Source organism: Sphingopyxis chilensis, assembly GCF_035930445.1.
GTDB lineage: Bacteria > Pseudomonadota > Alphaproteobacteria > Sphingomonadales > Sphingomonadaceae > Sphingopyxis > Sphingopyxis chilensis.
Genome location: NZ_CP142394.1, coordinates 1 through 54,833, shown reverse-complemented (window position 1 = coordinate 54,833; position 54,833 = coordinate 1). Strand labels below are relative to the sequence as shown.

Sequence of the window (54,833 nt, the reverse complement as noted above, 5' to 3'; positions counted from 1 at the left end):
CACCGCCCACTCGCGGCGCGCCCAGCTGCGCACGTCGGACACGAAATCGGGGACGCCCGACCGCGGCGTGAAGGTCGCGCTATCCTCGTCGACGAGCAGCGTATTGGCGTAGAGCGGGCTGATCGGGGCGGTTTCGACCGCGATCGTCCGCCAGTCGGCACCGAGCTCGTCGGCCATGATCTGCGGCAGCAGCGTCGTGACGCCCTGCCCCATTTCGCATTGCGGAACGACCGCGCTGACATGTCCGTCGTCGCCGATCTTCAGAAAGGCGTTGAAGACATGCTCGTCGGGCGCGGCGGTCAGGTTCGGCTGATAATCGCGCGGCCAGAGGCTCCACGCGATCGCAAGGCCGCCCGCGGCGGTCGCGCCGATCAGCATCTGACGCCGGCTGACGTGCGGCCGGCGCGATTTGTCTTTCCCCACAGTGTCGCGAATGCCCGCCATCGGCGATGCTGATAATCGGCGCGAGTCGGCGAAGCAAAGGCTTTCCGATCCGGCCGCCTGAAGGCGCGAGCGGTGGCCGCCTCAGCGCAGCAGGCCGAGACGCGGAATCTCGACCTTGGGACAGCGGTCCATCACGACCACCAGCCCCGCGGCGGCGGCGCGCTTCGCGGCGGCTTCGTTGACGACGCCCATCTGCATCCACACCGCCTTCGCACCGTGGACGATCGCTTCGTCGACCGCGGAGCCCGCGTCTTCGCTGTTGCGGAAGATGTCGACGATTTCGGCGGGCGGCTCGACATCGGCGAGCGTCGCGACGACGGGCGCGCCGTGGATGGTCTTGCCAGCATGGCCGGGGTTGACCGCGATCACATTGTGCCCCTGCGCGATCAGGAAGGCGAGCACACCGTTCGACGGCCGCGCCGGGTTGGGCGAAGCGCCTACCACGGCGATGCGGCGCGGCTGGCCCAAAAGCTCACGGATCTCGCCTTCGTCGTTGATCGCCATCATTTGCCCTTTCGTGCATCCAGCCATTCGGCGACCTTCGCCGCTATCGCGTGGAATGGTTCACCGGCCGGATCGGTTCCCGCCGCCGGGGGCACGCCGCCGTCGCTGGCGAGGCGGATGCCCATCGACAAGGGCACGCGGCCGAGGAAGTCGAGGCCCATCGTCGCCGCCGCCGCCTCTGCGCCGCCGCTGCCGAACGGGTCGCTGACCTCGCCGCAATGCGGGCAGGCATAGCCCGCCATATTCTCGACCAGCCCGATGATCGGCACGTCCGCCTGTTCGAACAGGCTGATCGCGCGCGTCGCGTCCATCAGCGCGAGGTCCTGCGGGGTCGAGACGATGACGGCGCCTGCGGGCTTGTGCCGCTGGATCATCGTCAGCTGGACGTCGCCGGTGCCGGGAGGCAGGTCGACGACGAGCGTGTCGATATCGCCCCAGCTCGCGTCGACAAGCTGTTCGAGCGCCTTGCCCGCCATCGGGCCGCGCCACGCGATCGCCTGTCCGGGCGCCGCGATCTGTCCGGTCGACAGCATCGGCACGCCATAGGCGTTGGGAACGGGAACCAGCTTCGATCCGCGCGATTCGGGCTTCACGCCCTCGCTGTCCATCAGCCGGGGCTGCGACGGGCCGTAGATATCGGCATCGACCAGCCCGACCTTGACGCCCAGCCGGTGGAGCGCGACGGCGAGGTTCGCGGCGAGCGTCGATTTGCCGACCCCGCCCTTGCCGCTGCCGACCGCGATGATCGTCAGCGCCTTTTTCTCGGCGGTCATCGCGATGCGCACCTCGCGCACACCGGGTTCAGCAAGGAGGCCGGCACGCAGCCTGTCTTCGAGCGGCCCCCGTTCCTCGACCGCCAATCCGGAGACGTCGAGCACCACCGCGAGCAGGCCCGAGTCGTCGAGCAATCGCAGACCGGAGGAACGACCTTCGCTAAGGTCGGCGGCGGCGGCGGTCAGGCGGGCGAGTTCTGCGCTATGTTCGGTCATGTCCGCGGCAGATAGGCATGATCGGCACGTTTGCCAGCCATTTTCGCGCGCACCCCCTGTTAATCGCGCCCGCCGCCCCTATAAAAGCAGCATGAGCAACGAAAATGAAGCCAACATGGCCGGCCGCGGTCCGGGGGGATTGCGGCAATTTCTTCAACAGATCAGCCAGATGGCGAACAGCCCGTGGGGGAGCGGTCCCAAAGACGGCGACGACGGCAAGAAGCCGGGCCCGCGCAACCCGTGGGTGACGCCCGATCCCGCCGACCAGCGGCGCGGGCAAAAGCCGCGCGGCCCCTCGGCGCTTGACGAGCTGCTGCGCAAGGGGCGCGGTGGTTTCGGTGGCGGCGGCTCGGGCGGCGGCGGCGGTTTCGACTTCGGCGAGTCGGCGAAGGTCTGGAAATGGGCGATCCTCGGCCTTGTCGTGATCGTGCTGGGCTTTTCGATGATCCACGTCATCCCGCCCGAAAAGGAAGGCGTAGTGACGCGCCTCGGCAGCTATTCGCGCACCATGGGCCCCGGTTTCAAGATCACGCTGCCGGCACCGATCGAGCGCGTGCGGATGGAAGACGTCCGCGCGATCCGCACGATGGCGATCGGCTCGCCCAACGCGACGGACGAGAATTTCGTGCTGACCCGCGACCAGAGCATCGTCGACCTTGCCTATGAGGTCCGCTGGTCGGTTCGCAGCCCCGAACTTTTCTTCTTCCAGCTCGCCAATCCCGAAGACACGATCCGCGAGGTCGCCGAAAGCGCGATGCGCGCGACGGTCGCGAATTTCGACCTCGTGCAGGCGATCGGTCCGGGCCGCGTCGAGATCGAGGCGCAGGTGCAGCGGCGCATGCAGGCGCTGCTCGACGAATATCGCGCGGGCGTCACGATCCAGGGCATCGCCATCCGCCAGGCCGATCCGCCGAGCCAGGTCGACGAGGCGTTCAAGGAAGTCACCGCGGCGCGGCAGGAGCGCGAAGCGGCAATCAACCTTGCCCGCGCCTATCAGCAGCAGGTGCTGGAACGCGCGCGCGGCGACACGTCGGCGTTCGACCAGATTTACGCCCAATATGAGCTGGCACCCGAAGTGACGCGCCAGCGCCTTTATTATGAAACGATGGAGACGGTATTGTCGAACGTCGACAAGACGATCATCGAAGCGCGCGGGGTGACGCCCTATCTGCCGCTCAACGAAGTGCAGAGGCGCCTCAAGGCACCCGAAGCGGCGACGAAGGGAGGCGAATGATGTTCGGCTCGCTTTTCCGCAACCCCGTGCGCCTGCTCGTCGGCATCGTCGCGGTGCTGGTCGTGCTGATGATGACGGTGACGATCGTTCCCGAGGATCGCCAGGCCGTCATCCTGCGCGTCGGCGAAATCTATGGAACCAAGAACGCCTATAAAAAGGGCGAGCAGTTCGGGCGTTCGGGCGCCGGAGTGTTGATCACCATGCCGTTCGCCGATTCGGTCCAGCTGATCGACAAGCGCATCCTGGGCATCAACATGGAGCGCCAGCAGGTGCTCTCGACCGACCAGCAGCGGCTGCAGGTCGATGCCTTCGCGCGCCTCCGCATCACCAACCCCGTGCGCATGTACACCGCGATCCGCACCGAGGAACGGCTGCAGCAGCAACTCGCGACCATCCTCGGCTCGTCGCTGCGCAACGAGCTTGGCAAGCGGACCTTCGCCACCCTGCTGTCGGCCGAACGCGGCGCGGTGATGGACAATATCCAGGTCGCGCTGAACCGCGAGGCGCAGAAATATGGCGCCGAGATCATCGACGTGCGGATCAAGCGCGCCGACCTGCCCGAAGGCGCCACGCTGGAGGCGGCCTATAACCGCATGCGCACCGCGCGCCAGCAGGAGGCGATCTCGATCCGCGCCGAAGGGCAGAAGGAGGCGCAGATCATTCGCGGCAGCGCCGACGGCGAAGCCGCGCGCATCTATGCCGCGAGCTTTGGCAAGGACCCCGAATTCTATGATTTCTATCGCGCGATGCAGAGCTATCGGCAGACCTTCCTGGGTGAAAACAACCAAGGCGGAACGTCGATCATCATGTCGCCCGACAATGAATATCTGAAACGTTTCAGCGGCGGTTGACGCGTTCGCGGCAAGCAGGCGACCGATGAATGGAACCTGCAGCGTCCGTTCATGTTCAAACACCATTCAGCCAGCCCGACGCAGACCGCCGCAGCCGGGGTTATTGAGTTTTTTTAAAGAACGAAGAGGATTTCCGATCGTGCGTTATGTTTATGGCATCACTTCGGCCTTGCTGGCGGGTGGCACCGCGCTGGCGCTGGTCACCCAGTCCCCCGTCGGGGCGCAGGTCGCGCAGAACGAAAAGAGCGAGATGGCGAGGGCCGTGCCGCGCGCCGGCGCGCCCGAAAGCTTTGCCGACCTGGTCGAACAGTTGCAGCCCGCGGTGGTCAACATCTCGACCAAGCAGGAAGTGACGCTTGGCGTCCGGCTCAACCCCTTTGCCGGGACGCGCGAGCCGATCACGCAGGAACAGCAGGGCGGCGGGTCGGGCTTCCTGATCTCGGCCGACGGCTATATCGTCACGAACAACCACGTCATTTCGGGCGGCCCGCGCGGCGAGGCGGTGAACGAAGTCACGGTCACGCTGACCAACCAGCGCGAATATAAGGCGAAGATCGTCGGCCGCGATGCGGCGTCCGATCTGGCGTTGCTCAAGATCGATGCCACCGGAATGCCCTTCGTCAAATTTGCTGACGGCAGTCCGGCGCGCGTCGGCGACTGGGTCGTCGCGATCGGCAACCCGCTCGGCCTCGGTTCGACCGTGACCGCGGGCATCATCTCGGCGGTCCAGCGCAATATCGGCCAGGGCGGCGCCTATGACCGCTATATCCAGACCGATACCGCGATCAACCGCGGCAATTCGGGCGGCCCGCTGTTCGACCTGGAAGGCAATGTCGTCGGCATCAACAACATGCTGATCTCGCCCGTCGGTGCCAACATCGGCGTCAACTTCGCGATTCCGGCCGAGGCTGCGATCCCGGTGATCGAAGCGCTGCGCGCCGGCGAAGCCCCGCAGCGCGGCTATCTGGGCATCGGCATCGCGCCGGTAACCGAGGATTTCGCCTCGGCGCTCGGCCTGCCCAAGGATCGCGGCGAATTCATCCAGCGCGTCGAACCGGGCGAAGCCGGCGAGAAGGCGGGGCTGAAGCGCGGCGACGTCGTGCTGAAGGTCAACGGCAAGGATGTGACGCCGCAACAGACGCTGTCGTATATCGTCGCCAACACCAAACCGGGCACGCGCATCCCGCTCGAGGTCGTGCGCGACGGCAAGACGATGACGCTGAATGCCGTTGTCGGCACGCGCCCGCCCGAAGACGAACTCGCGGGCGCGAATTTCGACCCCGAGGAAGAACAGACGATGCCCGAGGATCCGTCGGGCGCGCATGACGAGACGATCCAGAACAGCCTCGGCATGGCGGTGCAGCCGCTGACCCCGGACATCGCGCGCGCCGTCGGCATCGAGGCGAACAGCAAGGGACTCGTGATCGGCGCGGTGTCGGGCAACAGCGACGCGGGGCGCAAAGGTCTGCGCCGCGGCGACGCGATCCTGACCGCGAACCGCACACCGGTGACGTCGAGCGAGGCGCTGGCGAAGGTCGTGAACGATGCGAAGAAGGCGGGCCGCGACGCGGTGCTGCTCGAAATCCTGCGTCGTGGGGGGCCCTCGGCCTTTATCGCGATCCGCATCAAATAGGCGCGCCCGCCGCGTCGACGAAAGGGGCGTCGGGCCATGTGTCCGACGCCCTTTTTCTTTGCTTCGATCTATTTTGTTCCTATTATGTTCATCTCTGCGAGTCGGGAGATGGATGATGATCGGTTATGTGACGCTGGGGACGCGGGATCTGGCGAAAGCGGCGGTATTTTACGATGCGATCGCCGCCGAGCTGGATACGCCGCGGATGATGGAATTCGACGGCTTCATAGCATGGGGCAAGCCGGGCGGCGGCGCCGGCATCGGCCTGACCAAGCCGTTCGACGGCAATCCCGCGACCGTGGGCAATGGCGTGATGGTGGCGCTCGAGGCGAAAGACAAGGAGCAGGTCCAGCGCCTCTACGACATTGCGCTGGCGAACGGCGGCAGCTGCGAAGGCCCGCCGGGACCGCGCGGCGAGGGTTTCTACGCCGGCTATTTCCGCGATCCCGACGGCAACAAATTGAACGCCTTCATCATGGGGTAAGCAAGCTGGCATGGGCGTCGGTTTTGGGGTGGGAAGCGGACGCTGAGGCCACGAACTGATTTTCCCCTCCCGCAAGCGGGAGGGGAGAAGGATGGCGCCTTCCGGCCGCCTTCTGCCTTAGATCAATCCCGCCAGCGGGCTCGAAGGGTCGGCATAGCGCCTGAGGCCCATGCGCCCCGCCAGATAGGCGTCGCGTCCCGCCTCGACCGCCTGGCGCATCGCGCGCGCCATGCGAACCGGGTCCTTCGCCTCGGCGATCGCGGTGTTCATCAGCACGCCGTCGCAGCCGAGCTCCATCGCGACCGCAGCGTCGCTCGCGGTGCCGACGCCCGCATCGACGAGCACCGGGACCGACGCGCCTTCGACGATCAGGCGGATCGTGACGCGGTTCTGGATGCCCAGCCCCGATCCAATGGGGGCGCCCAGCGGCATGATCGCGACCGCGCCCGCATCCTCGAGCTGCTTCGCCGCGATCGGATCGTCGACGCAATAGACCATCGGCAGGAAGCCCTCTTTCGCGAGCACCTCGGTCGCCTCGAGCGTCTCGCGCATATTCGGATAGAGCGTTTTCGCCTCGCCCAGCACCTCGAGCTTCACGAGGTCCCAGCCCCCCGCCTCGCGCGCCAGCCGCAGCGTGCGGATCGCATCGTCGGCATTGAAGCAGCCCGCGGTGTTCGGCAGGTAGGTGATCTTCTTCGGATCGATAAAGTCGGTCAGCATCGGCGCCGTGGGGTCGGAGACGTTGACGCGGCGAACCGCGACGGTGACGATCTCGGCCCCCGACGCTTCGACCGCCGCGGCGTTCTGTTCGAAATCCTTGTATTTGCCGGTGCCGACGATCAGCCGCGACGTAAATGTCCGGCCGGCAACGCTCCACTGGTCTGCTGACAACTCAACCGCCTCCTACGAAATGAACGATTTCCAGCGCATCGCCCTCGGCGAGTGCGACGTCGGCGAGCGTCGATCGCGGCACGATCGCGCGATTGCGTTCGACCGCGACCTTCTTCACGTCGAGGCCGAGCGAGGCGACGAGGTCGGCGATGCTGCCTTCGCGCACCTGCCGCGGTTCGCCGTTGAGGATGACCGAGATCACGTGAAATCCGCCTTGCTTTGCCTTTTGCCGAGCAGCCCATATAGGGGGAGCCCGCAACGTCGCAACCGAAAGACCGCCCCTTGCCCGACCTTCCGACCGTCTTTGTCCTCTCTGGCCCCAATCTCAACCTGCTCGGCACGCGCGAGCCCGAGATCTATGGCCACGACACGCTGAACGATATTCACGCGCGACTGGAAACGCAGGCGGAAGGGCTGGGAATCAGGCTCGAATGCCGGCAGACGAACCATGAAGGCGTGCTGATCGACTGGCTGCACGAAGCCTATGTGGCGGGCGCGAAGGCCGTTTTGCTCAACGCCGGGGGCTATACGCATACATCGATCGCGATCCACGACGCGATCAAATCGATCAAGGTGCCGGTGATCGAGGTCCATCTGTCCGACCCGATGCAGCGCGAGCCGTTTCGCCACATCAGCTATGTCGGCATGGCCGCTGTCGCGCATTTTGCGGGGCATGGCGCGAACAGCTATACGCTGGCGCTGGACGCCGCCGCCCGTCTCTGACAAAGGGGGCGCATCAAAAATCGGGGTCCGGGCGTTGAAACGACGACGCCGCAACAGCAGGAAAAATTCTCATGGGTGACCATAAAGACAATGGCATCAACATCGATCCGGCGTTCGTGCGCGCACTCGCCGAACTGCTCGACGATACGCAGCTTTCCGAAATCGAAGTCGAGGACGGCGACCGCAAGGTTCGCGTCGCGCGCACGCTGACCGCCGCCGCCCCCACCCACTATGCACCCGCGCCGGTCGCCGCGCCTGCCGCAGCAACCCCCGCGGCTCCGGCTGCCGCCGCCACAGCAGCCCCCGCCGCCGACAATTTCGCCGACGCGGTTAAGTCGCCGATGGTCGGCACCGTCTATCTCGCGCCCGAACCCGGCGCGCCCAATTTCGCGGCGGTCGGCTCGGCGGTGAAGGCGGGCGACACGATCCTGATCATCGAGGCGATGAAGGTGATGAACCCGATCACCGCGACCGCCGCGGGAACGCTCAAGGCCGTGCATGTCGAGAACAGTCAGCCGGTCGAGTTCGACCAGCCGCTGTTCACCATCGGCTGAATCGACGATGGCCATTGAAAAGCTCCTGATCGCCAACCGCGGCGAGATCGCGCTGCGCATCCATCGCGCGTGCCACGAAATGGGCATCAAGACGGTCGCGGTCCACTCGACCGCCGACACCGACGCGATGCACGTCCGCCTCGCCGACGAGGCGGTGTGCATCGGGCCGCCCGCGGCAAAGGACAGCTATCTCAATATCCCCGCGATCATCTCGGCAGCCGAGATCACCGGCGCCGACGCGATCCATCCGGGCTATGGCTTCCTGTCCGAGAACGAGCGCTTCGCCGAGATTATCGAAGCGCATGACATGATCTTCGTCGGGCCGAAGCCCGAGCATATCCGCACGATGGGCGACAAGGTCGAGGCGAAGCGCACCGCGGTCGCGCTGGGTCTTCCCGTCGTTCCGGGCTCGCCGGGCGCCGTCACCTTCAGCGAGGAAACCAAGAAGCTCGCGAAGGAAATCGGCTATCCGGTGCTGATAAAGGCCGCCTCGGGCGGCGGCGGGCGCGGCATGAAGGTCGTCCCCGACGAGGGCAGCCTCGAAAGTCTGATGGGCCAGGCGTCGAGCGAAGCGGCGGCCGCCTTTGGCGATCCGACCGTCTATATGGAAAAATATCTCGGCAATCCGCGCCACATCGAATTCCAGGTCTTCGGCGACGGCAAGGGCCATGCGATCCACCTCGGCGAGCGCGACTGCTCGCTGCAGCGCCGCCACCAGAAGGTGCTCGAGGAAGCGCCTTCGCCGATCATCTCGGCCGAAGAACGCGCGCGCATGGGAAAGGTCTGCGCCGACGCGATGGCCGCGATGAGCTATCGCGGCGCGGGCACGATCGAATTCCTGTGGGAAAATGGCGAATTCTTCTTCATCGAGATGAACACGCGTATCCAGGTCGAGCATCCGGTGACCGAAATGATCACCGGCTTCGACCTCGTCCGCGAACAGATCCGCATCGCGGGCGGCGCGGGCCTGTCGGTCAAACAGGAAGACCTCGAATTCCGCGGCCATTCGATCGAATGCCGCATCAATGCCGAGGATCCACGCACCTTCATGCCCTCGCCGGGCAAGGTGACGAGCTATCACGCCGCGGGCGGCATGCACGTCCGCGTCGATAGCGGGCTTTACGCCGGCTATTCAATCCCGCCCTATTATGACAGCATGATCGGCAAGCTGATCGTCTATGGCCGCAGCCGCGAAAGCTGCATGATGCGGATGCGCCGCGCGCTCGACGAGATGGTGATCGGCGGGATCAAGACCAACATTCCGCTTCACCAGGCCTTGCTGGCCGACCCCGACGTCATCCACGGCGATTATACGATCAAGTGGCTCGAGGAATGGCTGGCGCGGGAGGATGAGGGCGGCGCGGCCTGACCCCCCTTTGAACAACTGCGCCGAGCTGTGCGGCGCTTCACTTTCGCTAGCCCTTCTTTTTGGCTATGGGCTTTGACCATGGCCAAAAACGCTTCCTTTTCCGCGCGTCCCGCTGCGGTTCTCCTCCTCCCGCTGACCCTGTTCGCGGCCCCTGCCTTCGCGCAAACCGAGGTGAAGGAGGATTCGGTCATCCTCCAGCCCGACAAGGTAAGGGATGACGCGCCGGTCGTCGCGGTGCGGATCGACATGCCGAGCTGGTCGGAGGACAATGCGACCGCGCTTTTGAGCTTCATCGAAAAGGTCGGCGACGAGGGCCTGTTCGCCAGGGATTACAATCCTGACGGCCTCGCCGCGGCGATCCTCGGCGACGATCAGGCGGCGCTCGACAAGGCCGCAACCGACAGCTTCCTGCTGCTCGCGACGCACCTGCGCGACGGCCGGACGCCGAACGCCGCGCGCAAGCAATGGTTCATGACCGACAGCGACGGCGACAGCGAACCCCTGCTGTCGCTGCTCACCGCCGCGCTGGGCGCCGGAACGGTGTCCGAAACGCTCGCGAGCCTTGATCCCGTACATCCCGATTTCGCGGCGCTCAAGGCGTCGCTCAAGACAGCGAAGACGCCCGCCGAGGCCAATGCGATCCGCGTCAACATGGAACGCTGGCGCTGGATGCCGCGCAGCCTCGGCGACCGCTATGTCGTCAGCAACGTCCCCGAATATGTGACCCGCGTCGTCCATGGCGGCACGACCATCGCGACGCACAAGGCCGTCGTCGGCAAGAATTCGACTCCGACGCCGCAGCTCAATCCGATGGCGACCGGCATCATCGTCAACCCGACCTGGACGCTGCCGCGCAGCATCATCAACGAAGGCATCGGCGCGACGATCGCGCGCAACCCCGCCTCGGCGCGTGCGCAGGGCTATACCTGGACGGGCAGCGGCAAGACGCTGTCGGTGGTGCAGCAGCCGGGGGCGAACAATGCGCTCGGCGTGATGAAGATGGAAATGCTCAACGAGCATGCGATCTACCTCCACGACACCCCCTCGAAGGGCGCTTTCAACGCCGCCGCACGCGCGTTCAGCCACGGCTGCATCCGCACCGAGCGCGCGCTGCACTTCTCGGGCCTGATGGCGGTGATGTTCGCGGGAAAAAGCCCCGAGGAATTCGGCGAGGCGATCGCGAGCGGCAAGACGACGCGCTTCGGCTTCGACCAGCCCTTCCCCGTCTATGTCGCTTATTGGACCATGGTTCCCGACGGCAAGGGCGGTGTGAAGAAGCTCGCCGACATCTACGGCCGCGACGCGCCGGTGGTGGCGAGCTTCGCCAAGCCCGGTCGCCCGACCGCGACGGTCATTGCGCCGGAGCCGCCGCCGGTCGTCCCGACGGTGCCCACCGCCGCACGCGTGACGACGCCGGCGACGAGCGGGATTTATTGAGCGGAAGTCGCTTTCGGCCCATATTTGCGCAGGGACCGGCCTATCGACCGCTCCCCATCCCAAAGCCAACGCTGCGCTTAATCCGCGGTCGTGGGGAGCGTCCCGCTGAACGTGCTCGCGCGCCGCAAATTCTCCGTTCCCGGCAGCGGGTCGGCGGGCGGCAGCTGGAAGGGCGTCGGCATCGGCGGGGGAGCGCTCAGCCGGTCAGCGAACAGCAGCCGGCCGGGCCCGAGCTTGTAGAGAATCATCGGCAGCAGTTCTTCGCCAAAGACGAAGCAGCCCTCGCTGCGCCCGAGCTTGCCCTGCGTCGCGATCAGCGCCGGGTCCGCATACCAGGCGCCATGCACGACGATCGCGCGCTGGTCGGCGGTATAATTGTCGGGTTCCAGCCCGGCGAGGCGCATCGACGATCCGTTGGCGCCCCAATAATAATCGCTGGTGCGATAGGCGCCGCGCGAGGTCGCGAGGCTGCCGACGCGGCTCGAAAAGCTCTTGAGCCAGCCATCGTGCTGCGGGTCCGAGCCGCGCCCGTGGGTCACCGGGAACATGTCGACCTTGCCCGCGACCATATCGACCAGTGCGAAGCGCGGGCGCGACGAGGGCAGGCCGAAATCGACGACACCGACGCGATCGGTCTGGGGGATATTGCGCGCCTGCAGCGCCAGCTGCCGCTTTGCCACGGCGAGATAGTCGACGGGCGGCGGCAAGGGCAGGGCCGGTTGCTGCACCCAGTTCGGAAGCTGTGCACGCGTCGGAACCGCGGCCAGCGCCCCCGCTCCCGCGATCCCGGCGAGCAGTCTCCTGCGATCGATCAATTCATTCACTTGCAACCCAACCCCGCATTGGCCGCCTTTGGCGTTCCCTCGACTTTGCATAAGTCGTGTGTCGGCCGCGAAGGCAAGCTGGTGGTTCCCCTTCATGCGGGAAGATGTGCCATATATGCCATGAATAGCGCGTTTACGCGGCAGTAAGGCTGCGTTAGGGCCGAACCCATGAAAGCGACCATCTGGCACAACCCCGCGTGCGGCACATCGCGCAAGACGCTGGCGATTCTTCAGGAAACCCCGGGCGTCGAGCTGAGCGTCGTCGAATATCTCAAAAATCCCTACAGCGCCGACAAGCTGCGCCAGCTGTTCGGCGACGCCGGCCTCGCCGCCCGCGAAGCGCTGCGGCTGCGCGGCACCGACGCCGAAGAGCGCGGCCTGAAGGATGCGAGCGAGGATGATATCATCGCCGCGATGGCCGCCAACCCCGCTTATGTCGAGCGCCCGATCGTCGAAACCGACAAGGGCGTGCGGCTGTGCCGTCCGCAGGATGTGGTGCGCGAGATTCTTTGATCGACGGCCCGCCGCTTTCGGGAGGAGGAAGCAACTGCTCCTCTATTCTCGTAATCCCGGACTTGATCCGGGATCATCCTCCGGCGCTGCACGGACCCCGGATCAAATCCGGGGTGACGATGATGAATCGGGCAGCCGCCGGTCGAAAACAGCCGGAAGGCAAATATCTACCCCGCCGTAATCCGCCCGCCCGCAACGCGAAAGCGCGTTACCGGCCCGGGCATGTCGTCGAACAGCGCCGCCTCGGTCCCGGTGAGCCAGGCCTGACCCCCTTGCCCGGCAAGGCGCTCATAAAGCGCGCGGCGGCGCAGCGGGTCGAGATGCGCGGCGACTTCGTCCAATAGCAGCACCGGGCGCTGCCCGCGCGCGCGCGCGACGCAGTCGCTGTGCGCGAGGACGAGCGAGAGCAACATCGCCTTTTGCTCGCCGGTCGAGCAGCGCGCCGCCGCGCGGCCGGTCGCGGCGTGCATGGCGGAGAGATCGTCGCGGTGCGGCCCCGCGGTCGCGCGGCCCGCCGCGGCATCGATCCGGCGGCGCGATGCGAAAAGCTCCTTCAGCGCATCGACCGCGTGCGGCGCCTCGCGCGCCTTTCCGTCGGAATCGACGAGCGTCAGCAGCGGCCGCGCGAATGGCGCGTCGGGCTGACCCGCGAGTTCGGCCGACAGGCCCGCGAGCATTGCCTGCCGCGCCGCATCCATCGCCGCGCCATGTTCGGCGAGTTGCGCCTCGAGGCTCGCCAGCCATTGCCCGTCGGCGCCGGCGGGGTCGGCGAGCAGCTTGCCGCGCGCGCGCAGCGCCGCTTCATAGCGGTTGCCGTGCTGCGCGTGGCGCGGGTCGAGCGCGAGCACGAGCCGGTCGAGGAAGCGCCGCCGGTTTCCCGCAGTCTCGACGAACAGCCGGTCCATCGCGGGGGTCAGCCACAATATCGCCAACCATTCGCCCAGCGCCGTCGCCGCGGCCGGGGCGCCGTTGATGCGCACGATCCGCCGCCCCGGCTGCGCGGGCTCCATCCCCGTTCCCAGCGCGACCGGGGGCAGGTCGGCGCCCGCCTGGACCTCGGCAAAAACGGCGAAGCCCCCGCTCGCCCCGTCGCGCACCATGTCCGCCAGCGCGGCGCGGCGCAGTCCGCGCCCCGGCGCGAGCAGCGAGATCGCTTCCAGGATATTCGTCTTGCCCGCGCCATTGTCGCCATGCAGCGCGACGAGCCCCGGCCCGGCGGCCATATCCGCAGCGGCATGATTGCGAAAATCGGTCAGCGATAAGCGGGTCAGCGTCATCCTGTGCCGCGCCTACCGCAGCCCATCGGCCGAAGCCAGCCCGTCGCGCCCAGAACTGTCATTGAAAATTTTCCGATGAACGGGAATTTTTGCCATCCTGGCGCATTTTTTGCGCTGAAATAATATTTCGGGAACCAAAAAACCGCGCTTAACCGCCAATGAATGAAATTGGCACGGTCCCTGCAATACTGTCGGCATCCACCGGATGGTCCGGATGGAAGGTTCAAGGAAGGAAAATATCATGGCCCATTTCAACGTCGAATCGTTCAAGAGCTACGCGATCGCCGCGGTTGCCTCGCTCTACTGCTCGCTGATGTTCCTCGCCGCTGTCGGCCCGAACGCTGCGCACTTCGGTGGGCTGGTCGCCTGACCAGCCGCCTCCCCCAAAAAACGCCGGCCTGAAGGCCGGGATCGAAAGGAAAGAAATGAACCAGGGTTTTCGCAAGAATCGCCGTAACGGGATGATCTTCGGCGTGTGCGCCGGGATGGCGGACCAGTTCGGCATCGATGTCTTGTGGACGCGCGTCGCCTTTGTCGCCCTGACGCTGTTGGGCTTCGGCCTGCCTCTGCTGCTGTACCTCGCCGTCGCGATCCTCGCGCCATAGGACAGCCCGGGCCGGACGCTTTCGAAGCGCAGTCGCACCGGCCCGCATATTCCCAGGACCAGGGGCTCACCGGCCGGACCGGTGGGCCCTTTTCATTGTGGGGACTTTGGCGATCCACAGCTTCTTCCGACCAATCGCGCCGCGTCGACGCAAGCCTTTGCCTTGGCGCGCCAGCCTTGCTATCGGCTGCAAACAATGGCCAGCACGACAGACGACCTTCCTCCCTCGCAGCCCGGTGACAGCATTGATACCCCGTTCGACAGCGCGCTGTCCGAACGCTATCTCGTCTATGCGCTGTCGACGATCACTGCGCGGTCGCTACCCGACCTGCGCGACGGGCTGAAGCCCGTCCACCGCCGGCTGCTGTGGGCGATGCGCGCGATGCGGCTCGACCCGTCGCAGGGCTACAAGAAATCGGCGCGCGTCGTCGGCGACGTCATCGGCAAATTCCACCCGCACGGCGACACGGCGGTCTATGACGCGATGGTCCGCCTCGCGCAGGATTTCTCGCTCCGTTACCCGCTCGTCGACGGCCAGGGCAATTTCGGCAATATCGACGGCGATAATGCCGCGGCCTACCGCTATACCGAGGCGCGGCTGACGCGCGTGGCGGTCGACCTGATGCAGGGACTCGACGAGGGCACGGTCGATTTCCGCCCGACCTATAACGGCGAAGACGAAGAGCCCGAGATCATGCCGGGGCTGTTCCCCAACCTGCTTGCCAACGGCGCGAGCGGGATCGCGGTCGGCATGGCGACAAACATCCCGCCGCACAATGCCGCCGAGGTCATCGGCGCCGCGCTGCTGCTGATCGAGAAGCCGAATGCCGAGCTGTCGGAACTGCTCGACCATGTGAAGGGACCCGATTTCCCGACCGGCGGCATCGTCGTCGACAGCGCCGAGACGATCGCGCACGCCTATGAAACCGGACGCGGCGGTTTCCGCGTCCGCGCGCGCTTCTCGACCGGCAAGACGGCCGACGGCGACTGGGAAGACAGCGGCATCGAGAAATTGTCGGGCGGCACCTGGCATCTCGTCATCAGCGAAATCCCGTACGGGGTCGCCAAGGGCAAGCTGATCGAGCAGATCGCGCAGCTGATCGCCGACAAGAAATTGCCGATTCTGGAGGATGTCCGCGACGAAAGCGCCGAAGATCTGCGCATCGTGCTCGAACCCAAGAGCCGCAATGTCGATCCCGATGTGCTGAAGGACAGCCTGTTCCGGCTCACCGAGCTCGAGAGCCGTTTCGCGCTCAACCTCAACGTCCTCGACGCGACGCGCACGCCGAAGGTGATGGGGCTCAAACAGCTACTCACCGAATGGCTGCAGCACCAGATCATCGTCCTCGTGCGCCGCGCGCAGCACCGCATCAGCAAGATCGACGACCGGCTCGAGCTGGTCGCGGGCTATATCATCGCCTTTTTGAACCTCGACCGGATCATCGAGATCATCCGCACCGAGGACGAACCCAAGCCGGTGATGATCGCGGAGTTCGTCCTGACCGACCGGCAGGCCGAGGCGATCCTCAACATGCGCCTGCGCTCGCTTCGCAGGCTCGAGGAAATGGAACTCAAGCGCGAGCAGTCCGACCTCACCGCCGAGCGCGAGGAGCTGGCGAAGCTCGTCGAAAGCCCGGCGCGGCAGAAGACGCGGCTGCGCAAGGACCTCGAGAAGCTGCGCGACGTCTATGGGCTCGACACATTGCTCGGCGCGCGGCGCACGACGATCGCCGAAGCCGCTCCGACGCGCGAAATCCCGCTCGACGCGATGATCGAGAAGGAGCCGGTGACGGTGATCCTGTCGAAACGCGGCTGGATCCGCGCCCAGCGCGGCCATGTCGCGGAGGGTCAGTGGGGCGAGTTCAAGTTCAAGGAAGGCGACGAGCTGCTGTTCGCCGCGCACGCGCAGACGACCGACAAGCTGCTGATCGCCGCGAGCGACGGGCGCTTCTTCACCGTCGGCGCCGATAAATTGCCCGGCGGGCGCGGGTTCGGCGAGCCGCTGCGCCTGATGGTCGATATCGATCCCGAGGCGCGGATCGTCGCACTGATTCCCGCGACGAACGAAGGCCGTTTGCTGCTCGCCTCGACGAGCGGCCACGGCTTCGTCGCGCAGATGGCCGAAGTGGTCGCCGAAACGCGGAAGGGCCGCAATGTCGTCAACCTGAAACCCAAGGCGGCGCTCGCCGTCGTCCGGTCGATCGGCGCCGATGACGACAGCGTCGCGGCGGTCGGAGAGAATCGCAAGCTCGTCGTCTTCCCGCTCGCCGAGGTTCCGGTCATGGCGCGCGGCCAGGGCGTGATGCTGCAACGCTATCGCGACGGCGGCCTGTCCGACGCGGTCAGCTTCATCTTTGCCGAGGGCTTGAGCTGGGCGATGGGCGGCGACACCGGCCGCACGCGCACCGAAACCGACCTTGTCCCCTGGCGCGTCGCGCGCGGCGCGGCCGGCCGGATGCCACCGACGGGATTCCCCCGCAACAATCGCTTCGGCTGACCTCATTTCGATGTAGCCGTAAATCCCTTCTTTACTTCCCATGACCTAGGCATTGGGTAATGGGGAAAGGTCGCACAAAACCCGCTGTTATGCCTATCGATAGAACCGGCGAAGACCGGCCTTTATTGTTCGTCGGCTGGATCGACGCGCTCCCTGTACCGGCCGCGCTGATCAGACCGATGGCGCGCGGCAATTTCCGGCTTCACGCAAGCAACGCCGCCTTTGATCGGCTGAGCCTGTCACCCGTCGGCGCCGACGCGCCGATCGAATTGCTGCGCGCGATCGAGTGGGCCTCCCAATATCCCGAGGAATCGCAGGAATTCTCCTGCCAACTTGGCGAGGGGCCCGCGGCGCGCGACCTGCGCGGGTCGATCGGACCGCTGCCCACCGAATCGGGCGACGACGGGCTGTTCCTGCTGACGCTGATCGACCGGACGCAGGAGATGATGACCGAGCGCAATCTGCGCCGCGAACTCGTATCCGACAGCCTGACCGGGCTTCCCAACCGCGCCGGGTTCGAGGAACTGGTCGAACAGCGCACCCGCGCTGAAGGGGCGGGCGGCGACCATGCGATCCTGCTGCTCGACCTCGCGCGCTTTTCGCGGATCAACGAACATATCGGCCCCATGGCGGGCGACGAGTTGATCATCACCGTGGCGCGCCGCCTGAAATCGAGCCTGCGTAGCGGCGATATCCTGGCGCGCACCGGCGGCGACGAATTCGCCATTTCGACGCGCATCGCGGGCGGCCGCGCCGACGTGCGCGAAATGGCGCGGCGCATCCGCGGCTGCTTCGATCATCCGTTCCGCATCGGCGAACTCAAGGTCAGCGTCGATTGCGCGCTCGGCTGCGCGATCCAGCCGGCGATTGACACCGATATCGCGGACCAGATCCGTCACGCGCAGATCGCGCTCAAGCGCGCGAAGCAAACCGACCGCATCGAAATCTATGAACCCGAAGCCGCGATGCTGTCGGACAATCGTTTCGGGCTCGAGACCGAGCTTCGCAACGCCATCGAGGAAGACCGGCTCCACCTTGCCTTCCAGCCGCTGATCGAATTGTCGAGCGGCCGGGTTGCCGGGTTCGAGGCGCTCGCGCGCTGGGACACCAGCAGCGGCCATGCAGTCTCGCCCACCGAATTCATCCCGATCGCCGAGGATTCGGGACTGATCGTCCCGCTCGGCCAATGGGCGATCGGCAAGGCGGCGGCGGTGCTCGCCGAATGGGACAAGCAGAACGGCGGCAAGGTCGTCGACGCCTATTTCTCGGTCAATGTCTCGGCGATCCAGCTGGTCCGCGACGATGTCGCCGGGGTCGTCCGCCAGGCGCTCGAAAAACACCGGATCGGCGGCGAGCGGCTGATGATCGAACTCACCGAAAGCGCGATCATCGGCGATCCCGACCTCGCGCTGTCGGTGCTGAGCGAGCTGAAGGCGCTCGACGCACGCGTCGCGATGGACGATTTCGGCACCGGCTATTCGAACCTCGCCTATCTTCAGCGCCTGCCGATCGACGTGCTCAAGATCGACCGCAGCTTCGTCGAGCATATGGTCGACGACCGCGACAAGGTGGCGATCGTCCGTACGATCCAGAGCCTCGCCGAAGTGCTGGGGATGAAGACGACCGCCGAAGGGGTCGAGACCACCGACCAGGCGCGGCTGCTGTCGGCGCTGGGCTGCGATTTCGGACAGGGTTTCCTGTTCGCGCGGCCGATGGATAGCAAATCCGCGCTCGACTATTGGCGTCAGTCGCTGGTGCGACCGATCTTCTGATCGACGAGCTCGCCGACGCGCGCCGCGCCGGGGAAATCCTCCGCCACCCATTGGGCCTCTACCGCTTTCAGAATGCGTGCGACTTCGGGGCCAGCGGCGATGCCGCGCGCGACGATGTCGCCGCCTTTCAGCGGCAGTTGGGGAAGTTGCCAGTCCGCCAGCGCCGCGACCGCGGCGGGGTCGCCGGCGAGCAGGTGGACGTCGCGCGCGGCCTCGATGCCGATCGCGTGCGCAAGCTGGCGGATCGGGCGCGCGACGTCGACGCGATTCCCGCCGAGTGCCATCAGATGCTTGCGCTGCCGCGTCGAGAGGCGGAGCCGGCTCGCGACCGTTTCGGCGACCGCGGCATCGGCGGGCAGCAGCGCCGCGAGACGGCGGAGCGGCGCGATGGATGCAGCGGCCGTTCGTTCGTTCGTCGCGAGCCGGTCGAGCGCGGCGGCAAAGCCCGCATCGAGTTCGGGGAGGAGCACTTCGAAAATACCGTCCGCCGCCATTTGGCGGACGATCGCGCGCGGGTCGGGCAGCGCGAGGATCTTGAGCAGCTCGTCGGCGATGCGCTCGCGCGAAAGGCTTTTCAGCGACTGGCGCGCGGTCACCACCGCGGCGTGGCTGGCAGGGTCGAGGTTGCCGCGCCCGAAACGCGCCGCAAAGCGATAGAAGCGCAGGATGCGCAGATGGTCCTCGGCGATGCGCATCGCCGCGTCGCCGATAAAGGCCACCCGCCCCGCGTCGAGGTCGGCCAGCCCGCCGAACCAGTCGTCGATCACTCCCGTATCGGGATCGGCGTAGAGCGCGTTGATCGTGAAATCGCGGCGCGCGGCGTCGTCGCGCCAGTCCTCGGCGAAGGCGACCGTCGCGCGGCGGCCGTCGGTTTCGACATCGCGGCGCAGCGTGGTGATCTCGTGATGGTCGCCGCTGGCGATCGCGGTGACGGTGCCGTGCACGATGCCCGTCGGAATGACCTTGATATCGGCGGCCTCGAGCCGCCGCGTGACCTCCTCCGGCAAGAGCGGGGTCGCGAGATCGATGTCGGCGACGGGCAGGCCAAGCAAAGTGTCGCGCACCGCACCGCCGACCGCCTTGACCGCGCCGCCATCGGCGGTCAGCGCCGCAACGATCCGGCGGAGCCCCGGACGCTCGCGCCATTCGGCATCGGGGAGCACCGTCACCGATGCCATCCCGCGGGCAGACGCCGCGCCAGATTGATGATGATTCCCGCCGTCACGCCCCAGATCCGCCGCCCCTGCCAGTCCATGTCATAATAATGGCGGTCGTGCCCCTGCCAATTGGCATGCTGGCGCGCATAATTGTCGGGGTCGAACAATATGTCGAGCGGCACCTCGAACCAGTCCTCGACCTCGTCGGGGTTGGGATCGAGCGGCAGGTCGGGCGGGATGACGCCGAGCACCGGGGTGATGATATAGCCGCTGCCCGATCGATAGGGCTCGGTCGCGCCAGCGATCATCACGTCACGGCGGCTGAGGCCGATTTCCTCTTCCGCCTCGCGCAGCGCCGCGTCGATCGCATCGCGATCGCCCGGATCGATCTTGCCCCCGGGGAAGGCGACCTGCCCGGCGTGGCTGCGCAGCCATTGCGGGCGCTGGGTCAGGATGACGCCGGGATCGGGCCGATCGGTGAACGCGATAAGCACCGCGGCATCGCGCAATGTCGGGGTGCCAAGATAGGCCTCATCCTCGCCCGCATCGGGAAGCAGATTGTCGAGCGCGTCGCGCAACTTTTCGGACAGCATCAGGCGTCCACCAGCGGGAAGCACATGCCGTTCGACCAGATCGCGGGCCTCTCCATTCCCTCGGCGAGCGCCATCTCGACGATCTCGTAATAAAGCGCGCGGTCGATCCGCGCTTCGAGCCCGTTGCCGATCGCACCGCGCACGTGCAGCCGCGGGTCGGGATTCTCGGCGTCGTTGCCGAAGCTGAGCGGATGGTCTGCGCCGGCGATCACCAGATCGTCGGTGTCGAGGCGAAAAACGAGCTTGCGCGCCGCGCCGTCGCCTTCGCTCTTCATCTCGACCGCGCGGAACGGCATGTCTTCGACGGCAATGCCCAACTTCTCCGCAGGCGTCACGAGCGCGTGGCTGCCGTCGGGTTCGCGGCGCAGAATCGTCGAGAAGATCCGGACCATCGCAGGCCGGTTGATCCGCCCGCCTTCATGATACCAGCTGCCGTCGGCGCGGATTTCCATCGCGCTATCGCCGGTTCGTTCGGGATGCCATTGCTCTACCGGCGGCAACTGGCGCGCGGCGAGCAGTTCGACGGTCTCGGCGAGCGAGAGCTGCGAAAAATCCTTGGGAACCGGGGGGACGGGGCTAACCATCTATCCGACATAGGCGGAAGGGCGCGCTGTGCAAGTCGAGTCAGTCCAATCGACCTTCTCCCTTGATGGGAGAAGGGTATGCGGCTTTGGTCGCGAGGCGGCTTAGGCGAAGTGGATGCGGGTGATAGTGCCTCTCCCCATCGAGCGGGAGGAACTCAGCGCGGACCGATCATCCCCGCACCCGCCGGCAGGTCGTGCCCGTTCACCGCGCGCGCGAGCAGGCGGCGTTTCTCGAACGGGCCGGGCAATTCCCATTCGCCCGTGGCATCGGCGTCGAAGCCGAAAAAGCGACCGTAATATTCGGGATCGCCGATCATCATCAGCGCGCCGTCAGCGCCGGTTTCGGCGGCGTCCAGCATATGCGTCATCAGCATGCGGCCATGTCCGCCGCGCTGGACCTCGGGACGCACCGCGACGGGACCGACCATGACCAGCGGCGTCGCGGTACCATCGGCGGCGCGGTGCGCGACCGGCCAGCACTGGATCGTGCCGATCAACACGCCGTCCACGACCGCCGCGAAGCTGAGCGACGGCACCGCATCCACGCCTTCGCGGATGCGATAGGCGGTTCGTCCAAAGCGATCCGTTCCGAAAGCGGCGTCGAGGAGCGCCTCGACCGCCTGCGGCTCGATATTCGACAATGGAAGTAACTCGACCAACGCGCACCCTTTCGCTAATGCGGCGGCGCTTTAGGGGTGCGGCACGGCGATGGAAAGCCGAATGTCGCGCTCGTTCGACAGGATTTTCTTGTGACCGATACATTGTGGCTGGAGGTGGACGGGCTGACCGCCCAGGTGCTCACCGGCATCTATTCCGAAGAGACGCATTTGCCGCAGCCGCTGCGCATCTCGGTGCGCGCGAAGCTGGCGATGGCGGATCATTACGATCCGACCACGCCGCTCAGCCGCTCGAAGAACTATATGCACCTCAAATTCGCGGCGACCGAGGGCATCCCGAAGGATGTGCATTTCGTGCTGATCGAAAGCGTCGCCGACCATATCATCGACACGCTCTTCCTGCAGGACGAGAAGGTCGAGGAGGTCGAGGTGAAGATCGTCAAGCTCGCCATCGCCGAGGAGGGCGAGCAGATCGGCATTACCATGCGGCGGTCGCGGAAATGACGCAGAAGCTGGCGCTGGTGACGGGTGGGCTCCACCGCGTCGGCGCCGCGATTTCTGCTCGCCTCGCCCGCGAAGGCTATGCGCTGGCGATCCACAAGCGCAGTCCGGGCGAGGCCGACCCGGTGCTGGCGGACGCACTCGCCGAGACCGGCGCGATCAGCCACCGCTTCGCCGCCGACCTCGCCGATCCGGCGGCGGTCGCCGCGCTGGTCCCCGCGGTGATCGAGAAATTCGGGCGCGCGCCCGACCTGCTCGTCAACAATGCCGCGCTGTTTGCCGAGGGCGCGTGGCAGGATTTGTCCGCTGCCGCGCTCGCCGAAATGATGCAGGTCAACCTGTCCGCGCCGGTGATGCTGGCGAAGACGCTCGTCGCCGTCAGCGAGGGCCAGCGCCCCGCGATCGTCAATATCGTCGATCAGCGCGTCGCGCATCCGGTGCCCGACCAGATCGCCTACAGCCTGTCGAAATCGGCGCTATGGCAGGCGACGGCGACGCTGGCGGTCGCGTTCGGGAACTGCGCGCGCGTCAACGCCGTCGCGCCGGGGCTGACGCTGGCGACCGAGGATTATTCGGCAGCGCAGGTCGAACGGCTGGCAAAGCGGATGCCACTCCGCGCGTTGCCGACGCCGGCGCAAATCGCCGATGCGGTCGTCTATCTGGCGCGCGCCGAGGCGGTGACCGGGCAGACGATCTTCGTCGATGGCGGCGCGCACCTTACACCGATGGGCCGCGATTTCGTGGCGCTGGAGCGGGATTGAAAATCCTTCCTGTCGCGTAACGATGGGGAGGTGGCAGCGCGAAGCGCTGACGGAGGGACCAAAGCACTGCCGTGGCGGCCCCTCCACCACTCGCTTCGCGAGCGGTCCCCCTCCCCATGGCTTCGCCACAGGGAGGATTGGGCGTCAGTAAATATGCACCGCCTTGGTGACGAGATAGCCGTCGAGCCCCTCGGGCCCGCTCTCGCTGCCGAAGCCCGATTCCTTTATCCCGCCGAACGGCGTGTCGAGTGCCGAAATCACGAAGCTGTTCACCCCGACCATGCCGCTTTCGATCGTGTCGACGATGCGGTTGATCCGCCGGCCGTTCTCGGTGAAGGCGAAGGCGGCGAGGCCGTAGGGCAGCCGGTTCGCCTGTTCGAGCGCCTCGTCCTCGCTGCCGAACGGGCGGATCAGCGCCATCGGGCCGAAGGGTTCATTGTTCATCGCATCGGCCTCGACCGGCACGTCGGCAATCGCGGTCGGCTGGAAGAAATAGCCGTTGCCCGTCGCCTCGCCGCCCGCGATGACGCGCGCGCCCTTCGCCTTCGCATCGGCGACCAGCGCTTCGAGCGCGGGGATGCGCCGCGCGTTGGCGAGCGGGCCCATCTGCGTTTCGGCGTCGAGCCCACTGCCGATCTTCACCTTTTGGGTGCGCTCGGCAAAACCCTTGACGAAGGCATCGTAAATGCCCTGCTGGACATAGAAGCGCGTCGGCGAGATGCAGACCTGTCCGGCGTTGCGGAACTTCTGCCACACGACCTTGTCGAGCGTCGCTTCGAGGTCGCAATCGTCGAATATCAGCACGGGGGCATGGCCGCCGAGTTCCATCGTGATGCGCTTCACCCCATCGGCGGCGAGCTTCATCAGATGCTTGCCGACCGCGGTCGAGCCGGTGAAGCTGACCTTGCGGATCACCGGGCTGGCGAGGAGATGGCGGCTGATCATGTCGGGATCGCCATAGACCAGCTGGACGACGTCCCCCGGGATGTCCGCATCGGCGATGCAGCGCATGATCGCGCTGGTGCAGCCCGGGGTTTCCTCGGGCGCCTTCGCGATCACGACGCAGCCCGCGGCGAGCGCGGGGGCGATCTTCTTGACCATCAGGTTGACCGGGAAATTCCACGGGCTGAACCCCGCGACCGGGCCGACCGGATGTTTGGTGACCATCGCGCGCTGGCCGAGCGGGCGCTGGAGCACGCGGCCCTCGATGCGTTTGCCTGCTTCCGCGAAATAGTCGAACAGGCCGGCGGCCGAAAGCACCTCCCCGCGCGCCTCGGCGATCGGCTTGCCCTGTTCGAGCGTCAGCAAGGTCGCGATATGTTCGACGCGCTCGCGGATGATGCCCGCGGCCTTGTGCATCAACGCGGCGCGTTCGTCGGGGGTTTTCGCGCGCCACACGGGCCAGCCGCGTTCCGCCGCCGCGAGCGCCTCGTCGAGGTCGGCGGCGGTCGCCACGGGCAGTTCGGCGATCGTGCCCGCGGTCGCGGGGTTATAGACCGGCCGCTCGTCGCGCCCCTCGCCGCTCCGCCACGCACCGTTGATGAAGAGCTGGAGGTCGGCGTCGTAGGTCGCTGTCATAGGAGGCACTTTCGCTACACCCCCGAAATCCGTTCGTGTCGAGCGAAGTCGAGACACCCATCGATGGTGCGCAAGGCCGAGAGGCGTCTCGACTTCGCTCGACGCGAACGGGAAGAGGGGCTTGGTCTAACAGATGTCGCCCATATAAGGCCGCTCAGCGATAGTTAAAGCTGATGCTGATCCGTTCGCCCTTGCCCGAATGCGGCATCACTTCGTGTCGCAGCCAGCTTTCCCACAAGAACACGCGGCCCGCAGCGGGTTCGGCATAGACGAAGGGGCGTTGCTGCTCGGGCGCGTCATCGGTGCGCCCGGGCGCGGCCATCAGCATCGGCAGGCGCGGGTCTTCGAGCTTGAGCGCGCCCGATCCCGGCGGGACCGCGACGTAGAAGGTGCCCGACACGATGCTGTGCGGGTGGATATGGCCGCTATGGGTGCCGCCGGGTTTCAGGATGTTGACCCACAGGCTATCGAGCTTCAGCGGCTTGGCGAGATCGAAATGGCACGCCTTGGCGAACGCCTTCACCTCTTTGTCGAGCAGCTTCTTGAGGTCGTAAAAGGCCGGGTCGCGTTCTGGCAGGTCGCCGAGGCTGGCGTAGCTGGTGTAGCCCTTGTAGCCATGCGTGCGGCTCCACGCCTTCCCCGCGCCATCCTCTTCGGCGAACAGGCGGCAGCTCTCCTCCAGCTCTTCGAGCAGGTCGGGCGTGCCGATGTCGGCTTCGTAGAAATTGGTGGCGAAGAGTGTGCGAACGGGCATGATGGCCGCAAAGCATAGGAAGTGCGGACACGCAAGGGAGATGGGTATGGCCGAGTTTGAACTGATAGCCGACGGATTGCGTTTTCCCGAGGCGCCGGTCGTGATGGAAGACGGCAGCGTCATCGTCGTCGAGATCGAGGCGAAGCGGATCACGCGCTGCTGGCCCGGCGGGCGGAAGGAGGTCATCGCGACCCCCGGCGGGGGCCCCAACGGGCTCGCCATCGGGCCCGACGGCAAGCTCTATTGCTGCAACAACGGCGGGTTCAACTATGTCGAATCGAACGGCTATCTGGCGCCGCACGGTATCGCCGACGATTATTCAGGCGGGCGGATCGAGCGCATCGATATCGAGACGGGCGAAGTCGAGGTGCTGTACAAGTCGGGCGATCATGGCGTGACCTTGCGCGGGCCCAACGACATCATGTTCGATACGCACGGCGGCTTCTGGTTCACCGACCATGGCAAGGTCGACTATGCCGCGCGCTGCCACGACATCGTCGGCATTTTTTACGCGAAAGCCGACGGCAGCTTTATCGAAGAAGTGATCTTCCCGAGCTATAATCCGAACGGCGTCGGCCTGTCGCCCGATGGCAGCAAGCTTTACGTGGCCGAAACCTACACCTGCCGCCTGACCCAGTTCAACATCGTCGCGCCGGGCAAGGTCGACGACGCCGCGGGCCCCGGCGGCCCCGGCATCCCGCTCTATCGTCCTGCGGGCTATAAATTCTTCGACAGCCTCGCGATGGAAGCGAACGGCAATATCTGCGTCGCGACGATCGGCGAGTGCGGGATCAGCGTCGTCTCGCCCCAGGGCGAGCTGGTCGAGTTCGTCGCGACCGACGATATTTTCACGACCAACATCGCCTTTGGCGGGCCCGACCGGCAGGATGCCTATATCACCCTGTCGGGCACAGGGCGGCTGGTGAAGACGCGCTGGGCGCGGCCGGGGTTGCAGCTGCAATATTAAAGGACGCCGAATGCACGAGGAAACCCATAGCGTCACGCGGATCAGCTGGCTGCGCGCCGCGATCCTCGGCGCCAATGACGGGATCGTCTCGACCGCCAGCCTGATCGCGGGGGTCGCGGCGGCGGGCGCGTCGGAGGCCTCGATCCTGATCACCGGCAGTGCCGGGCTCGTCGCGGGCGCTATGTCGATGGCGGCGGGCGAATATGTGTCGGTGAGTTCGCAGGGCGACGCGGAGAAGGCCGATGTCGAGCTGGAGAAACGCCACCTCGCCGCCGATCCCGAGTTCGAGCTGGAGGAACTGACGCAGATTTACCAACAGCGCGGGCTCGACCGCGCGCTCGCCGAGCAGGTCGCGGAGCAACTGACCACACACAATGCGCTCGACACCCATTTGCGCGACGAGTTGGGAATGACCGATGCGATGGCGGCGCGGCCGGTGCAGGCGGCGGCGGCTTCGGCGGCGAGCTTTTCGGTTGGCGCGGCGCTGCCGCTCGCGACCGTACTCGTCGATCAGGGCGATTCCTTGCCGTGGACGGTTTCGGCCGCGTCGCTGGTCTTTCTCGCGGTCCTCGGCGCACTCGGCGCATGGGCGGGCAAGGCGCCGATGCTCCGTCCCGTGATGCGCGTGACCTTTTGGGGTGCTTTTGCAATGGCGGCGACGATCGCGATCGGGTCGCTGCTCGGGACGGTGGTGGGCTGATCCGCCTCGCCACCGGGCCCGAATGCCATTCCGGTTCGCCCGACCGCGATTGTCAGGCGCGCTCTCATCTGTATGACTGTCGTCCATCCCGCATTCGTGGGCACGTCAATCGGAGGGGTCCGGAATGAGTTCGACGAGCTGGGCGATCGACATCGATCGCGACGATATCACGCAAGCCAAATTGGTCGAGGACGCGGGCGCACCGCTCGCACCGGGACAGGTGCGCGTGCATCTCGACAGCTATGCGATGACGGCGAACAACATCACCTATGCGGTGTTCGGCAAACCCGCGGGCCTGTTCGGCAACGATCAGGGCTATTGGGATTTCTTCGCCGAGCGGGACGCACCGGGCCGCCTCCCTGTCTGGGGTTTTGCCACCGTGACCGAAAGCCAGGCCGACGGCGTGTCGGCTGGCGATCGCTTCTATGGCTATTATCCGATGGCCGAGAATGCCGTGCTGACTGTCGGCAACGCGGGGCCGGGCGGCTTCACCGATGTCACCCCGCGACGCACCACCCTGCCTCCCATCTACAACAATTATCAGCGGATCGAGGCGCTGACCGATTATCGCACCGCCGACCATGATTATTGGCCGGTGTTCCGCCCGCTCTTCCTGACCGGCTGGCTGATCGGCGACCAGTTCGAGGACGAAGGCGATTATGGCGCCAGCCAGATCCTGATCGCGAGCGCGTCGAGCAAGACCGCGATCGGGCTCGGCTTCACGCTCAAGCGGCGCCCGGAGCCCCGCCCCGAAACGGTCGGCCTGACCAGCGCGGCCAATGTCGACGCCCTCGCCGCGCAGGGCATCTATGACCGGGTGATCAGCTACGACCAGATCATGACGCTCAACGCCGCGACGCCTGCCGCGCTCGTCGATATGGCGGGCAATGGCGCGGTGACGCGCGTCGTGCACAGCCATTTCGGAAACAACCTCAAAGCCTCGATCATCGTCGGCAAGTCGCACTGGGACGCGCAGGCCGACGTCGAAGGCTTGCCCGGCCCCGAACGGCAGGGATTCTTCGCGCCCGGCCGCAGCCAGAAGCGGATCGCCGACTGGGGCGGTGCGGCGTTCGGGCAGAAGATCGCAGAGGCATGGCTGGCCTTCATGGACGTTGCGCCGCGGCTCACGTCGATCGACAAGCGCAGCGGCGGCGATGCGGCGGTGGCTGCCTATCATGAAATGCTTTCGGGCCGAGCCAATCCCAGCGCCGGGATCGTCGTCGAACCCTGACCGTCATAGTTGACGTTAACGTCAATCTACGCTCTAGCCACGCCATGTCCCGATACACGCATGTCATCTTCGATTTCGGCGGCGTCATCACCGCCTCGCCCTTCGAAGCCTTCAACCGGCTCGAGGAAGAGCGCGGCCTGCCGCGCGACTTCGTGCGCCGCGTCAACGCCGCCGACCCCGACGGCAACGCATGGGCACGATTCGAACGCGCCGAGATCGATGCGGCGGCGTTCGACACGCTGTTCGCGGCCGAGGCGAAAGCGATGGGTCACATACTGGAAGGCGAAGCGGTGCTGGCGGTACTGGCCGGAGCGGTGCGTCCGGCGATGGTCGCTGCGCTCGATACGCTGAAGGCGAGCAACTTTGGCATTGCGTGCATCACCAACAATGTTCCGTCGGGCAAAGGTGCCGGGATGGCGCGAAGCGAGAAACTCGCCGCCGAGGTCGCGGCGATCATGGCGCGCTTCGACCATGTCATCGAATCGAGCAAGGTCGGCGTCCGCAAGCCTGACCCGCGGATTTATGAAATGATGTGCGAGGCGCTCGGCGCCGAGCCCGCAAACTGCATCTATCTCGACGACCTCGGCATCAACTGCAAGCCGGCGAGCCAGCTCGGCATGCACGCGATCAAGGTAACGAGCGGCGAGCAGGCGCTCGCCGACCTCTCGGCCGCGCTGGGGATGGAACTCCCCTGACAATCAGCCTTTTGATCGCGCGTTGAAAGGCGGCTTTGGGGGAGTGGCCGGTCGTGCACCCCGGCGAAAGCCGGAGCACACGTCTCTATCGGCCGCGTCCGGCCGAAAGCGGCGGCATCGCAGGAGCCAGCCTCACCCGCCCAGCATCGCCTCGACCCACTGCGGCACCAGCTGCGTCGCCGGGCCGTGGCGCGCCTCGTCGAACCAATGGCTGCCCTGGCTCGGTTCCATATTGAGCTCGAGCGTCATCGCTCCCGCGGCGCGCGCCTCGCGCACGAAACCCGCGGCGGGATAGACCGCGCCCGAGGTGCCGATCGACACGAACAGGTCGGTGCGGTTCAGAGCCTGGTAAATTTCCTCCATCCGGTAAGGCATTTCGCCGAACCAGACGATGTCGGGACGGAGGTGCCCCGTCACACCGCACGCGCTGCACGCGGGACGACCCAGCAGCGGGCCGGTCCACGGCACGCGATTGTCGCATGCGGTGCACCAGGCATTCAGATGCTCGCCGTGCATGTGGATCAGCCGCTTCGCCCCCGCGCGCTCATGCAAATCATCGACATTTTGCGTGACGATCAACAGCTCGCCCGGCCATTCGGCGTCGAGCCGCGCGAGCGCGCGGTGCGCCGCGTTGGGCGTCTTGGTCCGGATCGCCTCGCGCCGCATGTCGTAGAAGCGCAGCACCAGGTCAGGGTCGCGGGCAAAGGCCTCGGGCGTCGCCACATCCTCGACGCGATGCTGTTCCCACAGGCCGCCGGCGTCGCGAAAGGTGTCGATGCCGCTTTCGGCCGAAACCCCGGCGCCGGTCAGGATCACGATATTCTGGATTGGAGACATGCTATCCTGTTCTTCTTGATTCGAAGGCGACAACCGCTAGGCGGGCGACATCGTTCAGCATGACGGGGGCACGAAAGGCAAGCCATGACCAGCATCGGCATTATCGGCAGCGAGGGCCGGATGGGCCTCGCGCTCGCCGCCGCCATATCGGAGGCAGGACAGCGCAGTTGCGGCATCGACAAGGGCGGCAATGTCGCGAAGCTCGCGGCGGAGACCGACATTCTCGTCGATTTCTCGTCGCCCGCCGCGCTCGAGGCGACGCTCGACGCCTGCGTCGCGGCGCGCAAGCCGATCGTCATCGGCACGACGGGGCTCGAGGAGCGCCATCATTATCTGATCGACGATGCCGCCCGGGATATTGCGGTGCTCCAGACCGGCAACACCTCGCTGGGCGTCACGCTGCTCGCGCATCTGGTGCGCGAGGCGGCGGCGCGGCTCGACCCCGAATATGATATCGAAATCCTCGAAATGCACCACCGGAACAAAGTCGATGCGCCGAGCGGCACCGCGCTGCTGCTCGGAGAGGCGGCGGCCGAGGGGCGCGGGATCACCCTCGCAACCTGCTCCGAACGCGGCCGCGACGGCCTCACCGGCGCACGCGTCCACGGCAGGATCGGCTTCGCGAGCCTGCGCGGTGGCACCGTCGCCGGCGACCATGACGTGATCTTCGCGGGCCCCGAGGAGATGATCACCCTGTCGCATCGCGCCGAAAACCGCATGATCTTCGCGCGCGGCGCGGTGCGCGCGGCGCTGTGGCTGATTAACCAGAAGCCCGAACGTTACAGGATGCCGCAGGTGCTGGGGCTTTCGTAAGCGCGATGAAGAAGTCCGACATTTTCGAATTCTATCGCCGTCTCGCCGAGCTGAACCCCAGTCCCGAGACCGAGCTGGAGTTCGGCAACACCTATCAGCTGCTCGTCGCGGTCGTGCTTTCGGCGCAGGCGACCGACGTCGGGGTGAACAAGGCGACGCGTCGGCTGTTTCAGGAGGTGAAGACCCCGCAGGCGATGATGGAGCTCGGCGAAGACGGCCTCAAGCAGCACATCAAGACGATCGGGCTGTTCAACGCCAAGGCGAAGAATGTCATCGCCCTCAGCGAAATCCTCGTCCGCGACCATGGCGGCGAGGTGCCCGCCGACCGCGACACGCTCGTCGAGCTGCCCGGCGTCGGGCGCAAGACCGCCAATGTGGTGATGAACTGCGCCTTCGGGGCGGAAACCTTTGCGGTCGACACGCATATTTTCCGCGTCGGCAACCGCACCGGGCTCGCCCCCGGCAAGACGGTGCTCGCGGTCGAAAAGAAGCTGGAGAAGGAAACCCCGGCGCCCTTCCGCGTCGGCGCGCACCACTGGCTGATCCTCCACGGCCGCTACACCTGCAAGGCGCGCACCCCCGAATGCTGGCGCTGTCCGGTCGATGACCTTTGCCGCTACAAGCCCAAGACGCCGGCCCCCAAGACGAAGAAGGCGGCGTGACGGGAGCACCGGCTTAGGGGTGCGACGCGAGCCGTTGGCCGGGAACCCCGCCCGGTTCAGTTGAGTGCCTTGGCGAGGTTCAGCTTTGCCGCGCGCTCGAAAATCTGTGTGAGCACCGGCTCGGTGTCGGCTACGCGCATCGCGACGTGGAATTCGACCGGCGCGAGCGCGGGCATGGCGTCGATCAGCGCCAGCGCGCCGCTCGCGACTTCGCTGCGCACCATCGGCCGCGGAAAGATGCCGATCCCGCCGCCCGCCTTCGCGATGTCGATCATCGTGCGCGCGTTGTTGCAGAGGTTGAGCGATTTTTGCGCGATTCGCGACGCCGCGATCGCGTCGCGCATCCGGCCGTGGATCGGCGAATGGCTGGCGAGCGACCAGACCGGAAGCGTCGCTTCTCCGCCGGCAAAAGCCGAGGCGACCGCGGGGCTGGCAAGCCACACCAGTTCGACCGCGCCGATCGGGCTCGTTTTCAGCGCCGGATGCGCGATCGGCCCCGCCGCGAAAGCGATGTCGGTGCGCCCGGTGAGCAGTTGCTGGATCAGGTTCGCGGTGAGGTCGATTTCGATTTCGAGACCGACGCCGGGCATATCGGCCTTCAATCCCGCGACGAAGGCGGGAAGGCAGCTCGCCGCGGCGATCTCCCCCGCGCCGATCCGCACCACCCCGCTCGCCTCGCCATAGCCGCCGCTGCCGAGCAGCGCGACCTGCATGTCGCGTAGCAAGGGATCGCAATCGCGCACCAGCTTGCGCCCCGCCGCGGTGAGCGACATTGCGCGCCCTTCGCGGCGGAACAGCGCCGTGCCGAGACGCTGTTCGAGTTCGCGCATCCGCGCCGATACCGTCGGCTGGGTGGTGTTCAGCCGCTCGGCCGCGGCCGAAAAGGTGCCGAGCCGGTCGATCCACAGCAAGGTTTCGAGATGATAGAGCGAGACGCGATTGATAGACATCGTGTATGTATAATCCAAAAATCGAACAATTAGAATTGATGGATCAAATGCGCCAAGGTCGCGCACGAAACATTCAGGAGAGCCGTCCCATGGGGAAGAAGCAATATCCCGACGCCGCCGCCGCCCTCGAAGGCCTGCTCTTTGACGGCATGCAGATTTGCGCCGGCGGTTTCGGCCTGTGCGGCATCCCCGAACGGCTGATCGACGCGATCCGCGACGCGGGCACCAAGGATCTGACGATCGCGAGCAACAACGCCGGGATCGATGGCGAAGGGCTCGGCAAGCTGCTTCGCACCAGGCAGGTCAAGAAGATGATCAGCAGCTATGTCGGCGAAAACAAGGAGTTCGAGCGGCAGTATCTGGCGGGCGAGCTCGAGGTCGAATTCTGCCCGCAGGGCACGCTCGCCGAGCGCTGCCGCGCGGGCGGAGCGGGCATTCCCGGCTTCTACACCAAGACCGGCGTCGGCACCCTCGTTGCCGAGGGCAAGGAGGTGAAAAGCTTCGACGGGCAGGATTATATCCTCGAACGCGGCATCTTTGCCGACCTCGCGATCATCAAGGGGTGGAAGGCCGACGAGAGCGGCAATTTGATCTTCCGCAAGACCGCGCGCAACTTCAACCAGCCGATGGCGACCGCGGCGAAAATCTGCGTCGCCGAGGTCGAGGAAATCGTGCCCACCGGCAGCCTCGACCCCGACTGCATCCACCTGCCCGGCATCTATGTGAAGCGCCTCGTCCTCGGCGCGCCGTACGACAAGAAGATCGAATTCCGCACCACGCGCCCGCGCGAGGCGGCGTGATGCGCGCGCTCCCGCTTGCTGCGGCGCTACTGCTCGGCGGCTGCGCGAGCGCGCCGGCAGAAGTGACCACGGCGCCCGCTCCGCCGCCAGCCGCTGCGCCGGTCGAAACCGCCAAACCGCCGGCCCCGCTGCAATATCTCTATGGCTCGCCCGAAGCCGCCGTTGCTGTGGGCGCCACCAATGCGCGCATCGCGGACTATGGCGCGTGGCGGATCAAGGCGCGCCCGAAGGACAGCGTCGTGCTGGCGGCGGGAGCGACGATGGACGCCCCGACGTTCGAGCCGTGCGGCAACAAGCCCTTCGCCGCGGTGTTCGACGCCGACGAGACGTTGATCTGGAACCTCGGCCCCATGCGCTATTTCGCCGAGAAGCGCACCGGCTTCGATCTCAAGGTATGGGACCAGTGGGAAAAAACGGGCGCGGGCAAGGCGGTCGCGATGCCCGGCACGGTCGAGATGGTGAGCAAGCTGCGCGCCGCGGGAATCACCGTCATCGCCAACACCAATCGCAGCGCCGCCAATGCCAAGGGCAGCGAAGATACGCTCCGCGCCGCCGGGCTTGGCGAGTTCAAGCATGGCGAGACCCTGTTCCTGATGGGCGACGATGCCGGCGGGTCGAGCAAGGATGGACGCCGCGCGACGATCGCATCGCGTTACTGCGTGATCATCCTTGCCGGCGACCAGCTCGGCGATTTCAGCCAGCAGTTCAACGCCCGGGACCTGCCCGCCGCGCAGCGCATGGCGCTCGCGACCAGCGCGGGTGCCACCGCACTCTGGGACAAGGGCTGGTTCCTTTTCCCCAACCCCGTCTACGGCCCGTGGGAAAAACTGGGCTGGGGCGACGCCTTCCCCTCCGACAAGCAATGGGAGCCAAGCCAATGAGCTGGACGCGTGATGACATGGCGGCGCGCGCCGCGAAGGAACTGCAGGACGGCTATTACGTCAACCTTGGTATCGGCATCCCGACTTTGGTCGCGAACCATATCCCGGCGGGGATGACGGTGACGCTTCAGTCCGAAAACGGCATGCTCGGCATCGGTCCCTTCCCGCTCGAGGGCGACGAGGACGCCGACCTGATCAACGCCGGCAAGCAGACGATCAGCGAATTGCCACAGTCGGCCTATTTCTCTTCTGCCGACAGTTTCGCGATGATTCGCGGCGGGCATATCGACCTCACCGTATTGGGCGCGATGGAGATCGCCGAAAATGGCGACATCGCCAACTGGATGATCCCGGGCAAGATGATCAAGGGCATGGGCGGCGCGATGGACCTCGTCGCCGGGGTCAAGAAGATCATCGTCGTGATGGAGCATAATGCCAAGGACGGCAGCCCCAAATTCATTCCCGAATGCACGCTGCCGCTGACCGGCAAGAATGTCGTCGATATGATCATCACCGACCTCGCGGTGTTCAAGCGCGAGGATCACGACAGCCCGTTCAAGCTGATCGAGCTCGCACCGGGGGTGACGGCGGACGAAGTCGCGGCTAAGACAACGGCCAATTATGAGGTCGCCATCTAAACACGGGTCAATGAAGCGGGTCCTTGCCTGCCTCGTCGCCATCGCCGCACTGGGATCGGCCGGCTGGTTCGGCATTCACGCCTTTGGCGACAGCCAGCCCCTTGCCAGCGTCCCGATCCCGATCCAGGCCGCTGAAAACCTGCCCGACACGCCCGCCGAATGGCGCGGCCGGATCGACTATCGCGCGTTCGACCGGCAACTCGCCGACCTGTCGCAGCGACCCGAAATGGCCGGGCTGGCCGTGGCGGTCGTCGAAGACGGCGAATTGCGTTTCCTGCGCACCTATGGCTTCGCCGATGCCGCGACCGGCGCGCCGGTAACGCCGCAGACGCTGTTTCGCTGGGCCTCGGTCTCCAAGACCGCCACGGGCGCGCTCGCGGCCGCGCTGGCGAAGGACGGCGCCGTCGACCTCAATCGTCCGATTTCGCGCTGGCGCACGACGCTGCGCTTGCCCGGAGGAGCGGAAGAACGCGTCACGGTGGGCGATCTGCTCGCGCAGCGCACCGGCCTTACCAAAAACGCCTATGACGAGAAACTGGAGGAGGGGCAGAGCCCCGAGCTGCTGCGCGCGAGCCTGGCGCTCGCACCGCTGCAATGCGAACCTGGCACCTGCCACACCTATCAGAATATCGCCTTCGATGCCGCGAGCGAGATATTGGGACGGGCCGCGAACGAGCCTTTCTCCAACGCGGTCGAGGACCGGTTTTTCCGCCCGCTCGGCATGGTCAGCGCGGGTTACGGGATGGCGCGGCTGACGGGCGCGAAGGATTGGGCGAAGCCGCATCGCGGCGCGCAGGTCCGCCCGGTCAAGGAGGCCTATTGGCGCGTTCCCGCCGCCGCCGGGGTCGAAAGCGACATCGTCGATTTCGCCAAATGGATGCAGGCGATGATGGGCAGCCGCCCCGACGTGCTGCCGGCACCGGTGCTGGAACTGGCCCATCGCCCCCGCGTCGGCACGGCGCGTCTCTATGGCGGCGCCCTGCGCCAGGCGACGGGTGACGCGGGCTATGGTCTCGGCTGGCGGAGCTTCACTTATGACGGCTACCGGCTCGCGGGCCATTCGGGCGCGGTCGCGGGCTATCGCGCCACGATGATTTTCGAACCCGCGACGCGGACGGGCGTTGTCGCGCTGTGGAACAGCGATTGGGGATTCCCCTTCCGCATCCCGTTCGCGGCGCTCGACAGCTATCACCGGCGGGAAGATGCACGCTGGCTCGATCTCGGCGAGCTGCCGCCGGCGAAGCGCACGGCCGTCGCGACCAAGCCGGTTGCCGAGGCTCCCAAAGGGTAACGCCCCTTGCTCCCGCGCCCGGCGCCTGTGTATCAGGCGCGCGTCCACACAGGCGGGAGGAGAATGATCGATGCGCGTGCTATTGACCGGGTCGTCGGGCTGGCTCGGCCGCACTCTAGCCCCGTTGCTGGTCGAGCATGGCCATCGCATCACCGGGCTCGACGTCGTGCCCGGCGCGCATACCGATGTGATCGGCACCGTCGCCGACCGCGCGCTGATCGAGCGCGTGATGGGCGAGCACGGGATCGAGGCGGTGATCCATGGCGGCGCGCTGCACAAGCCCGATATCGTGCGCTATCCGCGGCAGGCTTTCGTCGACGTCAATGTGACGGGCACGCTGAACCTGATCGAGGCGGCGGTCGCGGCGGGCAACGATCGTTTCCTCTTCACCTCGACGACTTCGCTGATGGTACGCGCCGATGTTCGCGCGGGCGCAAGCGTAAAGGGCGCATGGTGGATGGACGAGGATTTCGCGCCCGTCGAACCGCGCAACATCTATGGCATCACCAAGCTCGCCGCCGAACAGGCCGTCAAGCTGGTCCACCGCGAGCATGGCATCAACGTGGCGATCCTGCGCACCGGCCGCTTCTTTCCCGAGGATGACGACACCCACGCGACCCCGAGCGGCGAAAATCTCAAGGCCAACGAGCTGCTGAACCGCCGCCTGACGGTCGAGGATGCCGCGGGGGCGCATCTCGCCGCGCTTGAGGCGGCGCCGCAGATCGGCTGCGACACCTTCATTCTCTCCGCGCCGCCGCCCTTTGCACGCGAAGACGCCGAAGAGCTTGCCCGCGACGCGCGCGCAGTGATCGCGCGCCAGTACCCCGACGCCGCCGCGCTATACGCCACGAAAGGCTGGGTGCTTCCCGATATCATCGACCGCGTCTACGACCCGTCGCGCGCCGAGCGGCGCTTCGGCTGGCGCGCCAAGAGCGACTTCGGCAGCGTGCTCGCGGCATTGCGCGACGGCACCGACCTGCCCTTCGCGCATGATCCCGACTACACCTCCCCCATTATCGCCCAGGAGCGCGACGCATGTATGTGCTGATCACCGCCAACCGCAATTATTCGAGCTGGTCGCTGCGCCCGTGGATGCTGATGCAGGGGCTCGGCATCGCGTTCGAGGACCGGATCGAGCCCTTTGCCAAGCCGGTGAATTATGACGCTTTCCGCAGCTTTTCGCCGACCGGCCAGGTCCCGGCGCTCGTCCACGAAGGGCGCACCATATATGATTCGCTCGGCATCGCGCTCTATCTCGCCGACCGGCACGACAGCGTGTGGCCGGCAGAGCCCGATGCGCGGGCCTGGGCCCAATGCGCGGTCGCCGAGATGCACAGCGGCTTTTCGGCGCTTCGCAACGATTGCACGATGAATGTGGGGGTGCGGGTAACGCCGAAGCCGATGTCGGATGCGCTAAAGGGCAATGTGACGCGCCTCCGCGAGCTGTTCGAGGAAGGGCTGGCGACGTTCGGCGGCCCGTGGCTGGCGGGTGCCGATTTCTCGGCGGTCGACGCCTTCTTCGCGCCGGTCGCGTTCCGTATTCGCACTTATGGCCTCGACGTCGGCGCCGGACAGGCGTGGACCCGCCATATGCTCGCGCATCCGGCGATGCTGGAGTGGGAGCGGCAGGCGCTGATCGAGGAATGGCGCGAGGAAAGCCACGAGGCGGAGCTGATGGCGGCGGGAGTGATTACGGCGGACTATCGAAACAGCTAGATAGTCCAGACTCCGTCATTGCGTGCGAAGCGAAGCAATCTCCAGCCAGGGGCCGCGCGCAAGAAGGAAAGCCGGGAGATTGCCGCGTCGCCTTCGGCTCCACGCAATGACAAGTGTCAGTCGGCGATAGCCTCCCGCACCACCGCCACGCCTGCCTCGCGCTGCGCCTTCAGTTCGGCCTTCAGCTTCGCCGGGTCGCGCGCGAACACGAAGCCGAAGCTCACCCCGCCTTCCTTGCCGATCGTCGCATGGTGGAGCTTGTGCGCCTGCACCAGCCGCTTGGCATAGCCGCGCCGCGGAACCCATTTGAAATAGCGCTGGTGGACGAGGCCGTCGTGAACCAGCGTATAGATGATGCCGTAAAAAAGGATGCCGAGCCCGATCCACGTCCCCGGCTCCCACGCCGCCGCGCCGAGGATCATCGGACTGCCGAGCGCGAACATCGAGATGCTGAGCGCGGCGCCGAAGATCGCGAACAGGTCGTTCTTTTCCAGCAGTTTATCATGCGGCTCGTGATGGTCGCGGTGCCAGGCCCAGCCGAAACCGTGCATGATATATTTGTGGCTCGCCCAGGCGACAAATTCCATCGCCACGACGGTGGCGAGGATGAGGGCAATGATGGCGAGCATCGACATGGGGCGATTATAGGCGCGTTGCATGCGTGAGGCCACACTCCGCTCGTCGACCACCATTGCGACCGAAAATTGCGTTTTTGATCGCCACCGGCTTGCAAAGTTATGCCGCAGGCGTAAGTGAGCCGCATGACTCGGCCCCGCACGCTTTATGAGAAAATCTGGGACGCGCATGTCGTCGAACAGCGCCCCGATGGCACCGCTCTGATCTTCATCGACCGCCACCTCGTCCATGAAGTCACCAGCCCGCAGGCGTTTGCGGGGCTTCGCGCAAGCGGGCGCACGGTGCGCCGCCCCGACCTGACGCTCGCGGTGCCCGACCATAATGTGCCGACGACCGCGCGGCTCGACGCGGCGGGCAACAAGCTGCCGATCGCCGACCCCGAAAGCGCCGCGCAATTGGCGGCGCTCGAAAAGAACGCGCCCGAATATGGCATCCGCTACATCGACGCGGTCGCGCCCGAGCAGGGCATCGTCCATGTCGTCGGGCCCGAGCAGGGCTTTTCGCTGCCCGGCACGACGATCGTCTGCGGCGACAGCCACACCGCGTGCCACGGCGGCATCGGCGCGCTCGCCTTCGGTATCGGGACGAGCGAAGTCGAGCATGTGCTCGCGACGCAGACCCTGCTGCTCCAACCCGCGAAGACGATGGAAGTGCGCGTCGAGGGCGACGTCGGCCCCGGTGTCAGCGCGAAGGACATCATCCTCCACATCACCGGCGTGATCGGCGCCGCGGGCGGTACCGGCCATGTCATCGAATATACCGGCAGCGCGATCCGCGCGCTGTCGGTCGAGGGCCGTTTGACCGTCAGCAACATGGCGATCGAGGGCGGCGCGCGCGCCGGACTGATCGCGCCCGACGAGACGACCTTCGCTTACCTGAAGGGCCGGCCCTATGCGCCGAAGGGCGCCGACTGGGACGATGCGGTCGCGTACTGGAAAAGCCTCGCGACCGATCCGGGCGCGACCTATGACAAAGTGGTGGTGATCGACGCCGCCGATATCGCGCCGAGCGTGACCTGGGGCACGAGCCCCGAGGACGTCGTGCCGATCACCGGCATCGTCCCCGACCCCGCGAGCTTTGCCGATCCGTCGAAACAGGCCGCCGCCGCGAAATCGCTCGCATATATGGGCCTCACCCCCGGCACACGGATGCAGGATGTCGCGGTCGAAAATATCTTCATCGGCAGCTGCACCAACAGCCGCATCGAGGACATGCGCGCCGCCGCCGCGGTGATCAAGGGTCGCCACAAGGCCGACAATGTCAGATGGGCAATCGTCGTGCCCGGCAGCGGGTTGGTAAAGGCGCAGGCCGAGGCCGAGGGGCTCGATCGCATCTTCATCGACGCGGGGCTCGAATGGCGCGAACCCGGCTGTTCGGCGTGCCTTGCGATGAACCCCGACAAGGTCCCCGCCGGCGAACGCTGCGCCTCGACCAGCAACCGAAATTTCGTCGGTCGCCAGGGCCCTGGCGCGCGCACGCACCTCGTCAGTCCGGCGATGGCGGCGGCGGCGGCGGTGACGGGCAAGCTCACCGACGTGCGGGAGCTCATGGCATGACCCCGCTCGACAAGGTCGAAGGCCGCGCGATTCCGTTCGGGCTCAAGAATGTCGATACCGACGTGATCATCCCCGCGCATTGGCTGAAGACGACGACGCGCGAGGGCATGGGACGCGGGGCGTTCGAATCGCTGCGCGCCGATCCCGATAATCTGTTCGACAGCGCCGATTTCAAGGGCGCGCCGATCCTGATCGCGGGCGACAATTTCGGGTGCGGGTCGAGCCGCGAGCATGCCGCTTGGGCGCTCGGCGATCTTGGCATCCGCGTTGTGATCGCGCCCAGCTATTCGGACATTTTCTCGGGCAATGCGGTGAAGAACGGCATCCTGCCCGTTGTATTGCCGCAGGCGGCGATAGATCGATTGATGGAAGTCGCGGCCACCGATCCGGTCTTCGTCGACCTTGAGCATCAGACGGTAACGACGCAGTTTCAGGATCGTTTCAGCTTCGACATCGACCCGTTCCGCAAGATGTGCCTGCTCGAAGGGCTCGACGAGATTTCGCTGACCGAAAAGAGCGATGCCGCGATCGGCGCCTATGAACGACAGCTCGATGCGGATCGTCCATGGATGCGGCCCGCCGCGTAAGACCGAAAAAATATCATAAAGAGGAGAAGATGATGAAGGCTCTCTTGTCGACCGCAACCGGCGGCCCCGAAACGCTGACGCTCGGCGAACTGCCGCGCCCGACGGCGGGCAAGGGCCAGATCGTGATCGATGTGAAGGCCTGTGCGGTCAACTTTCCCGACGTGCTGATCATCGAGGATAAATATCAGTTCAAACCCGAACGCCCCTTTGCCCCCGGCGGCGAAGTCGCGGGGCTGGTCGCGGAGATCGGCGAAGGCGTGACCGAGTTCAAGGTCGGCGACCGGGTGATCGCGGGTTGCGGCAACGGCGGCATGTCCGAAGCCGTCGCGGTCGGCGTCCACAATGTCTATCATTTGCCCGAGGGCCATGATTTCGCCGAGGGCGCATCGCTGCTCATGACCTATGGCACCAGCATTCACGCGCTCGTCGATCGCGGCCATATCAAGGAAGGCGATACCTTGCTGGTCCTCGGCGCATCGGGCGGGGTCGGCATTGCCGCGGTTGAGCTGGGCAAGGCGTTCGGTGCGCGCGTCGTCGCGGGCGTGTCGAGCGAAGAAAAGGGCGAGATCGCGCGCCAGGCCGGTGCCGACGAGGTCGTCGTCTATGGGCGCCAGCCGTTCGACAAGGACCAGTCGAAGGAACTCGCGAACAAGTTCAAGGAAGCCGTCGGCCCGAATGGCGCCAACCTGGTCTATGACGCGGTCGGCGGCGATTATGCCGAGCCCGCGCTGCGCTCGATCGCGTGGGAGGGACGCTATCTCGTCGTCGGCTTCCCCGCCGGCATCCCGCGCCTGCCGCTGAACCTGACCCTGCTCAAGAGCTGCGACGTCGCAGGCGTGTTCTGGGGCGCCTTCGTCGCGCGCGAACCGGTGCGCAATCGTGCCAATATCGCGCGGCTGTTCCAGCTGTGGGAACAGGGCAAGATCAAGCCGCGCGTTACCGGCACCTATGCGCTCGAAGACGGTGGCAAGGCGATCGCCAAGCTCGGCGACCGGACCGCGGTCGGCAAGCTGGTCGTCACCGTCTGAAATATCGCCCCGACCCCGCGCTGGCCGATGCGCTTCGCGCGCGCGCCGCATCGGGGCGGATCGAGGTGCGCGTCACGCCCGGTGCGAACCGCGACGAGATCCGCATCGAGGGCGAAAGCGTGCAAGTCCGCGTCACATCACCGCCGGCTGACGGCGCCGCGAACGAGGCGGTGCTGCGCCTGCTCGCTGCCGCGCTCGGCCGGCCCCCGCGCGATTTGACGCTGCTTCGCGGCGCGACGGCACGCATCAAGCTGATCGGAATTGCGATGAGCCGATAGCGGCGGATTAACCAATTGGCAGGGGCAAGGCGCTATGGACGGAGGCAGGACTAGCTGGGGCCAAGGTGGAGCAATGGCGAAACGCGGATCAAAACGCGAAGAAGGGGACGCGAGTATCGCGAATATTTCGCGTACCCGCCGCGCGCAGCTTGTCGCCGAATTCGAGGGCGAGCTGGGTGTCGACTACAAGGCGCGCGCCGCGGCCGAAGAGGCCGAGCGCCGCTGGATCGCGCGCAAGACGTTCATCGTCTGGACCATAGCGTTGATGTTCTTCGCCATCGCGTGCCAGAAATTGTGGCTGATGGGCAAGGACGTCGACGTGCCCTTTTCCGACATCAACCCGGTGCGCAGCCTGTTCGGCGATTGATGCCGGCCGACGCGCCGGCGCGGATCAATAGACCCGCGCCTTCGGCTTGATATATTCGACGTCGTCCGACAGCGTATATTCGTGGACCGGGCGATAATCGAGGCGGACGCCGCCGCCCTTGCCACCCCAGCCGTCGAACCAGCCGATCGTGTGCTTCATCCACGTCGCGTCGTCGCGGTTCGGGAAATCCTCGTGCGCGTGGGCGCCGCGGCTTTCCTTGCGGTTGAAGGCCGAATGCATCGTCACCGTCGCCTGGCCGATCAGATTGTCGAGCTCGAGCGTTTCGATGAGGTCGGTGTTCCAGATCAGGCTGCGGTCGGTGACATGGACGTCATTCATGCGTTGATAGGTCTTGGTGAGCTTTTCCTTGCCCTCGGCCATCAGTTCCTCGGTGCGGAACACCGCGGCGTGGGCGGACATCGCGCGCTGCATCTCGGTGCGTATTTCCGCGGTCGGCGATCCGCCATTGGCGTTGCGGAAATGGTCGAGACGCGCGAGCGCGAGGTCGGCGCTGTCCTTGGGCAGCGGCTGCTGCGCCGCGCCGGGGGTCAGGATTTCCTTCAGGCGATGGCCCGTCGCGCGGCCAAAGACAACGAGGTCGATCAGGCTGTTCGAGCCCAAACGGTTCGCGCCATGCACCGAAACGCACGCGGCTTCGCCGACCGCGAACAGGCCGGGGACGACGGTGTCGGGCCCATCCTTGCCGAGCGTGACGACTTCGCCATGATAGTTACAGGGGATGCCGCCCATATTGTAATGAACCGTCGGCACGACGGGCAGCGGCTGACGCGTCAGATCGACGCCGGCGAAAATCTTGCCGCTCTCGGTGATTCCGGGCAGGCGCTCGGCGAGCACCGCGGGATCGATATGATCGAGGTGCAGGTAGATATGGTCGTTGTGCGGCCCGACGCCGCGGCCCTCGCGGATTTCGAGCGCCATCGAGCGCGAGACGACGTCGCGCGACGCCAGATCCTTCGCCGACGGGGCGTAACGCTCCATGAAGCGCTCGCCTTCGCTGTTGGTGAGGTAACCGCCCTCGCCGCGCGCGCCTTCGGTGATCAGCACGCCTGCGCCATAGATGCCGGTCGGGTGAAACTGGACGAATTCCATGTCCTGCAAGGGCAGGCCGGCGCGCAGCACCATGCCGCCGCCGTCGCCGGTGCAGGTATGCGCCGACGTCGCGGTGAAATAGCAGCGGCCATAACCGCCCGTCGCGAGCACCACCGCCTGGCTGCGGAAGCGGTGGATGCTGCCATCTTCCATGCACAGCGCGATGACGCCGCGGCAGACCTTGCCGTCGGGGCCGTCTTCCATGATCAGGTCGAGCGCGAAATATTCGATGAAGAAGTCCGCGTCATATTTCAGCGACTGCTGATAGAGCGCGTGGAGCATCGCGTGGCCGGTGCGGTCGGCGGCGGCGCAGGTGCGCTGCACCGGCGGGCCTTCGCCCATATTCTGCATATGGCCGCCGAACGGGCGCTGGTAGATGGTGCCGTCGGCGTTGCGGCTGAACGGCACGCCCGCATGTTCGAGTTCGTAGACCGCGTTCGGCGCCTCGCGCACCATATATTCGATCGCGTCCTGGTCGCCGAGCCAGTCGGAGCCCTTGACGGTGTCGTACATATGCCATTGCCAATGGTCGGGCGAATTGTTGCCAAGGCTGGCGGCGATGCCGCCCTGCGCCGCGACGGTGTGGCTGCGCGTCGGGAACACCTTGGTGATGCAGGCGGTCTTGAGGCCCGCTTCGGCGCTGCCCATCGTCGCGCGGAGGCCCGAGCCGCCGGCGCCGACGACGACGGTGTCATAGATATGGTCGATGATCTTGTAGGCTTCGGTCATCTTACATGCCCCCAGGAGCGAGCCCGGCGGCGGGCGCAAGCGCGATACGGACAATGACGAAGATGCCGTAGGCGGCGCCGCCGATCGCGTAGAAGTTCAACAGGACGAGCGACAGGATCCGCGTCGCCTCGCCGTGGACATAGTCCTCGATCATCACCTGCAAGCCGAGCCGCAGGTGCCAGAAGACGCTGACGACCATCAGGATCAGCGCGAGCGCGACCGTCGGGTCGGAGGCCCAGCGCAGCACGGCGCCATGATCGCCAAGCGGCAGGCGGAACATCGAGACGACGAACCAGGTGACGAGCAGGACGTTGCCAAGCGCGGTCAGGCGCTGCTGGATCCAGTGATGCGAGCCATGGTGCGACGAGCCGAGCCCGCGCACGCGGCCGAGACGCGTTCCGTTACCCATTGAGCGCCTCCGCAAAGACAGCGAGCCAGACGGCGGCGGTCGCCGTTATCGACCCGACGAAAACAAGGATCGACCAGAGCTTGTTGGTCTTGAGCTCATAGCCCGCGCCGGTGTCGAGCACGAAATGGCGCAGCCCCGAGAAGAGATGCTGGAAAAAGGCCCAGGTCAGGCCGACGAGCACGACCTTGCCGAGAATATTGGTGACCTGGTGGAAGGCCCCGACCTCCGGGCTGGGGTCGTGCCACACGCAGGCGATAAAGGCCGCATAGGCGTCGGGACCGGCGGCGAGCGCGCCAAGCCACCAGAGGAACATCAGCCCGCCGACGATCGCGAGACCGTCGCCACTGACGCGGTGGAAGATGGAAACCGCCATCGCGGGGGTCCATTTATACACCTGTAAATGCGGGGAGCGCGGACGCGCGCTTGGTTCGTTGCCAGCCATATCAGCCCTGTCTTGACTCTAAACGGTCGATGCGCCGCCGGTTAAGCCTTCCCGCCGCGATATGCAATTGCTTAGGAGCATAGGGGAATAAAAGCTTGGGCCCGGGGGTGTGGTGCGACCATGGGTTGCCCTTGCTTTCATCGTCATCCCGGACTTGATCCGGGATCCACTACGACGGCGCGGCTATGGAACCCGGATCAAGTCCGGGATGACGAAGCTGGGATAGGCGATCGGCCGTCTTCCACCCCGAAACCGCCACCGCAGTTCCGCCGATCAAGCTATTCGCGACGTCGGATAGGGCGTGCCGTCCTTGTGGAAATAACCGTCGGGCGTGAAGAGCATGTCGATGTCCGAATAGCCGCCGCCGGTGTCGTGCGCCTTGCCCCCGCCAAGCGCGACGAAGACGCAGTCGGCGTCCGATTCATTGATCAGATGATGGCCGTTGGTGCTGCCCTTGGGCCAGACCGCGATATCGCCGGCGCGCATCGGCCAGCGGCCGTCGTCCTCGACCAGCACCGCCTCGCCCGAAATCATCACGAGCATCTCGTCCTCGCCGTCGTGCCAGTGGCGCTGCGACGACCAGGCGCCGGGTTTCAGCACGACATGACTGGCGGCGAAATCGCTGAGGCCGGTCGGCGGCGCGAGGCGGCGGTACCAGCGGCCTTGCACGGGTTCGTCGTAGGGCGGCGGATAGCCGGTCGTGTTGGATTGCGGGATGCTGTCGAGATCGAGCTTGGGCATGGCAGTCCTCATGTATTTTGTTCCTTCTTTGTTTCGCACAAAGGGGTCGCGATGCAAAGCCTCGACTTGAACGCGAACGAAGGAGTAAGGGGGCGGACATGACCCATCATGTCGATCCCGTCGAACTCGCCAAGGCGCTGATTGCCGCACCGAGCGTCACCCCCGCCACCGGCGCCGTGTTCGACGCGCTGGAGGCGGCGCTGGTCCCGCTGGGGTTCACGGTCGAGCGGTTCATCGACGGCATCGAGCCAGACGGGCCGGTCGAAAATCTGCTCGCGGTGCGCGCGGGCGAGGGGCCGGTTCATTTCGGTTTCGCCGGGCATCTCGACGTCGTGCCGCCGGGCGTCGGCTGGACGGGCGACGCCTTTGCGCCCGAGATCCGCGGCGAATTGCTCTATGGCCGCGGCGCGGTCGACATGAAGGGATCGATCGCGGCCTTTGTGGCGGCCGCGGCCGCGACGCCGGTCGACGCGGGCACGATCAGCCTGATCATCACCGGCGACGAGGAAGGCCCCGCAATCTTCGGCACGCGCGCGCTGATGGAGCATATGGAGGGTCGCGGGGTGAAGCCCGACATGATCGTCGTCGGCGAGCCGACCTCGGTAAACCGGCTCGGCGACATGGTGAAGATCGGGCGGCGCGGGTCGGTCAATATCTGGATCGACGTGCCGGGGACGCAGGGGCACGTCGCCTATCCACACCTTGCCGACAATCCGATCCCCAAGCTGGTCAAGATATTGTCGGACATCGATTCGGTGAGCCTCGACGCGGGGACCGACTGGTTCCAGCCGTCGAACATCGAATTCACCGACATCGAGGTCGGCAACGGCGCGACCAACGTCATCCCCGCTTCGGCGCGCGCGCGGCTGTCGATCCGTTTCAACGACCGGCACAAGGGCGCCGACCTGGTCGCGATGATCGAGCGGATCGCACGCAACGTCGAACCCGAGGCCAAGGTGCTCGGCAAGATTTCGGGCGAAGCCTTTCTGACCCCGCCGGGCGAGCTGTCCGAACTCGTCGCCGAGGCCATCCATGCCGAGACCGATTTGCGCCCCGAAATGTCGACGACGGGCGGCACATCGGATGCGCGCTTCCTCCATGCGCTGTGCCCGGTGGTCGAATTCGGGCTGACCAATGCGACGATGCACAAGCTCGACGAGGCGGTCGCGGTCGAAGATCTGCACAAGCTCACCGCCATCTATCGCGGCATATTGATGCGCGCCTTCCTTTAATCCTCGCGGGATCGCCGCAGGATCACATAGACCGCCCCCCCGCCGCCGTGGCTGATGTGCGCGGGGCGGAGCGCGACGATCTGGTCGGCATAGGGCGAATAAGCAAGCCAGTCGGGAAGCGAGGCGCGGATCGCACCGCGCGGGCGCGGGTCGCCGTGCATCATCGGCAGGCGGTCGGCGCCGGGACGCAGCCGCCCCGCGACGACGAGCAGCACGCGCGCGCCGCGCAGCAGCGCACGCCCGATCGCATCGTCGAGCAAGGCCTGAGCCGAAGCGAGGCTGTGGCCGTGAAGGTCGATGCTCATGTCGGGGCGGACAAGCCCCTTCCTCAGGCGGCGGTCCCAATGGCCGTCGAGCGTTGCCTGACTGTGCGCGCGCCGCGGCGGCGGAAGCTTCACCGCGGGACGCGGTGGCGCGGCCGGCGCGGCGGTGCCGCGCGGGGTCGGTTTGGGCGGCTTGACGGTCGGCGGTGCCGCAGGGGCGAGCGGCGCCGTCGGCCTCGGCAGCGGCGTTACCGTTGCCGCGACCTTTTTCCACAGCGCCGTTTCGTCGGGAGCGAGGCGCCGCGGCACATCAAGGCGCCGGGATCAGCCGCGCGATGCTCGCGCGCGGGAGCAGGAGCAGCGCCGAACCGCGCGCCGCCATACCGCCCGCGATCGCGCGCGCATCCTCGCCCGCGCCCCAAAAGCTGTCGAAGCGGTTGGCGCCCTTGATCGCGCCGCCGGTGTCCTGCGCCACCCACAGACCGTTCGGTTCGGCGCGGTCGAGCGAGAGGAAGACGGGCGCGCCGAGCGGCACATATTTGGGATCGGCGGCGACGCTCGCGCGGCCAGTCACGGGCACGCCGAGCGCGCCGAGCGGGCCAGGGCCGGTGAGTTCGCGGAAGAAGACCCAGCTGGGGTTCTCGTTCATCACCGCGGCGCCGCGCACCGGATCGGCGCGCAGATAGTCGAGGATGCCCTGCATCGATGCCTGCCCGCGCTGTAATTCGCCGCGGTCGAGCAGCAACTTGCCGATGCCGACATAGCCGCGGCCGTTCTGCGTGTCGTAGCCGATCCGCATGACGCCGCCGTCGGGCAGGCGCAGGCGGCCCGAGCCCTGCACCTGCAGGAAGAAGAATTCGGCGGCGTCGGCTGCCCAGGCGATTTCGAGTCCGCGCCCCTCGAGCGCACCGCTTTCGATCGCCGTGCGGTCGTAATAGCGGACAAAATTGCCGTCCTCGACTCGGCCGCGGATCTTGCGGCCCTTGAGGTCGTCGGCGAACTGGCCGAGATCGACTTCGACGAGGTCGGCTGGGCGGCGGTAGATGGGGATGTCATAACCCGGCCGCTGGTCCCGCGAAGCGGCGATTTCGGGTTCGTAATAGCCGGTGACGAAAGCGGTGCCCGCGCCGACCTGCACCGTGCCGAAATAGCGCGCGAAGAAGGTCAGCGCGTCACTGTCCGCCCAGTTTTTCGCCGCGCTGCAGCTTTCGCCCCAGTCGGCGCCCAACGTCAGGCCGCTCGTATCGGTGCGCCGCTGCACCGAAGGGCAGCTGATGCGGAAAGCGGCAAGCGCGGCTGCCGCCTGCTCGGCGGTCACGCCGAGCGTTGCGAAATCGGGACCGGCGATCACGCCGCTGGCGGCGGCGGTCGTTGCCTCGGCCGGGGTCGCGGCGGCAGGAAGCGGCGCGCGCGGGGTGGCGGGAACCGGCTGCGCCGCGGCGCCGGGGCGCTCGGACGGACGCGGCACATAGGGACGCGGGGTGCCGGCCGGTCGCGATGGCGGGGGGGTGGCTGTCGCCGGGCGGCTGCCGTCCGCCGCAGGCACGACCGAGGCGCAGCCCGACAGCAGCGGCAGGGCGGCGAACAGCGCGAATCCGAAAGTCCGCGCGCGCGGCGCCCCCACCGCCCGGATCATGCGATCAGGCCGATTCGGCTTCGTCGAGCACCCAATTGGGGTCGTTGCTGCCGATCTGGCGGCGGAAGGTCCAGAGATCGTCGGCCTGTGCCGCGTCGCTCATCGACCCGGCGATCAGCTTGCCGTCGGCATCGCGGGTGATCGCGCTGATGTCGGCGTGGTAGCGCACGGTCACGCGCGCTTCGCTGCGGCTCATCTCGACCGCGGTGATCTTGGCCGAATCGATACCGATCAAGCGATTTTCCAACGTTTCGCCGCGCGCTTCGCGGGCTTCGATCGCTTCGACGAAAGCGTCGTAGCTGTCATCGTCGCAGAGGTCGCGCAGCGTGTCGCGGTCGCCCTTCCAATAGGCCTCGAGGATCATGCGATACGCCGCCTCGGCGCCTTCCATGAAGCGGCCGGCGTCGAAATTCCGGTCGGTCGCGAGCAACTGGCGCAGGCCGGCCTCGGCACCGGGCTCATAGACCAGCCCCGCCGTGTCGGCGGATGCGGGCACCACGGCCGGCGCGCCGTCGCCTTCGTCGAGGCGGACCGGCGTCGCGGCTGCGCGCTCGCGCGGCAACACGGGCTCTTGCTCATGCCCCGTGCGCTTGCCGAGCACCGAGTAGAGCCGCATCCCGAGGAAGGCGGCGATCATGGCGAGCAGGACGATCGAAAAAGCGGTCACGGGCAAAAGTCCAATGCGGAGAGCAGAAACATATCTGTCGATACATAGGCGATACGCCGCCTAGTTTCAAATAGCCATGACCGCTCCGGCGGGGCAGGTCAACGATTCCCCCTCAACCGGCGCACCCCTCAGGCGGCCATTGTGCTGGCTGCCGGGCGCTGCTAAGCGCCCCGGCAACCGTGCGCCGCGGTTCCGTACAGCCGCGCGGATGCGGATATTGTTTCCATCTTTTAGCGAAAGTTCCTTTCATCATGGCCGACGAAACGAGCCCCGACCTCAACAATCCCGCCCTGCAGCCGAACGGCGAAGACACGAGCCCGGCGATCGGCCTGATCTCGCAATATGTGAAGGATCTTTCGTTCGAAAATCCGAACGCGCCCGCCGTCTATCAGTGGCAGGAAGCGCCGCAGGTCGATGTCCAGTTCAACATCGCCGCCGACAGCGTCGGCGACAATCTGTATGAAGTGACGCTGAAGATCGACGTGACGTCGAAGACCGAACAGGGCACGAGCTTCGTGATCGACCTGAAATATGCCGGGTTGTTCGGCGTCCGCAACGTCCCCGACGACCAACTGCAGCCCTTCTTCCTTGCCGAAGCGCCGCGCATCCTCTTCCCCTTCGCGCGCCGCGTCGTCGCCGATGCGGTGCAGGATGGCGGTTTCCCGCCGCTGCTGCTCGAACCGATCGATTTCCACGGCCTGTTCATGCAACAGGTGCAGGCGACGCAGGCCGAAGCGGCCGGCGAAGTCACGGTCGGCCAGGCATAAGCCCCTGAGCGGGGCGGGCTGAAGACTTGAGCAGCCTCGTCAAAAGCGTGGGGACGATCGGCGGCCTGACGATGGTCAGCCGCATTTTCGGCTTCGCGCGCGACATGCTGCTCAGTCGCATTCTCGGCGCCGGCGGCGTCGCCGACGCGTGGCAGCTCGCCTTCCAGCTGCCCAATATTTTCCGCCGCCTGTTCGCCGAAGGCGCATTCGCCGCCGCCTTCATCCCGTTGTTCAACCAGCGGATGACGAAGGACGGCGACCATGGCGAGGCGCGCGCCTTCGCCGACGCGGTGCTCGCGGTGCTGATCCCGGTGCTGATCGTCTTTTCGGCGCTGCTGCTGATCGTCATGCCGTGGGTGATGGGGCTGTTCGCAAGCGACGCGCTGCAGGCCGACGGCGAAACCTTCGACCTTGCCGTCCTGATGGCGCGGATCGCCTTTCCCTATCTGGCTTTCATGAGCGTCGCGACTTTGTTCGCGGCGGTTCTCAACAGCCTGTCGCGCTTCGCCGCCGCCGCCGCCGCGCCGATCCTGCTCAACATCTGCCTGATCGGTGCGCTGCTGCTCGGCCTCGCCACCGGCGACGGCGGCGAAGCGGCGAAGGCGGCAACCGGGCTCTATCTGGCGATTTCGGTCTCGCTGTCGGGCCTGTTCCAGCTCGCCTGGCTCTATTATTGGATACGGCGGTCGGGATTTCGCCCCGCGTTGCGCCGACCGCGGCTGACGGCGGGCGTGCGCGAAATGGGTGCGCTGATCCTGCCCGCGGTGTTCGGTGCCGGCGTCTATCAGATCAGCCGCTTCATCGACCTCTTCTTCATCGCGACGCTGCCCGACAAGAGCATCACCTATCTGGCAATGGCCGACCGGCTCAACCAGCTGCCGCTCGGGATCATCGGCATCGCGCTCGGCACGGCGATCCTGCCCGCGCTGTCGCGCTTCGTCGCACAGGACGATCGCGACGGCGCCTTCCGGCTGCAGAGCAATGCGGTCGAACTGGCGATGCTGCTCACGGTGCCCGCCGCCGTCGCGCTGTTCGTCGCGGGCCCCTCGATCACCAGCGCCTTTTACGTCGGCGGGCAATATAGCGCCGCCGACGGGCTTGCGACCGGCGCGGTCGTCGGCGGGCTTGTCGTCGGCCTGCCCGCCTATGTGCTGGTCAAGGTGCTCGTCCCCAATTTCTTCGCGCGCAAGGACACGCGCACGCCGGTGTGGACCGCGGCGATTTCGCTGGCGGTCAACATCGCGCTCAACCTGCTGCTGATCCCGCCGCTCGGCATCGTGGGGCTTGCGCTGGCGGGGTCGGTCGCCGCCTGGTGCAATGTGGCGATGCTCTATGCCATCCTCCACCGCAGTGGAATGTTCCGCCTGACCGGGCAGGTGGCGGGACGAATCGCGCGCATCGTCCTCGCCGCGGCGGCGATGGCGGCGGCGCTCCATTATGCGATCCCGCTGGCGGGCGGCGCCTTCACCGGCGGCGTGCTCGAACGGATCGTCGCGCTCGCCGCGCTCGTCGCGACGGGCGCGGTCATATTCTTCGGTTGCGCCTTGCTGTTCGGCGTGGTCAATCGCGACACCGTCGGCCAGCTGCGCCGACGCCAACTCTAAACCTCAGACGGGACGATCGACATGCGGACGCTATCGGGCATCCAGCCCACCGGAAATTTGCACCTCGGCAATTATCTGGGCGCGATCCGCAACTGGGTGCGCATGCAGGACGAGATGGAGGGCGAGAAGCTTTATTTCCTCGCCGACCTGCACGCGATCTCGATGCCGCATGTGCCCGCCGAGCTGACCGCCAACACGCGCGCGATGACCGCCGCGCTGGTCGCCTGCGGGATCGACACCGACCGCTCGATCCTCTTCAATCAGGCGCGCGTTCCCGCGCATGCCGAGCTGCAATGGCTGCTGAACGGCACCGCGCGGCTCGGCTGGCTCAACCGCATGACGCAGTTCAAGGACAAGTCGGGCAAGAATCGCGAAAGCGCGTCGGCGGCGCTCTATACCTACCCGGTGCTGCAAGCGGCCGACGTGCTGCTCTATCAGACGACGCACGTCCCCGTGGGCGAGGACCAGAAGCAGCATCTCGAGCTCGCGCGCGACATCGCGCAGAAATTCAACAATGATTATGCCAGCGAAGCGGCACCGGTGTTCACGCTGCCCGAACCGATCATCCCGGCGGGCATGGCGCGTATCATGAGCCTGCGCGACGGCGCCGCGAAGATGTCCAAGTCCGACCCGTCGGACATGAGCCGCATCAACCTGACCGACGATGCCGACACGATGATGCAGAAAATCCGCAAGGCGAAGACCGATCCCGAGGTGCTGCCGTCCGAAGCCGAAGGGCTTGAGGGACGTCCCGAGGCGCGCAACCTTGTCGGCATCTATGCCGCGCTTGCCGATACGAGCGTCGATGCGGTGCTGCGCGACCATGCGGGGCAAGGGTTCGGGGCGTTCAAGCCCGCGCTCGGCGAATTGCTGATCGAAAAGCTGGGCCCGATCAACGCGCGCTTCGTCGCACTCAAGGACGATACCGCCGCGCTCGACGCGATCCTCGACAAGGGCGCCGGGAAGGCGCGTGCGCTCGCGAAGCCGACGCTCGACGCCGCCTATGCCGCACTGGGGCTTTGTCGCTGACGCTTGTGCGCGCGGTTTCGGCATTGTTTCAGGGCGAAATTTCTTGTCTTGGCGTTTCGCGTCCCCATATCGGTACGTGGAACGCCGTGCGACGAAACGGGTTCAACCAAGGTTAAGTCGCGTCGGCATAGTCTATGGTATGAAAGCGCGGCGTGAACGCGCAACCGAATCACGGAGCCAAGACGATGAGCAAGATCAATTTCCGGCGGCTGGGCCTGGCCGTCCTGACGGGCGCGGCACTCGCGCTCGCGGGCTGCGCGACCCCGTTCAAGGCCGATGTCGCGCGCTTCCAGTCGCAACTGCCCGCGCCGCAGGGCCAGAGCTTCGTCGTCGAGGCAAGCAACCCCGCGCTGCAGGGTGGCATCGAGTTCGGCCAATATGCGAATATGGTCGCGGGCGAACTGACGCGTTACGGCTATCGCCCCGCGGCGAACGGCGAACGCGCCGACCTGGTCGTCCGCATGGATTACGGGGTCGACAAGGGCCGCGAACGCGTCGTGTCGAGCCCCGGTTTCGGCGACCCCTGGTACGGCGGCTATTACGGCCGCGGCTTCTATCGCCCGGTGATCGTCGCGGGCCGCGGCGGGCGGCGCTATGTCTATGGCTATCGCGATCCCTTCCTGTGGGGCGGTTTCGGTCCCGGCTGGGGCTATAACGACGTGTCGAGCTACACCGTCTACACCAGCGGGCTGAACCTGCAGATCAACCGCGCCGCCGACGGCTCGCGCCTGTTCGAGGGCCATGCCGAGGCGCAGTCGCGCGACAATAATCTGCAGGCGCTGGTCCCGAACCTCGTCGAAGCGATGTTCACCGACTTTCCCGGCAATTCGGGGGAGCGGGTTCGGATTACGGTAGCGCCGCCCGAAAAGGGCTGAGCGATCTCGACGCCAGAAAATAAAAGGCCCGCCTTCCGGAAGGAAAGCGGGCCTTTTTTGGGTTTGGAGAGGCAGCAATGTCGGCTTTCTACCGAGAGCAGACATCAAATTCTCGTCACCCTGGCGGACGATCAAACCACCTCCCGCAGCATGGGGATATCTCCGGGGATAATCCCGGTATAAACTTGTCGATCAGCTGTTGAGGGCGCGGCGGATCGCGGCGATCTCGGCGTCGAGTTCGCTGTCGGCGACGCGGAGCGCCTCGACCGTGCGCACCGCGTGGATCACCGTCGAATGGTCGCGCCCGCCGAAGCGGCGCCCGATCTCCGGATAGGAGCGCGGCGTGAGTTCCTTGGCGAGATACATCGCGACCTGGCGCGGGCGGGCGATCGCGCGCACGCGGCGCTTCGACGCCATTTCGGACTTGTCGAGCCGGTAGTGTGCGCACACCGCGCGCTGGATCTCGTCGATCGTGATGCGCGGGCGCGCGCTGCGGACATTTTCGGCGAGCCGGTCTTCGGCCAGCGTCAGGTCGACGGTCGTGCCGGTGAGCGCGGCGTAGGCCAGCAGCTTGTTGAGCGCACCTTCGAGCTCGCGGATGTTACGCGTGAAATGCTTGACCAGATAGGCGACGACCGCGTCTGGCACCTCGACCATTGGCATCGCGGCGAGCCGCTGGCGGATGATGCGTTCGCGAAGATCGTCCTCGGGCGCCTCGATATCGGCTACGAGTCCGCCCGAGAGGCGCGACAGGAGCCGCGCCTCGACGCCGTCGAGCATCGCTGGCGGGCGGTCGGCGGTGACGACGAGGCGCTTGCCCGCCGTCATCAGGTCGTCGATCGTGTGGAGCAATTCTTCCTGCGTCGAATTCTTGCCGATCACGAACTGGAGATCGTCGAGCAGCAGCAGGTCGGCGGCGCGCAGCCGCGCCTTGAATGCCATCATGTCGCCGCCGCGCATTGCGCCGACGAATTCGAGCATGAATTTCTCCGCCGACATCAGGATGATGTTCGCGGTCGGGTGCGCCGCGGCATAATCCTGCGCGATCGCCTGGAGGAGGTGGGTCTTGCCCTGCCCGGTGCCCGAGCACAGATAGAGCGGGTTGAACTGCGGCGCCTCGACCATCGCCATGCGGCGCGCGGCGTTGGCGGCGAGGATATTGCTGCGCGCGACGACGAAACGGTCGAACGACAGCCGCGGATCGAAACCGAGCAGCGCGGGATTGGCCGCGGGCGTCGGCGCATCGAAGCGCGGCAGCGGCGGTGCCGCGAGCGCCGCGGCGCGATCGTCGGCGGCGGCCCCGCCACGCACCATGACGCCGCGCACGGCGGGCAGCTGCTGCCGCCACGCGAGTTCGAGGCGGTCGCCGAACCGCTCGTTGATCCAGTTTGCCGAGAAGCGGCTGACCGTTTCGAGCGTGATCACGCCCGAGAGCGAGCAAAAATCGGCAAAGCGCACAGGCTTCAGCCAATGATCGAAGGTGCGCGCGCCAAGGTCGCGACGCAGCCCTTCCGCCACGCGCGGCCAAAGCGTTGCAGCATCGCCGCTCAT

61 protein-coding genes (1 of these 61 running past the window's edge) are annotated in these 54,833 nt (G+C 66.3%); 37 read left to right on the top strand and 24 right to left on the bottom strand.

Annotated elements, in window-relative coordinates:
- The 3 genes from VSX79_RS00305 to VSX79_RS00295 all read right to left on the bottom strand — a co-directional run.
- Nucleotides 1-444 carry the 5' end (the start) of a molybdopterin cofactor-binding domain-containing protein gene (locus VSX79_RS00305; protein WP_326914090.1) on the bottom strand. Its footprint begins 1,845 nt before the window's first position, so 444 of the gene's 2,289 nt are visible here — the first part of the coding sequence; the start codon lies at nt 442-444; its stop codon lies off the left edge, out of view.
- An 81-nt stretch (nt 445-525) separates the two neighbouring features.
- Nucleotides 526-948, bottom strand: coding sequence for a CoA-binding protein (locus tag VSX79_RS00300; RefSeq protein ID WP_179498916.1), 423 nt, complete (start codon nt 946-948; stop codon nt 526-528).
- Nucleotides 948-1,937, bottom strand: coding sequence for an Mrp/NBP35 family ATP-binding protein (locus tag VSX79_RS00295; RefSeq protein WP_179498271.1), 990 nt, complete (start codon nt 1,935-1,937; stop codon nt 948-950). The genes VSX79_RS00300 and VSX79_RS00295 overlap by 1 nt, the downstream gene beginning before the upstream one ends.
- A 91-nt stretch (nt 1,938-2,028) precedes the next feature.
- Here VSX79_RS00295 and hflK point away from each other — a divergent pair, with 91 nt between their 5' ends.
- The 4 genes from hflK to VSX79_RS00275 all read left to right on the top strand — a co-directional run bounded on the left by hflK (nt 2,029) and on the right by VSX79_RS00275 (nt 6,139).
- A complete protein-coding gene (gene hflK, locus VSX79_RS00290; protein WP_179498270.1) occupies nt 2,029-3,171 on the top strand; it encodes a protease modulator HflK in 1,143 nt (380 codons plus the stop codon).
- Nucleotides 3,171-4,022 (top strand): protease modulator HflC, encoded by an 852-nt coding sequence (gene hflC, locus VSX79_RS00285; RefSeq protein WP_179498914.1) that lies wholly within the window; start codon nt 3,171-3,173, stop codon nt 4,020-4,022. The genes hflK and hflC overlap by 1 nt, the downstream gene beginning before the upstream one ends.
- Nucleotides 4,023-4,161: 139 nt before the next feature.
- The gene (locus VSX79_RS00280; protein ID WP_179498269.1) at nt 4,162-5,655 is read left to right on the top strand and encodes a trypsin-like peptidase domain-containing protein; all 1,494 of its coding nucleotides are present in this window, start codon (nt 4,162-4,164) and stop codon (nt 5,653-5,655) included.
- A 115-nt stretch (nt 5,656-5,770) separates the two neighbouring features.
- The gene (locus VSX79_RS00275) at nt 5,771-6,139 is read left to right on the top strand and encodes a VOC family protein (RefSeq protein WP_179498912.1); all 369 of its coding nucleotides are present in this window, start codon (nt 5,771-5,773) and stop codon (nt 6,137-6,139) included.
- 117 nt (nt 6,140-6,256) lie between these two features.
- Here the strand turns inward: VSX79_RS00275 and VSX79_RS00270 are convergent, their stop codons facing one another.
- Both VSX79_RS00270 and thiS read right to left on the bottom strand, forming a co-directional pair.
- Complete coding sequence (locus VSX79_RS00270) at nt 6,257-7,030, bottom strand: bifunctional sulfur carrier protein/thiazole synthase protein (protein WP_179498268.1); 774 nt, start codon at nt 7,028-7,030, stop codon at nt 6,257-6,259.
- Nucleotide 7,031: 1 nt separating this feature from the next.
- Nucleotides 7,032-7,232, bottom strand: a complete 201-nt coding sequence (thiS, locus tag VSX79_RS00265; RefSeq protein WP_058804940.1) for a sulfur carrier protein ThiS — start codon at nt 7,230-7,232, stop codon at nt 7,032-7,034.
- An 80-nt stretch (nt 7,233-7,312) separates the two neighbouring features.
- On the opposite strand from thiS, the gene VSX79_RS00260 reads away from it, so the two are divergent.
- The 4 genes from VSX79_RS00260 to VSX79_RS00245 all read left to right on the top strand — a co-directional run bounded on the left by VSX79_RS00260 (nt 7,313) and on the right by VSX79_RS00245 (nt 11,113).
- Entirely contained in the window at nt 7,313-7,753 is a 441-nt protein-coding gene (locus VSX79_RS00260; protein WP_179498266.1) for a type II 3-dehydroquinate dehydratase, read from the top strand.
- A 71-nt stretch (nt 7,754-7,824) separates the two neighbouring features.
- Complete coding sequence (gene accB / locus VSX79_RS00255; RefSeq protein WP_326914089.1) at nt 7,825-8,307, top strand: acetyl-CoA carboxylase biotin carboxyl carrier protein; 483 nt, start codon at nt 7,825-7,827, stop codon at nt 8,305-8,307.
- Nucleotides 8,308-8,314: 7 nt separating this feature from the next.
- Nucleotides 8,315-9,676, top strand: coding sequence for an acetyl-CoA carboxylase biotin carboxylase subunit (gene accC / locus VSX79_RS00250; protein WP_326914088.1), 1,362 nt, complete (start codon nt 8,315-8,317; stop codon nt 9,674-9,676).
- A 78-nt stretch (nt 9,677-9,754) separates the two neighbouring features.
- The gene (locus VSX79_RS00245) at nt 9,755-11,113 is read left to right on the top strand and encodes a L,D-transpeptidase scaffold domain-containing protein (protein ID WP_326914087.1); all 1,359 of its coding nucleotides are present in this window, start codon (nt 9,755-9,757) and stop codon (nt 11,111-11,113) included.
- 77 nt (nt 11,114-11,190) lie between these two features.
- On the opposite strand, the gene VSX79_RS00240 is transcribed toward VSX79_RS00245, so the two are convergent.
- Complete coding sequence (locus tag VSX79_RS00240) at nt 11,191-11,937, bottom strand: murein L,D-transpeptidase catalytic domain-containing protein (protein ID WP_179498258.1); 747 nt, start codon at nt 11,935-11,937, stop codon at nt 11,191-11,193.
- A gap of 168 nt (nt 11,938-12,105) precedes the next feature.
- Here VSX79_RS00240 and arsC point away from each other — a divergent pair, with 168 nt between their 5' ends.
- On the top strand, nt 12,106-12,450 hold the full coding sequence (arsC, locus tag VSX79_RS00235; RefSeq protein WP_326914086.1) for an arsenate reductase (glutaredoxin): 345 nt from the start codon (nt 12,106-12,108) through the stop codon (nt 12,448-12,450).
- 167 nt (nt 12,451-12,617) lie between these two features.
- Here the strand turns inward: arsC and recF are convergent, their stop codons facing one another.
- Nucleotides 12,618-13,727 carry a DNA replication/repair protein RecF gene (recF, locus tag VSX79_RS00230; RefSeq protein ID WP_326914085.1) on the bottom strand — a complete coding sequence of 370 codons (1,110 nt, stop codon included), beginning with the start codon at nt 13,725-13,727 and terminating at the stop codon, nt 12,618-12,620.
- Between the two features lie 241 nt (nt 13,728-13,968).
- Between recF and VSX79_RS00225 the strand changes: the two genes are divergently transcribed.
- From VSX79_RS00225 to VSX79_RS00210, 4 genes are all read left to right on the top strand, one after another.
- Nucleotides 13,969-14,097: a hypothetical protein gene (locus VSX79_RS00225; protein WP_257018269.1), complete on the top strand. Its 129-nt coding sequence runs from the start codon at nt 13,969-13,971 to the stop codon at nt 14,095-14,097.
- Nucleotides 14,098-14,152: 55 nt separating this feature from the next.
- A complete protein-coding gene (locus VSX79_RS00220; protein ID WP_058816939.1) occupies nt 14,153-14,332 on the top strand; it encodes a PspC domain-containing protein in 180 nt (59 codons plus the stop codon).
- A gap of 195 nt (nt 14,333-14,527) precedes the next feature.
- Nucleotides 14,528-16,828: a DNA topoisomerase IV subunit A gene (parC, locus tag VSX79_RS00215; RefSeq protein ID WP_326914084.1), complete on the top strand. Its 2,301-nt coding sequence runs from the start codon at nt 14,528-14,530 to the stop codon at nt 16,826-16,828.
- A gap of 89 nt (nt 16,829-16,917) precedes the next feature.
- On the top strand, nt 16,918-18,600 hold the full coding sequence (locus tag VSX79_RS00210) for a putative bifunctional diguanylate cyclase/phosphodiesterase (RefSeq protein ID WP_257018267.1): 1,683 nt from the start codon (nt 16,918-16,920) through the stop codon (nt 18,598-18,600).
- Here VSX79_RS00210 and VSX79_RS00205 read toward each other — a convergent pair.
- From VSX79_RS00205 to VSX79_RS00190, 4 genes are all read right to left on the bottom strand, one after another.
- The gene (locus VSX79_RS00205) at nt 18,573-19,778 is read right to left on the bottom strand and encodes a CCA tRNA nucleotidyltransferase (protein WP_326914083.1); all 1,206 of its coding nucleotides are present in this window, start codon (nt 19,776-19,778) and stop codon (nt 18,573-18,575) included. The genes VSX79_RS00210 and VSX79_RS00205 overlap by 28 nt on opposite strands.
- Nucleotides 19,766-20,350: a CoA pyrophosphatase gene (locus VSX79_RS00200; protein ID WP_179498246.1), complete on the bottom strand. Its 585-nt coding sequence runs from the start codon at nt 20,348-20,350 to the stop codon at nt 19,766-19,768. The genes VSX79_RS00205 and VSX79_RS00200 overlap by 13 nt, the downstream gene beginning before the upstream one ends.
- The gene (locus VSX79_RS00195; protein ID WP_326914082.1) at nt 20,350-20,934 is read right to left on the bottom strand and encodes a DUF1285 domain-containing protein; all 585 of its coding nucleotides are present in this window, start codon (nt 20,932-20,934) and stop codon (nt 20,350-20,352) included. The genes VSX79_RS00200 and VSX79_RS00195 overlap by 1 nt, the downstream gene beginning before the upstream one ends.
- A 155-nt stretch (nt 20,935-21,089) precedes the next feature.
- Complete coding sequence (locus VSX79_RS00190; protein ID WP_326914081.1) at nt 21,090-21,593, bottom strand: GNAT family N-acetyltransferase; 504 nt, start codon at nt 21,591-21,593, stop codon at nt 21,090-21,092.
- A 90-nt stretch (nt 21,594-21,683) separates the two neighbouring features.
- On the opposite strand from VSX79_RS00190, the gene VSX79_RS00185 reads away from it, so the two are divergent.
- Entirely contained in the window at nt 21,684-22,055 is a 372-nt protein-coding gene (locus VSX79_RS00185; RefSeq protein WP_326914080.1) for a dihydroneopterin aldolase, read from the top strand.
- Nucleotides 22,052-22,813, top strand: coding sequence for an SDR family oxidoreductase (locus VSX79_RS00180; RefSeq protein WP_179498238.1), 762 nt, complete (start codon nt 22,052-22,054; stop codon nt 22,811-22,813). Before VSX79_RS00185 ends, VSX79_RS00180 begins: the two co-directional genes overlap by 4 nt.
- A gap of 144 nt (nt 22,814-22,957) precedes the next feature.
- Here the strand turns inward: VSX79_RS00180 and VSX79_RS00175 are convergent, their stop codons facing one another.
- Entirely contained in the window at nt 22,958-24,391 is a 1,434-nt protein-coding gene (locus VSX79_RS00175; RefSeq protein WP_326914079.1) for an NAD-dependent succinate-semialdehyde dehydrogenase, read from the bottom strand.
- A 154-nt stretch (nt 24,392-24,545) separates the two neighbouring features.
- Complete coding sequence (locus VSX79_RS00170) at nt 24,546-25,145, bottom strand: TIGR02466 family protein (RefSeq protein ID WP_179498234.1); 600 nt, start codon at nt 25,143-25,145, stop codon at nt 24,546-24,548.
- 46 nt (nt 25,146-25,191) lie between these two features.
- Here VSX79_RS00170 and VSX79_RS00165 point away from each other — a divergent pair, with 46 nt between their 5' ends.
- The 4 genes from VSX79_RS00165 (at nt 25,192) to VSX79_RS00150 (ending at nt 28,738) form a co-directional block, all read left to right on the top strand.
- Nucleotides 25,192-26,112, top strand: a complete 921-nt coding sequence (locus tag VSX79_RS00165) for an SMP-30/gluconolactonase/LRE family protein (protein WP_179498232.1) — start codon at nt 25,192-25,194, stop codon at nt 26,110-26,112.
- A 10-nt stretch (nt 26,113-26,122) separates the two neighbouring features.
- Nucleotides 26,123-26,812, top strand: coding sequence for a VIT1/CCC1 transporter family protein (locus VSX79_RS00160; protein WP_179498230.1), 690 nt, complete (start codon nt 26,123-26,125; stop codon nt 26,810-26,812).
- 124 nt (nt 26,813-26,936) lie between these two features.
- The gene (locus VSX79_RS00155; protein WP_326914078.1) at nt 26,937-28,043 is read left to right on the top strand and encodes a DUF2855 family protein; all 1,107 of its coding nucleotides are present in this window, start codon (nt 26,937-26,939) and stop codon (nt 28,041-28,043) included.
- A gap of 44 nt (nt 28,044-28,087) precedes the next feature.
- Nucleotides 28,088-28,738, top strand: a complete 651-nt coding sequence (locus VSX79_RS00150; protein ID WP_179498226.1) for an HAD-IA family hydrolase — start codon at nt 28,088-28,090, stop codon at nt 28,736-28,738.
- 132 nt (nt 28,739-28,870) lie between these two features.
- On the opposite strand, the gene VSX79_RS00145 is transcribed toward VSX79_RS00150, so the two are convergent.
- Nucleotides 28,871-29,575, bottom strand: a complete 705-nt coding sequence (locus VSX79_RS00145) for an NAD-dependent deacylase (protein ID WP_179498224.1) — start codon at nt 29,573-29,575, stop codon at nt 28,871-28,873.
- Between the two features lie 84 nt (nt 29,576-29,659).
- Between VSX79_RS00145 and dapB the strand changes: the two genes are divergently transcribed.
- Both dapB and nth read left to right on the top strand, forming a co-directional pair.
- Nucleotides 29,660-30,388, top strand: a complete 729-nt coding sequence (gene dapB, locus VSX79_RS00140; RefSeq protein ID WP_326914077.1) for a 4-hydroxy-tetrahydrodipicolinate reductase — start codon at nt 29,660-29,662, stop codon at nt 30,386-30,388.
- 5 nt (nt 30,389-30,393) lie between these two features.
- Nucleotides 30,394-31,050: an endonuclease III gene (gene nth / locus VSX79_RS00135; protein WP_179498220.1), complete on the top strand. Its 657-nt coding sequence runs from the start codon at nt 30,394-30,396 to the stop codon at nt 31,048-31,050.
- Nucleotides 31,051-31,106: 56 nt separating this feature from the next.
- Here the strand turns inward: nth and VSX79_RS00130 are convergent, their stop codons facing one another.
- Nucleotides 31,107-32,000, bottom strand: a complete 894-nt coding sequence (locus VSX79_RS00130; protein ID WP_326914076.1) for a LysR family transcriptional regulator — start codon at nt 31,998-32,000, stop codon at nt 31,107-31,109.
- Between the two features lie 89 nt (nt 32,001-32,089).
- On the opposite strand from VSX79_RS00130, the gene VSX79_RS00125 reads away from it, so the two are divergent.
- From VSX79_RS00125 to VSX79_RS00100, 6 genes are all read left to right on the top strand, one after another.
- Nucleotides 32,090-32,800: a CoA transferase subunit A gene (locus VSX79_RS00125; RefSeq protein WP_179498216.1), complete on the top strand. Its 711-nt coding sequence runs from the start codon at nt 32,090-32,092 to the stop codon at nt 32,798-32,800.
- Entirely contained in the window at nt 32,800-33,681 is an 882-nt protein-coding gene (locus VSX79_RS00120; RefSeq protein ID WP_326914075.1) for an HAD family acid phosphatase, read from the top strand. Before VSX79_RS00125 ends, VSX79_RS00120 begins: the two co-directional genes overlap by 1 nt.
- Nucleotides 33,678-34,319: a CoA transferase subunit B gene (locus VSX79_RS00115; protein ID WP_179498211.1), complete on the top strand. Its 642-nt coding sequence runs from the start codon at nt 33,678-33,680 to the stop codon at nt 34,317-34,319. The genes VSX79_RS00120 and VSX79_RS00115 overlap by 4 nt, the downstream gene beginning before the upstream one ends.
- Before the next feature lie 10 nt (nt 34,320-34,329).
- A complete protein-coding gene (locus tag VSX79_RS00110) occupies nt 34,330-35,610 on the top strand; it encodes a serine hydrolase domain-containing protein (RefSeq protein ID WP_326914074.1) in 1,281 nt (426 codons plus the stop codon).
- Nucleotides 35,611-35,680: 70 nt separating this feature from the next.
- Nucleotides 35,681-36,658, top strand: a complete 978-nt coding sequence (locus tag VSX79_RS00105; RefSeq protein WP_326914073.1) for an NAD-dependent epimerase/dehydratase family protein — start codon at nt 35,681-35,683, stop codon at nt 36,656-36,658.
- Nucleotides 36,646-37,326 carry a glutathione S-transferase family protein gene (locus tag VSX79_RS00100; protein WP_326914072.1) on the top strand — a complete coding sequence of 227 codons (681 nt, stop codon included), beginning with the start codon at nt 36,646-36,648 and terminating at the stop codon, nt 37,324-37,326. Before VSX79_RS00105 ends, VSX79_RS00100 begins: the two co-directional genes overlap by 13 nt.
- 116 nt (nt 37,327-37,442) lie before the next feature.
- Here VSX79_RS00100 and VSX79_RS00095 read toward each other — a convergent pair whose 3' ends face one another.
- Nucleotides 37,443-37,961 (bottom strand): sterol desaturase family protein, encoded by a 519-nt coding sequence (locus VSX79_RS00095; protein ID WP_326915282.1) that lies wholly within the window; start codon nt 37,959-37,961, stop codon nt 37,443-37,445.
- 126 nt (nt 37,962-38,087) lie between these two features.
- On the opposite strand from VSX79_RS00095, the gene leuC reads away from it, so the two are divergent.
- From leuC to VSX79_RS00070, 5 genes are all read left to right on the top strand, one after another.
- The gene (gene leuC, locus VSX79_RS00090) at nt 38,088-39,518 is read left to right on the top strand and encodes a 3-isopropylmalate dehydratase large subunit (RefSeq protein WP_179498203.1); all 1,431 of its coding nucleotides are present in this window, start codon (nt 38,088-38,090) and stop codon (nt 39,516-39,518) included.
- Entirely contained in the window at nt 39,515-40,105 is a 591-nt protein-coding gene (gene leuD, locus VSX79_RS00085) for a 3-isopropylmalate dehydratase small subunit (protein ID WP_179498201.1), read from the top strand. The genes leuC and leuD overlap by 4 nt, the downstream gene beginning before the upstream one ends.
- Before the next feature lie 32 nt (nt 40,106-40,137).
- Entirely contained in the window at nt 40,138-41,133 is a 996-nt protein-coding gene (locus VSX79_RS00080; RefSeq protein ID WP_326915281.1) for an NADPH:quinone oxidoreductase family protein, read from the top strand.
- Between the two features lie 65 nt (nt 41,134-41,198).
- A complete protein-coding gene (locus VSX79_RS00075; RefSeq protein ID WP_326914071.1) occupies nt 41,199-41,411 on the top strand; it encodes a DUF167 domain-containing protein in 213 nt (70 codons plus the stop codon).
- Nucleotides 41,412-41,484: 73 nt separating this feature from the next.
- Nucleotides 41,485-41,778 (top strand): hypothetical protein, encoded by a 294-nt coding sequence (locus VSX79_RS00070; protein ID WP_179498199.1) that lies wholly within the window; start codon nt 41,485-41,487, stop codon nt 41,776-41,778.
- A gap of 24 nt (nt 41,779-41,802) precedes the next feature.
- On the opposite strand, the gene sdhA is transcribed toward VSX79_RS00070, so the two are convergent.
- From sdhA to VSX79_RS00050, 4 genes are all read right to left on the bottom strand, one after another.
- Nucleotides 41,803-43,617, bottom strand: a complete 1,815-nt coding sequence (gene sdhA, locus VSX79_RS00065) for a succinate dehydrogenase flavoprotein subunit (RefSeq protein ID WP_326914070.1) — start codon at nt 43,615-43,617, stop codon at nt 41,803-41,805.
- A 1-nt stretch (nt 43,618) separates the two neighbouring features.
- Entirely contained in the window at nt 43,619-44,026 is a 408-nt protein-coding gene (gene sdhD / locus VSX79_RS00060) for a succinate dehydrogenase, hydrophobic membrane anchor protein (RefSeq protein WP_326914069.1), read from the bottom strand.
- Nucleotides 44,019-44,399: a succinate dehydrogenase, cytochrome b556 subunit gene (gene sdhC, locus VSX79_RS00055; protein WP_407697233.1), complete on the bottom strand. Its 381-nt coding sequence runs from the start codon at nt 44,397-44,399 to the stop codon at nt 44,019-44,021. Before sdhC ends, sdhD begins: the two co-directional genes overlap by 8 nt.
- Nucleotides 44,400-44,741: 342 nt before the next feature.
- Nucleotides 44,742-45,209, bottom strand: coding sequence for a cupin domain-containing protein (locus VSX79_RS00050; RefSeq protein WP_326915280.1), 468 nt, complete (start codon nt 45,207-45,209; stop codon nt 44,742-44,744).
- 98 nt (nt 45,210-45,307) lie between these two features.
- Between VSX79_RS00050 and dapE the strand changes: the two genes are divergently transcribed.
- Complete coding sequence (gene dapE / locus VSX79_RS00045) at nt 45,308-46,441, top strand: succinyl-diaminopimelate desuccinylase (RefSeq protein ID WP_326914067.1); 1,134 nt, start codon at nt 45,308-45,310, stop codon at nt 46,439-46,441.
- On the opposite strand, the gene VSX79_RS00040 is transcribed toward dapE, so the two are convergent.
- Genes VSX79_RS00040 through VSX79_RS00030 form a run of 3 tightly spaced genes read right to left on the bottom strand, consistent with a single transcriptional unit; the run spans nt 46,438 to nt 49,007 of the window.
- On the bottom strand, nt 46,438-47,013 hold the full coding sequence (locus tag VSX79_RS00040; RefSeq protein ID WP_326914066.1) for a Smr/MutS family protein: 576 nt from the start codon (nt 47,011-47,013) through the stop codon (nt 46,438-46,440). The genes dapE and VSX79_RS00040 overlap by 4 nt on opposite strands.
- Before the next feature lies 1 nt (nt 47,014).
- Nucleotides 47,015-48,340 carry a murein transglycosylase A gene (gene mltA / locus VSX79_RS00035; RefSeq protein WP_326914065.1) on the bottom strand — a complete coding sequence of 442 codons (1,326 nt, stop codon included), beginning with the start codon at nt 48,338-48,340 and terminating at the stop codon, nt 47,015-47,017.
- 4 nt (nt 48,341-48,344) lie between these two features.
- Complete coding sequence (locus tag VSX79_RS00030) at nt 48,345-49,007, bottom strand: Tim44/TimA family putative adaptor protein (RefSeq protein WP_179498185.1); 663 nt, start codon at nt 49,005-49,007, stop codon at nt 48,345-48,347.
- 251 nt (nt 49,008-49,258) lie between these two features.
- Between VSX79_RS00030 and secB the strand changes: the two genes are divergently transcribed.
- The 4 genes from secB (at nt 49,259) to VSX79_RS00010 (ending at nt 53,282) form a co-directional block, all read left to right on the top strand.
- Nucleotides 49,259-49,774 carry a protein-export chaperone SecB gene (gene secB / locus VSX79_RS00025; RefSeq protein ID WP_179498183.1) on the top strand — a complete coding sequence of 172 codons (516 nt, stop codon included), beginning with the start codon at nt 49,259-49,261 and terminating at the stop codon, nt 49,772-49,774.
- A 26-nt stretch (nt 49,775-49,800) separates the two neighbouring features.
- On the top strand, nt 49,801-51,378 hold the full coding sequence (murJ, locus tag VSX79_RS00020) for a murein biosynthesis integral membrane protein MurJ (RefSeq protein WP_179498181.1): 1,578 nt from the start codon (nt 49,801-49,803) through the stop codon (nt 51,376-51,378).
- Between the two features lie 21 nt (nt 51,379-51,399).
- Entirely contained in the window at nt 51,400-52,407 is a 1,008-nt protein-coding gene (trpS, locus tag VSX79_RS00015; RefSeq protein ID WP_179498179.1) for a tryptophan--tRNA ligase, read from the top strand.
- Between the two features lie 185 nt (nt 52,408-52,592).
- Complete coding sequence (locus tag VSX79_RS00010) at nt 52,593-53,282, top strand: DUF4136 domain-containing protein (protein ID WP_179498177.1); 690 nt, start codon at nt 52,593-52,595, stop codon at nt 53,280-53,282.
- A 192-nt stretch (nt 53,283-53,474) separates the two neighbouring features.
- Here VSX79_RS00010 and dnaA read toward each other — a convergent pair whose 3' ends face one another.
- On the bottom strand, nt 53,475-54,833 hold the full coding sequence (gene dnaA, locus VSX79_RS00005; protein ID WP_179498175.1) for a chromosomal replication initiator protein DnaA: 1,359 nt from the start codon (nt 54,831-54,833) through the stop codon (nt 53,475-53,477).

Bases quoted from the DNA above. Each gene is read 5' to 3' on its own strand.
- VSX79_RS00300 (WP_179498916.1), bottom strand. From the start codon at position 948: ATGGCGATCAACGACGAAGGCGAGATCCGTGAGCTTTTGGGCCAGCCG.
- VSX79_RS00295 (WP_179498271.1), bottom strand. From the start codon at position 1,937: ATGACCGAACATAGCGCAGAACTCGCCCGCCTGACCGCCGCCGCCGCC.
- hflK (WP_179498270.1), top strand. From the start codon at position 2,029: ATGAGCAACGAAAATGAAGCCAACATGGCCGGCCGCGGTCCGGGGGGA.
- hflC (WP_179498914.1), top strand. From the start codon at position 3,171: ATGTTCGGCTCGCTTTTCCGCAACCCCGTGCGCCTGCTCGTCGGCATC.
- VSX79_RS00275 (WP_179498912.1), top strand. From the start codon at position 5,771: ATGATCGGTTATGTGACGCTGGGGACGCGGGATCTGGCGAAAGCGGCG.
- accB (WP_326914089.1), top strand. From the start codon at position 7,825: ATGGGTGACCATAAAGACAATGGCATCAACATCGATCCGGCGTTCGTG.
- accC (WP_326914088.1), top strand. From the start codon at position 8,315: ATGGCCATTGAAAAGCTCCTGATCGCCAACCGCGGCGAGATCGCGCTG.
- VSX79_RS00245 (WP_326914087.1), top strand. From the start codon at position 9,755: ATGGCCAAAAACGCTTCCTTTTCCGCGCGTCCCGCTGCGGTTCTCCTC.
- arsC (WP_326914086.1), top strand. From the start codon at position 12,106: ATGAAAGCGACCATCTGGCACAACCCCGCGTGCGGCACATCGCGCAAG.
- recF (WP_326914085.1), bottom strand. From the start codon at position 13,727: ATGACGCTGACCCGCTTATCGCTGACCGATTTTCGCAATCATGCCGCT.
- VSX79_RS00225 (WP_257018269.1), top strand. From the start codon at position 13,969: ATGGCCCATTTCAACGTCGAATCGTTCAAGAGCTACGCGATCGCCGCG.
- VSX79_RS00220 (WP_058816939.1), top strand. From the start codon at position 14,153: ATGAACCAGGGTTTTCGCAAGAATCGCCGTAACGGGATGATCTTCGGC.
- parC (WP_326914084.1), top strand. From the start codon at position 14,528: ATGGCCAGCACGACAGACGACCTTCCTCCCTCGCAGCCCGGTGACAGC.
- VSX79_RS00210 (WP_257018267.1), top strand. From the start codon at position 16,918: ATGCCTATCGATAGAACCGGCGAAGACCGGCCTTTATTGTTCGTCGGC.
- VSX79_RS00205 (WP_326914083.1), bottom strand. From the start codon at position 19,778: ATGGCATCGGTGACGGTGCTCCCCGATGCCGAATGGCGCGAGCGTCCG.
- VSX79_RS00200 (WP_179498246.1), bottom strand. From the start codon at position 20,350: ATGCTGTCCGAAAAGTTGCGCGACGCGCTCGACAATCTGCTTCCCGAT.
- VSX79_RS00195 (WP_326914082.1), bottom strand. From the start codon at position 20,934: ATGGTTAGCCCCGTCCCCCCGGTTCCCAAGGATTTTTCGCAGCTCTCG.
- VSX79_RS00180 (WP_179498238.1), top strand. From the start codon at position 22,052: ATGACGCAGAAGCTGGCGCTGGTGACGGGTGGGCTCCACCGCGTCGGC.
- VSX79_RS00175 (WP_326914079.1), bottom strand. From the start codon at position 24,391: ATGACAGCGACCTACGACGCCGACCTCCAGCTCTTCATCAACGGTGCG.
- VSX79_RS00170 (WP_179498234.1), bottom strand. From the start codon at position 25,145: ATGCCCGTTCGCACACTCTTCGCCACCAATTTCTACGAAGCCGACATC.
- VSX79_RS00165 (WP_179498232.1), top strand. From the start codon at position 25,192: ATGGCCGAGTTTGAACTGATAGCCGACGGATTGCGTTTTCCCGAGGCG.
- VSX79_RS00160 (WP_179498230.1), top strand. From the start codon at position 26,123: ATGCACGAGGAAACCCATAGCGTCACGCGGATCAGCTGGCTGCGCGCC.
- VSX79_RS00155 (WP_326914078.1), top strand. From the start codon at position 26,937: ATGAGTTCGACGAGCTGGGCGATCGACATCGATCGCGACGATATCACG.
- VSX79_RS00150 (WP_179498226.1), top strand. From the start codon at position 28,088: ATGTCCCGATACACGCATGTCATCTTCGATTTCGGCGGCGTCATCACC.
- VSX79_RS00145 (WP_179498224.1), bottom strand. From the start codon at position 29,575: ATGTCTCCAATCCAGAATATCGTGATCCTGACCGGCGCCGGGGTTTCG.
- dapB (WP_326914077.1), top strand. From the start codon at position 29,660: ATGACCAGCATCGGCATTATCGGCAGCGAGGGCCGGATGGGCCTCGCG.
- nth (WP_179498220.1), top strand. From the start codon at position 30,394: ATGAAGAAGTCCGACATTTTCGAATTCTATCGCCGTCTCGCCGAGCTG.
- VSX79_RS00130 (WP_326914076.1), bottom strand. From the start codon at position 32,000: ATGTCTATCAATCGCGTCTCGCTCTATCATCTCGAAACCTTGCTGTGG.
- VSX79_RS00125 (WP_179498216.1), top strand. From the start codon at position 32,090: ATGGGGAAGAAGCAATATCCCGACGCCGCCGCCGCCCTCGAAGGCCTG.
- VSX79_RS00120 (WP_326914075.1), top strand. From the start codon at position 32,800: ATGCGCGCGCTCCCGCTTGCTGCGGCGCTACTGCTCGGCGGCTGCGCG.
- VSX79_RS00115 (WP_179498211.1), top strand. From the start codon at position 33,678: ATGAGCTGGACGCGTGATGACATGGCGGCGCGCGCCGCGAAGGAACTG.
- VSX79_RS00110 (WP_326914074.1), top strand. From the start codon at position 34,330: ATGAAGCGGGTCCTTGCCTGCCTCGTCGCCATCGCCGCACTGGGATCG.
- VSX79_RS00105 (WP_326914073.1), top strand. From the start codon at position 35,681: ATGCGCGTGCTATTGACCGGGTCGTCGGGCTGGCTCGGCCGCACTCTA.
- VSX79_RS00100 (WP_326914072.1), top strand. From the start codon at position 36,646: ATGTATGTGCTGATCACCGCCAACCGCAATTATTCGAGCTGGTCGCTG.
- VSX79_RS00095 (WP_326915282.1), bottom strand. From the start codon at position 37,961: ATGTCGATGCTCGCCATCATTGCCCTCATCCTCGCCACCGTCGTGGCG.
- leuC (WP_179498203.1), top strand. From the start codon at position 38,088: ATGACTCGGCCCCGCACGCTTTATGAGAAAATCTGGGACGCGCATGTC.
- leuD (WP_179498201.1), top strand. From the start codon at position 39,515: ATGACCCCGCTCGACAAGGTCGAAGGCCGCGCGATTCCGTTCGGGCTC.
- VSX79_RS00080 (WP_326915281.1), top strand. From the start codon at position 40,138: ATGAAGGCTCTCTTGTCGACCGCAACCGGCGGCCCCGAAACGCTGACG.
- VSX79_RS00070 (WP_179498199.1), top strand. From the start codon at position 41,485: ATGGCGAAACGCGGATCAAAACGCGAAGAAGGGGACGCGAGTATCGCG.
- sdhA (WP_326914070.1), bottom strand. From the start codon at position 43,617: ATGACCGAAGCCTACAAGATCATCGACCATATCTATGACACCGTCGTC.
- sdhD (WP_326914069.1), bottom strand. From the start codon at position 44,026: ATGGGTAACGGAACGCGTCTCGGCCGCGTGCGCGGGCTCGGCTCGTCG.
- sdhC (WP_407697233.1), bottom strand. From the start codon at position 44,399: ATGGCGGTTTCCATCTTCCACCGCGTCAGTGGCGACGGTCTCGCGATC.
- VSX79_RS00050 (WP_326915280.1), bottom strand. From the start codon at position 45,209: ATGCCCAAGCTCGATCTCGACAGCATCCCGCAATCCAACACGACCGGC.
- dapE (WP_326914067.1), top strand. From the start codon at position 45,308: ATGACCCATCATGTCGATCCCGTCGAACTCGCCAAGGCGCTGATTGCC.
- mltA (WP_326914065.1), bottom strand. From the start codon at position 48,340: ATGATCCGGGCGGTGGGGGCGCCGCGCGCGCGGACTTTCGGATTCGCG.
- secB (WP_179498183.1), top strand. From the start codon at position 49,259: ATGGCCGACGAAACGAGCCCCGACCTCAACAATCCCGCCCTGCAGCCG.
- trpS (WP_179498179.1), top strand. From the start codon at position 51,400: ATGCGGACGCTATCGGGCATCCAGCCCACCGGAAATTTGCACCTCGGC.
- VSX79_RS00010 (WP_179498177.1), top strand. From the start codon at position 52,593: ATGAGCAAGATCAATTTCCGGCGGCTGGGCCTGGCCGTCCTGACGGGC.
- dnaA (WP_179498175.1), bottom strand. From the start codon at position 54,833: ATGAGCGGCGATGCTGCAACGCTTTGGCCGCGCGTGGCGGAAGGGCTG.